This window comes from Clostridium sp. AF15-41 (assembly GCF_003604095.1).
In the GTDB taxonomy this organism is placed as follows: domain Bacteria; phylum Bacillota; class Clostridia; order Lachnospirales; family Lachnospiraceae; genus Coprococcus.
This window is the reverse complement of sequence record NZ_QTMQ01000016.1, coordinates 1-57,671: the sequence shown is the minus strand read 5'-3', so window position 1 is coordinate 57,671 and position 57,671 is coordinate 1. Positions and strand designations below refer to the sequence as shown.

Below are 57,671 nucleotides of genomic sequence, written 5' to 3'. Positions count from 1 at the left end.
ATTAATATAAGATAGTCACGATAACAATCACGACAATCCATCCTACCTTTTCCATTTTATGTGAACAAAACAATCTCCACACCATCGGTCTTCTAATGCTCATTTTATCATATACTGTTCAAGCATAGTCGGTGCGATATCCATGGCTACAAAAAACTCTTCTGGCAACGTGCAAAGCTCTTGGCTTATAAAATCTTCCGCATCAATATACTTATGATCATTTTCCGGATCATAACATTTCTCATGATTTGCAAAAATAACTATTCCCTCAAAACTCTTCTCAATCTCATAAACAGCATCTCCCGGTACATCATAATTTAGGATAGTGACATGTAATCTATCCTTTGCATCAAGACTGTCGGCAATATAAAATTCATCACAAAATGGCAACTTATTCTCGACAGCAAAATCAATTGTATGCTGGAGATATTCCCTTAAAATCTCTCTGTCCAGCTTATACTTAAAGCCCGAAAAAAAATTTTTCATTTTATTAAATAAACCCATATATCAAATCTGTCCCTTCATATAATTTGCTCATAATACTGGTTATACACTTAAATAATCTTTATATTCTTTATCTAAAAGTTTCTTAAATTCTTTATAATCATCCCATTTAAATGTAAAGCCACATCTTCTTCACTCAAATCTGTACCTTTTTTATTATATTGTATGCAATATCCCAATTCCATTCTTTGAATATTTCCGTTTCAAAACTCTTCGTCTTCATCGATTTCTTCATCTGGTTGAATCTCACAAACAAATTCAATATTTCTTTTACCGAATACATCTGTCAGATAAGTAATCTCTTCTTCATTCATTGTAAAAAATGACCATTCATTCTCGCTGACAGTTATTTTCTCCTGTTCTGTTGTCGTTACCTCCAAAGTGATAACGTTCATGCTTCCCTTCACTGTTTCAAACAGTCTTGTCAATCGTACCTTTGCCAGATCCAGTGCAGTCATCTTTCCACCATATACAGATACAAGAAAGTTCTTTGTCAAATATATCCTAAAATCATTAAACCAGAGAGCTTCCGGCTGATTACATTCTTCGTCAATCTGCTCTGCCAATGGATGTCTGTATTTTTTAATCGCACGCACCTGGGTTAATACCATCGAAATTCCAATCAATATTAAGATGCCTCCGATATCCAGATTCACAAAATATCCTTCCTTGAGTATTTTTCCATAGGTAAGCTTCGTCATACATATATAAATAAATTTGTAATTGATATACTCACTTATTATTTTTTTTACGTTCTCGTCAGTCACAACTTTCGTCATGCCTTCCACTCTTGCCGTACCATTCTCTTCAACTCTCTGCTTCAAATCTGCAAACTGTTCCGGTTGCATCCCTACAATATAGCTTTCCTCTGCCGTTGTTACAAGGTAATATCCTTCATATTTATTTTCTGCCAGTTTCTCCGGTACCTGGATAATATCAATATATGCTGTCTGATTCGCAGGATTGGCTTCTTCCTGTAATACCTGTTCAAATGGTCGAACACAATCCATCTTTCTCTTTGTCTGAATCAATCCAAATGCCACCAAAAATATTCCTATCAATAAGAGAATCATTCCGATCGTCCGCCACATTTGATTGAATTTGTATTCTTCTTTTATATGCTTATTCGTATATTTCATGTCATGTATTCTCCTACACTTGATTTTTCTCTCACACATAAATGCTCTAACGCTGTTTTATTATAAAATTGTCTGATTTGTTCCCTACAAACTGAAATTTTCGAGTGTGTCGCTAAATTAGATTTTTTCATCAATTATCATTACTAAAATACTCATTTCTAAGTATGGAATAATAAACTTCATCCACAATACCTTGATTACAGGTTCCCGACTGCCTAATTATTCCTTCTTTTTTCATTCCCATTTTCTGCATTACACTTCCTGAGTTTGGATTACCTGCAGCATGCTTTGCATATACACGTTTGACTTTTACTTCTTCAAAAAAGAATTTTACCAATGCCCTTCCTGCTTCTGCAGTTATACCTTTTCCCCACCATCTGCTTCCAATACCATACCCGAGCTCCACACTTTCTGTTGCCTCATCGAGACTTACTACTGATATATCTCCAACCAGTTCATGCGAATCTTTTAACTCAATTGTCCAAAAATAGAAATCCTGCTTATCATACGATTCTATCCAATCAATTAGTAATTGCTTTGTCTCGTCGACATTTTTATGCGGTTGCCAACTTAAAAACTTTGTTACATCTTTTTCTGTTACCCAGTTTTTAAACATGATTTCTGCATCATCTAATACATGTCGTTTAAGAACTAATCTATCTGTTTCTATTCTAATTGTGCCCTTATGTTCCATACGCATCCTCCACCATCAAGAAAATTCCGATTTTCCAGTTTCCAAAAAGGATTTTTCAAATTAGTCTTTGCAAATAACCTTTGAACCTTCACCATCAATTACAATTCCCTGATGGTTGTTAATAGGGCATAGATTCAAATCCGAAAACTCAGTCATTATTTTCTCGGTAACTTTCTTAAATGGTGCTGTAAGATAATGCGGAAGAACATAGAAATCAATCAAATCAAGCCCTGCATCATCTTCTTGTGAGTAGTCCTCCGGCTTTTCATCCATTTGCTCGATATATTGGATGCTTGGAGCGCATATAATTGCGCCTGCCGACTCGCCGATCATCAATTTTCCATTTGCCAATTCCTTTTTTAGCAACCCATCAGTTCTTGTTTTACGGAGTTGGTCCATAAGAAAGAAAGAATTTCCGCCGGTAAAATATATCACATCTGCATCTTCAAAAACAGACTGTATCGTTGAATAAGCCTCCGTTGAAATATCAATTTCAGTTACGATTGCTCCCAACTTTTTGAATAATTTTCGAGCCGAGCCGACATAACCGGTGTAGCCTTCACGCAACGAAGCTGTTGGAATAAATGCGACTTTCTTATTTTCAATTTCTTCCTTTATCAGACTTCCTACACTTGAAAAGTGCGAACATAAAAATAGTTTCATCAATATTCTCCTTTATAAATCCCGATTTGTAAAACTGTTGCATTGATTATATCAAAGAATCATGCTTGCAGCAATCTCCTTAAAACGAGAGGCAGGTGTGCCCTCCTGCCCCTCAAAAGGAAGGGAAGGTGAAAAATATATAGTCAACTGCCGTTTCCAGCAGCTATGAATCGTTACTTACCATAGAAGTCATGGTTTACTTCTGCTTTATAGTAATTACTACATGTTACCGGAGCATTATACAGTGTCGTGAGCATATAGCTTCGTATGTTGCGTACCTTTGTAGTATTGTTGCGAAGGCATGTCTTATCATGACTGCGAATTAAATCCAGAGCTTGCTTGCTATCTTCTAACAGTAATGAGAAAAGCATTTCAAAATTTTGCATGGGGACAATCTTCGTTTAATGAAAATATATAAAAAAATGTGGAAATACGTCTTCCTGTGGATTCAAATGATAACATCGACTACACATATATTACAACATTCATACAAGCACAAGAAAAATTATCAATTAAGAGTGTTATTGATTGGAAAGATAAAATAATAAATACGTCAAAGAAATGTATATAAAAAATAGGACTTCCTCACTTTTATATCGGGAAGTCCTATTTCTTTAGCGTGTTCTTTTTATTTTAATATAATTTTGCTCCTGCTGGAATATGGTTATCAACCATAAGAAGATGAAGCTCCTCATCCTCTGAATCTTTCAAATTGTTTACTGCTGAAAGTAACATACCGCAAGATTCAATTCCCATCATTGCTCTAGGTGGAAGGTTTGTAATAGCAATCAATGTTTTTCCAACTAATTCTTCTGGTTCATAATATGCATGAATACCAGAAAGGATTGTTCTATCTACACCTGTACCATCATCAAGAGTAAACTGTAAAAGTTTCTTGCTCTTAGGTACTGCTACACATTCCTTAACCTTAACTGCTCTAAAATCTGATTTTGAAAATGTATCAAAGTCAACTGTTTCCTCAAACAATGGCTCAATCTTTACATTTGAGAAATCAATCTTCTCTTCAACGGTCACAATCTGGTCGCAATTCTCTGTTGAATTACTCTTAGACACCTTATTTTCCTGCTTATCCGAGCCTAAACTCTTCATTGTCGGGAAGAGGAGCACATCACGGATTGCCTGTGAATCAGTCAACAGCATAACCAGACGGTCGATACCATAACCGATACCACCTGTAGGAGGCATACCGATCTCCAGTGCATTTAAGAAATCCTCGTCTGTATGCTCTGCTTCATCATCACCGGCTGCTGCATTTGCATCCTGTGCTGCAAAACGCTCACGCTGATCAATCGGATCGTTCAGCTCGGAGTATGCATTACACATCTCCCATGTGTTTATAAACAGCTCGAAACGCTCAACCTTGCTTGGATCAGAAGGTTTCTTCTTGGTCAGTGGTGAGATCTCGATCGGATGATCCATGATAAATGTAGGCTGGATCAGCTTTTCTTCACAAAACTCCTCAAAGAACAGGTTAATGATATCACCCTTCTTATGACGTTCTTCATATGCAATATTGTGTTCATCAGCCAGTTTCTTAGCTGCTGCATCATCTTCTACCTGATCGAAGTCGATTCCGGTATATTTCTTGATCGCATCATTCATGGTCAGACGCTCAAACGGCTTACCGAAATCAATCTCGATTCCATTATAGGAAATCTTTGTGCTTCCGCAAACCTTTTCAGCAAGATAACGGAACATGGACTCTGTCAGTTCCATCATACCTTCATAGTCTGTGTATGCCTGATATAATTCCATCAGCGTAAATTCCGGATTGTGTCTTGTATCAACACCCTCGTTACGGAATACTCGTCCAATCTCGTAAACTCTTTCCAGTCCGCCTACGATCAGACGCTTCAGATATAATTCCAGAGAGATACGAAGTTTTACATCCTCATTTAATGCATTGTAATGTGTCTCAAATGGTCTTGCTGCCGCACCACCTGCATTTGCAACAAGCATAGGAGTCTCAACCTCCATGAAATCACGATCTGCAAGGAAGTTACGGATCTCTTTTAAAATCTGTGAACGCTTGATAAATACTGCCTTGCTCTCCTGATTCATGATAAGGTCTACATATCTCTGACGATATCTGACATCTGTATCTGTTAAGCCATGGAACTTCTCCGGAAGGATCTGTAATGACTTGCTTAAAAGTGTCATTTCTTCTGCATGGATAGAAAGCTCTCCTGTCTTTGTACGGAATGCCCATCCCTTTACACCATAGATATCCCCGATATCAGATTTCTTGAAATCTGCATAAGCTTCTTCACCGATCTGATCTCTTGCAACATACACCTGAATGTTACCCTTCAGATCCTGAATATTACAGAAGGATGCCTTACCCATAACACGCTTGAACATCATACGTCCTGCAATGCTAACATGGATCGGTGATGCATCCATGATTGCTCTTCTCTCGTTATAATCGTTGTTCAGCACTTCCTTCTTCTGTGCATCATCCAGTCCCTCTACGTCCGGCTCCTGTCTGCCTGCAAGAAGCTCTGCCTCATGCGCTGTATATGCTTCTTTTACATCTGTGCTGTGATAAGTCACATCATACTTTGTAATCTCAAATGGATCTTTGCCTGCCGCCTGTAAATCTGCCAGCTTCTCACGACGAACCTGTAACAGCTTATTTACATCCTGTGGCTTAGCCTGATTATTCTGCTTATTCTCTGCCATCTTTGTTTAATCTCTTTCTACTATATTGATTATTCTGTTTATTAGATTGCTCTCTTGATATCTAATATTCTGTATTTGAATTCTCCGTCCGGTGCTTCTACTATTACTTCTTCACCAACGCGCGCACCCTTTAATGCCATACCAACCGGCGATTCATCAGAGATCTTATTCTTCATGATATCTGCTTCTGTTGAACCAACGATGTGGAATACAATTTCCTCGTCAAATTCATAATCATATACTGTTACGGTACGGCCGATACCGACAACCTCTGTATCAACCTCATCTTCGTCAACGACCTCTACATTTTTCAGGATAGCCTCTAACTGCTCGATTCTTGCTTCGATATCACGCTGCTCGTCCTTTGCCGCATCATACTCAGCATTCTCAGATAAGTCTCCCTGCTCTCTTGCTTCCTTGATCTTGGCAGCAATCTCTCTACGTTTATTTACTTTCAGATCCTGAAGTTCTTCTTCAATTTTTTTAAGTCCTGTATAGGTAACTACCTGTTTCTTTTCAGCCATCGCCGACTACCTCCTAAACAATATCTGTGTTTTCCGTTAAGTTCTCACAAGTATCCTACATTATATTCCAGTTTCCCTGTAATGTCAAACCTGTATACAGAAAAAAAAGAAGCCTTAAAGCTAAGACTTCTTTTTCTTCTATCAATGCAGTTGATGGGACTTGAACCCACACCCACGTAAGTGGACATGAACCTGAATCATGCGCGTATGCCAATTCCGCCACAACTGCATGAAAACGTGCTTTATCTCACGCACTCGTTTAATATAGCACGTCATCTGCTTCTTGTCAAAACAAATTTTGTAAAAACGTTAATTTTTTTATTCTGCCTCTGAAGCTGTCTCTGTTGTTGACTCTGTGCTCTCTGCTTCAGTGGAACCATCTTCCGATGCATCTTCTGAACTTGCTTCTGTTGAATCTACCTGAACAGCTGTACCCATCAGATAATCAAGAACTTTTTCCTCTGTTGCATAGAATTTCAGATCGCTCGCTGAATATTTGGAGTTGATCGTATCCTCGTCTACTTCATTATCATCCATCAGCTTCTGCTTATATGCATCAGTCTCTTTATCATTTGCGACCAGATCTTTTTCTAACGCGATCGAGCTGACAACGATCTTCTCCTGCATTACAGATTCAACTGTGCTCTGAAGATAGGAAACAAATGAGGCCTCGTCTGTGTATCCATAAAAATACTGTAGGAATGTCTGTACACCGATTCCATACTGAGAAGCACTGGATTCGATATTATCCATAACACTCTTTACATATGCATCAATCTCGCCTTCCGGATATTTGGTAAACGTTGTTTTCTCTTTAATTGCTTTTAACACATTAGCTCGGTCAGTACTGTCTGCCGATTTATCTGTATCCTTCTGAAGCTCATCCGTCAGATACTTGGTATAATCCTCTGTCGTTGTATATTTACCATCCGTAGCCGACTTCACAAGGTCATCTGTATATTCCGGTGTTGTCGTTATCTTGATATAATTGATCGTTACATCAAATTTTGCTTCCATACCGGCAACCGTTGTATCTGAATAATCGTCCGGATATGTGATTGTGAATGTCTTCTGTACACCGGGCTTTAATCCGATCATCTGCTCATCAAGTCCGGGTGCTAACGCATCCTTACCCATAACAATACTGGTTCCGGCTTCGTCATCGTTCTTTGCCTTTTCCTCGCCGTTGATGGTTTCAACGTAGTTGATATTAACATCGTCACCATCCTTGATCACGCTGTCATAATCCTTTGTTTCTACATTATTATCTGTACAGAATGATTTAATCTTCTCGTCAATCTGATCCTGTGTTACTTCTCTGGACGTTGGTACATACTCGATACCATCATAATCCTTTACTTCTGCACATTTTGCATACTGTCTGAATTCACTCTTTGTGCTTCCGCATCCGCTAAGCACCCCCATGCCGACAACCGCAGTCAGACACAGAGCCATTACCTTCTTCATTTTCATAATATAATCTTTCTCCTCAGAACTTCATCTTATTAATTCTTTATTTACCGAACTCTGTTTCGACATCTGCTCTAGTTTGCTTCTGTTATTGCTTCTGTTGTAGTTTCTTCTTCGGAACTCGTTGCTTCTGTCGCTGCTTCTGTCGTTGTCTCCGTCTTCTTACCATTATCAAGAAGGAAAGTCATAACCTTGTCAGCCAGTGTATAATACATCAGATCCTGAGATGAATACTGTTCCTTTACAGAATCCTCTGTTGCGTCATTCTCCTCCGCGAGTTTCTTGATATAGGCTGTTTCATCATCCGAATCAATTGTAATATTTTCTGCCTTTGCAACCGCGCATACTACCTTTTTTTCTTTTACGGATTCCTGACAGATCTGATTCACATATTCTTTGAATGAATCTTCATCCTCATAACCGTAATAATATTGGATAAATGTTGCATAATCAATGCCATAATTACTTGCCTGCGATTTCAACTGTGTAATGATCTCATCTGCCAGACTACTTACTTCTTCTGCCGGAATATTCTCAATTGTTGCCTTATTGATAACATTTGTCATAACAACATTCTGTGCCGATGTAAGTGCAGTTGCTTCATTACTTGCTTTCAGCTCACTTCTGATGGATTCCTCATACTCGGCTGTTGTCTTATAAGAAGTATTCGCAGCTACCAACGCATCATTATACTCTGCTTCCACAGGAATCTTGATATAGTTCAATGTAGTCTTGAATACAGCAGCTTTGCCATCCATATCATTGCCATATCCGTCCGGGAAGGTTACATTTACATCAAATGTATCTCCTGCCTTATGTCCCACGATCTGATCTTCAAATGTGTCGATGAGGGATTTTGATCCAAGTGTTACATCATATCCTGAACCATTCGTATTACCACCATCAAATTCTACACCATCTACAGTACCTACAAAATCAATATTTACTGTATCTCCTGATTTTGCTGCACTTGTTTTATCCTCATTATATGTCGCACAGGATTCAACAAAATCATCTACCTTCTTCTGTACATCATCCTCTGTTACTTCTGCAGGAGCATACTCATATTCAATGCCCTTATACTCTCCCAGAGTTACTCCCTCCGCATACTTGGCAATATATTCATCAATTGTCAGATCAGCTTCTGTACTGTCCTCTGTTGCATCCGTTTGTGTCGCTTTATCCAAATTACCGGTCACATCTTTACCCTTATCTCCACAACCTGCAACCATGGATACTGTCATTGCCATTGCAAGAGCAACCGCAAATCCCTTTTTTAATTTTCTCATTGTACTTACCTCTATATTATTATAAAATTAGGTATCACCTATCATAGCTTTATATCACACTTTCTATTAAAAATAAAGCTATTTTACGCAATTCATAGAAATGTCACAAACTATATAACATTATCGTTATATCTTCAATTGTTTGCAATACTTCGACAGTATCCGGTCCTCCGAATACAATTTCCGACAATTTCACATATTATCAAGCACCGCTCGAACGTTAAATCACATTTTCCCATGCAACACAATATCTAGTATTGTTTCTTTATTTTTTTCTCAATATTTTGTACCATTTGATATAGACAAACCAGAATGGTGATGCTATAATGTGTAACTGTCGGGGACATAGAGTTACAAAATATTCAAAACGATTTTTTAGTCTCACAGATTTTAAATCGTTCATTTTTTTGTCTTTTTTTCGCGCACGACGCAATATGTTGTGGGGCGAGCAAATATTGCACTCAATATCTAGATAACCATTTTAGGAGGAGAATAGAAAAATGCAGGTAATCAAAAGAGACGGAAGAGCCGTATCCTATGATCGCAGCAAGATTATCGTTGCCATTCAGAAGGCAAATGCCGAAGTTGAAGACTGCGAAAAAATTTCTGAAGAAAAAATCGAAGAGATCATAGACGGCATCGAAGCAAAAAACAGAAAACGAATGCTGGTTGAAGATATTCAGGATATCATTGAACAAAAGCTCATGGCAGAGGGGAAGTTTGTTCTTGCCAAGACTTACATTATATATAGATACAGCCGTGAACTGATTCGTAAGGCAAACACAACTGATGATTCGATCCTCAGTCTGATCAAGAACAGAAACAAAGATGTTATGGAAGAAAATTCGAATAAAAACGCAACAGTTGCATCTACCCAGCGTGATCTGATCGCAGGCGAGGTTTCAAAAGATCTTACAAAGAGGCTCCTGCTTCCGGAAAAGATCTCAAAAGCCCATGAAGAAGGTGCGATTCATTTTCATGATGCAGATTATTTCTTACAGCCTATCTTCAACTGCTGTCTGATCAACATTGGAGATATGCTCGACAACGGCACTGTCATGAACGGCAAATTGATCGAGAGCCCTAAGAGCTTTCAGGTTGCATGTACGATTGTTACACAGATCATTGCAGCCGTTGCCTCCAGCCAGTATGGTGGTCAGTCCGTTGATATCCGTCACCTTGGAAAATATCTGCGCAAGAGCTATAACAAATATAAAGCATTATATCAGGAAGAATTTGGAGACAGATTGGATGCTGATACATTAGAGGAACTGGTAAAAGAAAGGCTGAACGATGAACTTCGTTCCGGTGTTCAGACAATCCAGTACCAGATCAACACCTTAATGACTACAAATGGGCAGTCTCCATTTGTAACCTTATTCCTGAATCTTGATCCAAATGATGAATATATCGAAGAAAATGCCATGATCATAGAAGAAATCCTCCGTCAGCGTTTAGAGGGTATCAAGAACGAAGTTGGTGTCTATGTGACACCGGCATTTCCAAAGCTGATCTACGTTCTGGATGAACACAACTGCTTAAAGGGTGGCAAATATGATTATATCACTCGTCTTGCCATTAAGTGTTCTGCAAAAAGAATGTATCCTGATTACATCTCCGCCAAAAAGATGCGTGAGAACTATGAAGGAAATGTATTCTCATGTATGGGTTGTCGTTCTTTCCTTTCTCCTTGGAAGGATGAAAATGGCAACTACAAATGGGAAGGTCGTTTCAATCAGGGAGTTGTCAGCCTGAATCTTCCACAGATCGGAATTCTGGCAAAAGGTGATGAGGATAAATTCTGGTCACTCTTAGACGAAAGACTCCAGTTATGTTATGACGCTTTGATGTGCCGTCACAGAGCTCTGGAGGGTATCACATCCGATGTCAGTCCTATCCACTGGCAATATGGTGCAATTGCACGACTAAAGAAGGGTGAGGTTATCGATCCATTGCTTCACAACGGCTACTCTACTCTGTCGCTTGGATACATCGGATTGTATGAAACTTCTATCCTGATGAAGGGTGTCAGCCATACAGATCCTGTCGGTGAAGAATTTGCTTTAAAGGTTATGAATAGAATGCGTGCAGCCTGTGATAAATGGAAGGCTGATACCGGACTTGGTTTCGGATTATACGGAACACCTGCCGAAAGCTTATGTTACAGATTTGCCCGTATTGATAAAGAGCGTTTCGGTACGATCAAGGATGTTACAGATAAGGGCTACTACACGAACTCTTACCATGTTGATGTACGTGAGAAGATCGATGCATTCAGCAAGTTCAGATTTGAGAGTCAGTTCCAGACGATCTCATCCGGTGGTGCAATCTCCTATGTCGAGATACCAAATATGCGCAACAATCTGGATGCACTTGCAGAAGTGGTTCGTTACATTTATGAGAACATCCAGTATGCTGAATTCAATACAAAGTCTGACTATTGCCATGTATGTGGCTATGATGGTGAGATTATCATTAATTCAGACGGCGAATGGGAATGTCCTCAGTGTGGTAACAAAGACCATGCAAAAATGAACGTTACAAGAAGAACCTGTGGTTATCTCGGTGAGAACTTCTGGAACGTCGGCAAAACAAAAGAAATGGCTTCCAGAGTATTACACCTGTAGAATTCAGGTCTGATGCATGTGGTTCAGCCATACCACAGATAAAGACATATACCACATACGATCAGAATATACCGGAATTTTTATAAAAACACTTGCTATATTGAAAAAATTGGTTTATATTAAAGCTATGCATAAAGTATTTACTTGTATGAACAGTTTACATCCGATTTTTAACTAAGTGCATTAATAATTTCAATTTGTATGGTCTGCATGTCGTAGAGGGCAATGCGGGCCATACTTTTTGTATGGGAGAAATAATAATTATGAATTATATGGATATCAAACGGTGTGATATTGCAAACGGAACCGGAGTTCGAACCTCTCTGTTCGTATCCGGCTGCACACACCACTGTAAAGGTTGTTTTAATCAGGATACCTGGGATTTCAACGCAGGTAAGCCTTTTACGCAAAAAGAGATCGATACGATCATTGAACTCTGTAAGCCGGATCATATTGTAGGTCTTACTTTGCTTGGTGGCGAGCCATTGGAATTCGTCAACCAGCAGGGTCTGCTTCCACTTCTGGAACAGTTCAAATCTACTTACCCGGATAAAACGATCTGGTGCTATACCGGCTACGATTTTGAAAAAGACGTTCTGGACAAGATGTATTATCAGTGGGATTTCACTCACAAATTCCTGTCCTATCTGGATGTTTTAGTCGATGGTGAATTTGTTGAAGAGAAAAAAGTTCTGGATCTGCGATTCAGGGGTTCCACAAATCAGAGAATATTAGATGTTCCAAAATCACTGACTGCCAAGAAAGCAGTCTTATGGGACGAGAAAGGAAGGTACTTCTAATGGCCACATTTGATATTAACATTAAGAAACTGAATGAAAATGCGACGATTCCTTCTTATGGTTCTGAATTTGCTGCCGGAGCAGATCTGTATGCCTGCATGGATGAGCCTGTAACGATTGCTGCCGGAGAAACCCAGTTCATCCACACCGGACTGGCTATCGAGATTCCGGCCGGCTATGCCGGACTGGTCTATGCAAGAAGCGGTCTTGCTTGCAAACGTGGTCTTGCACCTGCCAATAAAGTAGGCGTTATCGACGCTGATTACCGTGGAGAGATCATGGTAGCACTCCACAATCACTCTAATGTTGATCAGACAATCGAAAGTGGCGAACGTATTGCTCAGCTTGTTATCACTCCATACATTACCGGCTGTTTCCATACTGTAGATGAATTATCCGATACCGTACGCGGTGAAGGGGGATTTGGCTCAACAGGAAGAAAATAAACAGACGAAAAAATGTCCATGGTACGAAATGTACCATGGACATTTTTATTCTATCCCATTAACTAAACGTGATCATACTATACACATCGGTATTTACGCTCTTGGAATAAGTGTAATCTTTATCAATCTTTGATACCCAGTTCGTTAAAAGATTATTAAAATAGGCATCATTTGCCTCTTTTGTCAACTCCGCTTTATTCGTAGCGGTTGCTTTCTCATCTGTCAGATATGTCATCTGAAAGATATGATAGCCATTCTCAGTCTCGATAACCGGGGAGATATCTCCATCCTGCATATCATATAAAGTATCCAGCACCTCTTGTCCATAGCTTTCCAGGATCTGATCCTTACTCATCGTATGGCTTCCGGCATATCGCAGGTTGTTTGTGTGGCCAAGGAAAGTAATATTCAGGTTCGGATTGTCCGATAACTGCTGTTTGATCGAAGTATAAGCCTCGTCCGCTTTTTGTTTCTGTTCTGCAATCTTATCCTTACTGTACACTACGATATTTCCAAAATCATCCTCATAATAACATTCAAAGAACATATCGTAAAATGTCGTCATTCTTGCCTGCTCATCGGATACCTCGGCAGAGGAATCGCTCATGACATGATCGTAAATCTTCTTCGCCAGTGCATTCTCCTGAAGAACACGGGATGGTGTATCTGCCTCCATGCCGGTTTCCTTCAACTGCTCATCGGTCAGACTGTTATAAAAATCTTCCGCTTCCTGTTCTGCCTGTGCCTGTTCTTCCTCCGTCAGGCTGATCTTGTATTCATCTGCCTGTGCGATCAATGCCTTAGTCTGGACAATGTTGGATATTACTTCACGCCTTGCCATTTCCTCGACATCCATCTCAATACCGCCATCCGTTTCGATCGTTTTGCCCCAGATGTCGCTGCCGTATTCTTTCTCGTACTCATCAATGGTTGTCTGTGCATAGATATACACCTCGTCCAAATAAATGTTGTCATTTCCGAATTTGAATACAATATATTTTCCTGTATTATCCTGACTCTCTTCTCCGCACGCTGCAAGTGTAAGTAACATCACACATGCGCAGATCAAAGAAATAGCCTTTAGAATTCTACGTTTCATCCACCAAACCTCCTGTTCTTCCAACTCACCGATTTCGGTGTCTGCATCGCCCTGCAAACATTACAGATTTCGGTATGCTGATCATCCTTTATTCTTCTGCAAGCTCCGCGATATCGGCTACAACCGCTCTCGCCTGCTTCCAGATCTCTTTCTCTGTGATCGTCTTCATCTTAAGCACAAAAGACGGACTGTTGCCGATCACAAATTTCATGCTTCCTCTATATTTATCTAATAACGAATCAATCTTTGCTGTGTCGATCTTCGCCTGTTTAAACATCGAAAACCGTAGTTCCGCCCCCGCCAGCATAATGCTGGTTATATAGGCACGATTTGCCTTTGCCTTTAATAAAGATACATCAAGCAGGTTCAGAACCTCTGTCGGCATCTCTCCGAATCTGTCATTTAATTCGTCAATAATATCGTCATAGTCATCATCCGATGCGATATGTGATATCCGCTTGTACAGATCCAGCTTGATAAATTCATTCTTGACATATTCAGCCGGTATATAAGCATCCACCGGAAGCTGTACGGTTGTCTCGAACCGTTCTTCAACCTTCTCGCCCATCTCCTGACGGATCGCATCATTTAACATCTTGCAGTACAGATCATAACCAACTGCTTCCATATGACCGGACTGATCCTCGCCTAAGATATTTCCCGCGCCACGGATCTCCAGATCCTTCATGGACACCTTGATTCCGGAACCAAGATCGGTAAATTCCCGAATTGCTTTCAGTCTCTTTTCCGCAGTTTCTTTAATAAGTTTATCCCGACGGTACATCAGAAATGCATATGCATTCCGATCTGAACGACCGACACGGCCGCGGAGCTGATACAACTGGGATAAGCCAAATGTATCTGCATCATGAATGATCATGGTATTTGCATTCGGAATATCCAAGCCTGTCTCGATGATCGTCGTAGTAACCAGCACATCAATCTCATGATTGATAAACCGGTACATGATGTCCTCCAGCTGTCGTTCATGCATCTGGCCATGCGCATACTCAACGACTGCATCCGGTACAAGGGATGCGATCTCCGATGTGACCATCTCTATATTATTTACCCGGTTATATACATAATATACCTGACCATCCCGCGCCAGCTCACGCTTGATCGCTTCTTTGACAAGTTCGGGATCAAGCTCCATGACATAGGTCTGGATCGCCCGTCTGTCAACCGGTGCTTCTTCCAGAACACTCATATCCCGGATACCGATCAGGCTCATATGAAGTGTACGAGGAATAGGAGTCGCTGTCAAGGTCAGAACGTCAACATTTGTCTTCATCTGTTTGATCTTTTCCTTATGTGTGACGCCAAACCGCTGCTCCTCGTCTATGATCAGCAGACCAAGCTGCTTAAATGCCACATCCTTGGACAACAGCCGATGTGTTCCGATCACGATATCCACCTTTCCGGCCTTCAAATCGGCGATTGTCTCCCGTACCTCCTTCGGTGTACAGAAACGGCATAACAGCCGGATCTCGACCGGGAATTCCTTCATACGTTCTTTGAATGTATTATAATGCTGCTGTGCAAGGATCGTAGTAGGCACAAGATATGCAACCTGTCTGCCATCGTATACTGCCTTAAATGCCGCACGAATCGCAACCTCTGTCTTACCAAATCCCACATCACCACAGATCAGACGATCCATGATCTTGCTGCTCTCCATGTCTGCCTTCGTCTCTGCGATTGCTTTCTTCTGATCATCCGTTTCCTCGTACGGGAACATTTCCTCAAATTCCTGCTGCCAGATCGTATCTTTCGAATAGCAGAAGCCCTGTGATGCCTGTCGTTTCGCATACAGGTTAACCAGCTCTTTCGCGATCGTTGCAACATGACCTTTCACCCGGCTTCTGGTCTTCTCCCAGTCCTTGCTGCCAAGCTTGTTGATCTTCGGTCGTCTGCCCTCTTTATCACTGTATTTCTGGATACAGTCTACCTCAGAAGCCAGTACATAGAGCTTTCCGCCCTCTGCATAATTGATCGTTACATAATCCTTCAAGACACCATCCACTTCAACCTTCTCGATACCGCCATAGATACCAACTCCATAGCGTTCATGGATCACGCAGTCTCCCACACTGATATCGGAGAAATCTTTGATCACTTCACCGGAATACCGTGGCTTCTGATTCTTCTTTTTCTTCGTACTGCTCCGTGCAGTAAAGACGTCGCCTTCATTTATCACAACCAGCTTCAGCTCCGGGAACTCAAATCCTGCCCGAAGTCTTCCTGTCGTAACCATTACCTCTTTCTCGGAAAGAACGCGGTCGGTATCCTCCGAATAGAAGCATGCCACATCATGGCCGGTCAGATTTTCAACCATCCGTTTGGCTCTGGTCGTCGATGGTGAGATAAATACGATTCGATAATTCTTCTCTCTCCATTTTCCGATATCCGCAATTAACGCTTCAAAATTATTTCTGTAGGAATTAACCACACGGCTGTCGTAAGTTACATCATGCCGGATCGTAAAATACCGATCCTCATGATACAGAATAGAAAATGCGAGCGTCTGAAATGCCTGCATTTTCTGCACGATTGCCGGATAGGTAAATAAAATATTCATCATACCCGGAAGGATATAGCCACCCTCCAGGCGGCTCTCCATACTCTCAAGGAAGGTCGCCATATAGTTATCCGCATAATCTGATATCCTCGAGGTCTCATCTAATAAAACAACTGTATTTTTTGTATGAAAGCAGTCTAACAGTGATACGGTCTTACTGTAGAAATACTCTACATAACTGTCGACTCCTGCCATTCCATGGAACTCCGTCAACTGCTCTTTGATCTCTCCGATCTGCTTCTTTAAGCGGGCAGCTTCCTCTGTCTTGAACTCTTTCCGCAGCTTCTCATAATATGGTTTGAATTCCTGCTCCAGCTTACGGATTCCCTGTGCCGTCCTGCGATCCGACAACACCATGTCGCTTGCCGGATAGATCTGGATCTCCTGTACCTGCTCGATCGACCGCTGGCTCTCTACATCAAAGCTTCGGATCGTATCAACCTCCGTATCCCACATATCGATACGATATGGACATTCCTCTGTCAAAGGGAAAATATCAATGATACCACCACGCACAGCAAACTGTCCGACGCCGTCCACGCTGTCAGCCTTTTCATACCCCAGTTCCACCAGTCGTTTCTTAAGCGCTTCAACATCCAGTTCTTCCGCCTCACGGATCGTCACAACGTTTTTCTTAATGTAGGACAGATCCGGCATCTTATCAAATAACGCATCCACTGTCAGAATGATCGTACAGGCTTCTCCCTCGATCAGTCGTCTGAAAATATCCATCCGCCGTCTGGTGATAGAATTTCCATGGATATCTGAGCTGTAAAATAAAATATCCTTCGACGGATACATATACACCGCTTTATCATAGAAACGGAAATCCTCGTATAACTGTTCCATTCTCTGTTCGCTGTAGGTTACAACCAGTCTTACATGTGCATCGGATGAAAATGCATGCATCAGATATACCCGGTCTGTTCCATCATTCCCGGATATATTGACGATGCCATCCTGCTGTTTTAACCAGTCCTTTATCTGTATATAATTTTCGGTATGTTTTACAGGCTCATTGATTGCCTTCATATCGACGCCAAATGCCAGGCTGATACAGCCTGGCTCCCTTTCTTTTTATTTTCTGATTATTATATCCATCCGATCGTATTCAAAGTCTCACCCTGTATGCGGTCGATTCCGATCAACGTATTTTGCCTTTACGTTAATTATATTTATTCATAGCTGCTGCCGCACTGTCTTTTAAAATCAATGCGATCGCATCACAGGCATTATCACAGCCTGCCTTGATCTCCGGAAGTTCGTCTTTTCCGAATCTGGATAATACATAATCTGCAAGATCCATACGATCCGGTTTCTTTCCGATTCCGACACGGACACGGACAAATTCCTGTGTTCCCAGATGTGAAATGATATTCTTCATTCCATTATGTCCACCGGCACTTCCCTTTTCACGGATCCGAAGCTTGCCGACTGCCAGATCGATATCATCATAAGCAACGATCACATCGGATGGATCGCATTTGTAATAATCGACCAGTTCCCGGACACTTTCTCCACTCAGATTCATAAATGTCTGTGGCATTGCAAGGATCACTTTCTCTCCTTCTATCATGCCCCTGCCATAGATCGCTTTATGCTTCTTTTCACTCAATTCTATATTATATTTATCTGCAAGTCCTACAATTACGGAAAATCCTACATTATGTCTGGTTCCCGCATATTTGGTTCCCGGATTTCCAAGTCCTACTATCAGTTTCATCTTATCTTGACCTCATTATCTCTTCTGCTTCTGCAAGCTGTTCCAGTGTATTAACACCCTTGATCTGATCTGCATCCTCCATGGCTGCCGCATCGACCGGAAGTCCCATTTTCTTGATGATCTCAATGGTATCCGGCAGATAATATTCACCCTGTGCATTATCATTTGTAATCTGTGAAAGTGCTGCCAGTAATGCATCACATTTGAAAATATACATACCGGAATTTACTTCTCTAACCGCCTGTTCTTCCTCGGTTGCATCCTTCTGTTCTACGATCTTTGATAAGCCTTTCTCATCACGGATAATTCTTCCGTATCCAAATGGATCTGAAAGCATCGCTGAGATAACCGTAACACCATTTCCTGCTGCAACATGCTTCTTGATCGCCTGCTCTAATGTCTTACCGGTTACAAGTGGTGTATCTCCGCAAAGGACAACAACATCGCCCTCTGTGCCGATAAAATCAGAAGCACACTTGACCGCATGACCGGTTCCAAGCTGTTCGGTCTGTAGTGCATAGCTTACTACATCCTGCATTTCTTCTGTCTTATCAAGCTTCGCATAAGTATCTTTAATACTTTTTTCTACTTCTTCTGCCTTGTATCCAACGATCACGCAGACTTTATCACATCCGGCAGCTCTTGCCGCTTCTATCGAATAGTATACCATCGGCTTACCAAGCACCTCGTGCACAACCTTTGGCTTTTCAGATTTCATTCTTGTTCCCTTGCCTGCTGCAAGGATGATTGCTTTCAGCATAATTACCTCCAAATAAAATATGAGATTACCACAGCTAATTTTACTTTATCCCTATTTCATTTTCAACCATATGGTGGAAATATTTCGTACATTCATCAAATTCTTCCTTACCACATGATAAACATTTCATAAATATAATCTCCTCTCAAATTAAATGAACAACTTATTTATTGAATTTCGTCTCACAACCACTTTATTAATCGACACTTTAATCACAATTCATTTTCTGAAAAGGAACAGATATCCCCATCATCGCACCAGCTAAAATCATTATGCTGGCATAAATCTCATTCAAATTAAAACATACCATAATCATAGCCAAAATAACAAAAATGGAGCAAATCCCCAGTTGAAGATTCTTTATTTTTCCTTTTTTATCCTTTTTTAACTTAACTGTTAAAAATCCTACATCCAATAAAATATAGAGAATAAAGTCTACAATGAATAAAGCAATGTTTAAATCTTTTTCATAACAAATCGCTAAAATAATATTATACAATCCCAAAGCCACAGAACATACTTTGGTTAATTTAGCGTTCCAAATCACATTTGGAATCTTCCATTTGAAAGTAGACCAAACAATCAAAAAACAACCCGAAAACAATATCATTACTCTATTTATTTCCATAAACCTTCTCTCCCCTTGTTATAGATCTTTACCATATATAAATACCAATACTAACACTAAAGCCAGCCACTGCATCTACAGTGGCTGGCTCCGTTTCACGTCTTAAGCTTCCAGTGATTCCTGATATTTCTCAAGTATCATCCGCTGCAGACGTTCTCTTGTCTCAGTATTGATTGGATGTGCGATATCTCTGTACTCACCATCTGCTGCTTTCCGGCTAGGCATCGCAATAAACAATCCCTTATCACCCTGGATCACTTTGATATCATGAACTACAAATTCATTATCAATTGTGATCGAAACGACGGCTTTCATCTTACCTTCTTTTTCAACACCCCTGACTCTGATATCGGTCACCTGCATCGTGTGTACCCCCTTGTCTTTCTTATCTGCTACAATGCGTATCTGAAATTCTTCTCCACGATAACCTTGATGTCACCCGGGCTACCCTGATGAACTGTATTTGCACGGATCGTATCTCTACTTTCTACAATACAGTTTTCAATTACACAATTATCCCCAATGTGTACATCGTTCAGAATAATAGAATTTCTGATCACACAGTTGTTGCCAATGTATACCTTCTTAAATAATACTGAATTTTCTACAGTACCATTTATGATACATCCACTTGCTACCAGGCTGTTATTCACAACCGCTTCCCCATTATACTTTGCCGGTGGAAGATCCTCCACCTTGGAGTAGATGTCAGGATGCTGCTTGAAGAAATAGTTTCTTACATCTCTGTTCAGGAAATCCATGTTTGTCTTATAGTAAGACTCCTTGGTTCCGATGTTTCTCCAGTAAGTATCCATCTTATATCCATAAATCTTCTTTACATTCTTATATCTTACAAGAATATCTCTTACAAAATCAGTTCTGCCTTCATTTGCACAGGTTTCCAGTAATTCGATGAGCTGTCTTCTTCTGATCACATAGATACCGGTTGAGATCGTGTTGTTGCCTGCAACCAGTGGCTTCTCCTCGAAATCTACGATACGGTTGTCCGCATCCATCTGTACTACACCGAAACGGTTCACATCATCTTCTCCCGGTTCGAGATCCTTACATACAACTGTAATATCTGCGCCCTTGCTGATGTGTTCTTCCAGAACCTTACCATAATCCAGCTTGTAGATACCATCACCGGATGCAATAACTACATATGGTTCATGACTTTCCTTCAGGAAATTAATGTTCTGATAAAGTGCATCTGCTGTACCTTTATACCAGTAGCTGTTCTCTGATGTAATGGTTGGTGTGAATATATAGAGACCACCCTGTTTTCTTCCGAAATCCCACCATTTGCTGGAATTCAGATGTTCGTTCAGAGATCTGGTATTGTACTGTGTAAATACCGCTACCTTCTGGATATGGGAATTTGTCATATTCGAAAGGGCAAAATCAATAGCTCTGTAACCGCCAGTAATAGGCATCGCTGCAACAGCTCTCTTTGCTGATAATTCGCCCATCTTGTTGCTATTACCACCTGCTAAAATTATACCTAATGCTCTCATCTCTATTCACCTGCCTTTATAATACTTCCGCCACTCTTTAAGTTGCCATCCGGATAATCTTCCGGAGTAGTCACACCAGATATAGCAGTATTCTTACCGATTGTTACACCATCAGGAACAACTGAGTTCTCTCCGATCGTAACAAGTCCAAATGAATAAATCTGTGGCTTGAATTCGTTGACAGCTTCTTCTCCGATTCCAAGCTTAGCATCCTTACCAATCTTAACATTCTCTGCGATGATAGCCTTGTCCATATATGCATTCTCACCGATCGTTGCGTTATTCATAATGATCGAATTACGGATGACTGCACCCTTTTCGATCGTAACGCCGGAACCGATAACGGAATTCTCAACATCGCCGTATACCTCTGTTCCTTCACCGATGATACATCTGCTTACTCTGCCGCTTGCATCTATGTACTGTGGTGGGATCGCATCTGTCTTGGTGTAGATCTTCCAGAACTCCTCATAGAGATTGAATTCAGGAACAATATCTACTAATTCCATATTTGCTTCCCAGTAAGAACCAAGTGTTCCTACGTCCTTCCAGTAACCCTTGAAGTCGTATGCACAGATCTTCTTGCCATTTGAATGGCAGTATGGAATGATGTGCTTACCAAAGTCACATTCCGGCTGATCCTTCATCTTTACAAGTGCCTCACGAAGCACCTTCCAACTGAATATATATATACCCATAGATGCTTTGTTACTTCTAGGATTTGCAGGTTTCTCCTCAAATTCTGAAATAACATTGTTCTCATCTGTAATTACAACGCCAAATCTGCTAGCTTCTTCCCATGGTACCTGATATGTTGCAAGTGTGATATCTGCATCACAGGATTTGTGATATTCCAGCATGTTCTCATAGTCCATCTTGTAGATATGATCACCAGATAATATCAGAACATATTCCGGATTATAATAGTCTATAAACTCCAGGTTCTGATAAATAGCATTTGCAGTACCTGTATACCATTCGCTGTTATCACTTTTCTCATATGGTGGAAGAACTGTCACGCCTCCTATGTTACGATCCAGATCCCAAGGGATACCGATTCCAATATGCTGGTTAAGCCTCAGTGGTCTGTACTGTGTAAGAACACCTACTGTATCAACACCTGAATTAATACAGTTGCTTAATGGGAAATCGATAATCTTGTATTTGCCGCCAAAAGCTACAGCCGGCTTAGCCAGATTAGAGGTCAGAACGCCTAAACGGCTTCCCTGTCCTCCTGCAAGAAGCATGGCTATCATTTCTTTTTTAATCATAATGTCACCCCTTCGTGCGTATTAATATAAATGCATTATACCACTGTTTTTGTAATAAGCAAAGTTTTTTATTGCATTTTCACAATAAAAGTTGAAAGAATATAGAAATTTTAAACATTTTTACAAAATAAACATATATTTTGCATGAATTTTCCATGTATCTTTTAACAATTTTCACTGTGCATTTTTGATTAAAAAATTTCTTTCCTATATTCTCCGGGTAGAAATGGTTTTCTACTTGTGATAAACTCTAATTAATTATTTTACCGATATACTTTCAGGCTGTTACACAGATTTTGACCTGTCATAATCCCACAAATGCCTGAGTATACGAAGATGAAAGGAAGAAGAACTTATGGCTGAAATTTTAGTAAAAGAATACCGTGGCGATGTTGTTGAAAATGTACATTATGGATCTATTGCTATTGTTTCATCAACCGGCGAAACGATTGCTTATACCGGTGATATCGAGCGCCAGACTTATATGCGTTCCGCAAGCAAACCGATCCAGGTGCTTCCTACCCTGCTCGCAGGTCTTCATAAAAAATATAACCTGAGCGAGGAAGAAGTAACGATCTGTAATTCCTCTCACTGGGGCAGTAATCATCACATCTATGTACTTCAGAGCATCATGGAAAAAACGGGCTTAAAAGAAGAAGATATGATCATGAATCCAACGATCTCCACATCTGCAACACCGCTTGCGGACAAGCTTACACTTGGTTCCAAGCTGAATCCTGTAGAAGGCAAGAGCCGTTTGCAGCACTGCTGCTCCGGCAAGCACTTAAGCCTTATGATGCTGCAGCGTGAACTGACAGGAAAAGTCACCGGCTACCAGCTTCCGGACTCTCCTGTCCAGAAGCAGATCATTTCATTCTTATCCATGCTAAGCCAGACTCCGACTTACCGGATCAGTCTGGGAATCGACGGCTGTGGTGTTCCAGTATTTGCACTTCCAATGCGTAATATCGCACTTGCTTATGCAAAACTTGCAGATCCGTTCAACCTGCCGGATGATATACGGGAAGCAATCACCTATAACTTCGACTGTATTAACAAGAATCCTGAAAAGATCAACGATTACTTTACACCATCTTACTATGTAAATAAGAACCCGGATCTTCTTATGAAGGACGGTTCCAGAGGTGTGATCTGTATGGCGATCCGAAGCCGGAAGCTCGGTATCGTGATCAAGCTCGAAGATGGCTGGAGCGACGAATATCAGGGAATCATTGTTGCCCGTATTTTGGAGCAGCTTCAGTATGATGATAAAGAACTGATCGAACAGCTTAAGGAAACGTATAACACAAAGATTTATAACGACTGCAAGGATGAGGTCGGACACGCCGAAGCAGATTTTGATATCCATATCGAGCAGTCCTATTTCGATGAATTATTCGGAAATGCGGAACCGGAAGAAGACGATTTGGATGAATCTGATGCAGGCACTGCAAACGAAAGCGCTGATTCCGAAGATTCCAATATTGATTCTTCAATCGAAGACGAAGACATGGAAGAACTTGAAGATGATGAAGATATGGAAGATGAGGAACAGCTCTCTGCAGAAGAACGTGCCAGACGCCGTGCAATCCGTGACCGCAGATCCATTCTTGGTCAGAATGTTGTCCTGCCATCATCAAGCCAGACTTTCATCCAGAATCCAATGACCGATCCGATGCGTCCTGTAAAATCTGCCAAGGTGATCTCCACCATCCAGAATAATGACGCCGAATTCGAAGTCTTTGACAAGAAAGACAATGAAGATAACAAAAAGCAGGAATAACACCATGCTTTGACAGGTTGTTCAAGTTTTATATAAGATTGCAATATAGCACACACATACAGCAACACCCATATGGTTATTCCACTATAAATGACTTACTGCGGTTTCTGTTCGCAGCACATGTCTGATTCGTAAATACTCCTGTGCCAACTCGCCTTCGGCTCAAACAGGCACTCGTATTTACTGACAATGTGCAGCTCACAACGAAATCCTCGTATATGTCATGTTATAATGGAACAACCATATGGGTGTTGCTGTATGTGTATGCTATATTTTATGCAATCTTATATAAATCCTGATAGTGTGTGTTATAAAGCATGGTGTTATTCCTGCTCGTTCTGACATTCAGGGCAAATGCCGACATATTCAAGATTGTGGGATGAAATGATAAAGTCCTCATCCGCCAGTCTGCCTCGCTCATCGATCTCAGGATCATATGGGACATGGCTGTCGAAGATTCTTCCGCATTTAGTACAGATAATATGATAATGTGGAACCGGATTGCCGTCAAAATGTTCATTCTTATCAAATGAGAATACATTCATGATAATGCCGTCATCAACCGCATCCGCCAGCACCCTGTACACGGTCGATGCACCTATATTATATCCCCTCTCCATAAGAATCTGATGAAGCTGCTGGGCAGTCGGATGACATTTTAATTCTTTTATAACCGAATATATAACCTGTTTTTGTTTTGTATTTCTTTTCTCTGCCATACCTGTTCACTCCAATAATTTATTCCGAATTTACTTTTGATAAGTCTATACTAACACATATTTTGTCAGGTTTGAACACCTTTTTAAGAATTGTTCTCATTAATTTTAGCCTTTATCCGGCAAATCACCTGTAAATGGAAGTTTTTGCCGGCAAATTAATATTTATAAATTTATTTTTTATGCTTGACATCCTAAGTGTATTGGTGTACTATCTGGCTAGTACAGTAGTTAGGAGGGAAGCATTTGGAATTTAAATCAAACCTGCCGATCTACCTTCAGGTCATCGATGATATAAAAAAGAAGATTATTACAGGTGCCCTGCCACTTGGTACCAAGCTCCCATCATCCAGAGAGCTTGCTATCCAATATGACATCAACCCGAACACCGCGGCCCGGGTTTATAACGAGATGGAATCTCTCGGACTGTCATATACGAAACGTGGAATTGGTACATTTGTAACAGAAGATCCTCAGGTAATTGATCGGCTGAAACAGGAACAGTTAAAGCAGATCCTTACAGTTCTGGATGAACAGCTCACCGGTATGGGATATACACCGACAGAGATCATCCGATTATTACAGGACTACTATTCCCTGTAAAAACAAGTATTGAAAGGAATGAATACTATGATTAAATGTGAACACTTAGTAAAAAAATATATGAGTACGACCGCAGTTTCGGACCTGTCACTGGATATTATATCCGGTAACATTTATGCGCTACTCGGTCCGAACGGAAGTGGTAAATCTACCCTTATGAAAATGATCGCCGGACTTTCAAAACCGACCTCCGGTACGATCACGATGGATAACCGGCCATTAGATTACAAAGCTAAAGCGCATATCGCATATATGCCTACAGAAGCCTATTTCTTCGGTTATATGAACTGCATCGATGTCGGAAAATATTACCGTGATTTCTTCGCTGATTTTGATTATGACAAATACATGCGATTGTTACAGGAAATGGATCTGTCGCCAAAGCAAAAAGTGCGTGAGATGTCATCCGGTATGATGGCAAAGCTGAAGATCGTTGCAACGCTTTCAAGGAATTCGGAAGTTATTATGTTAGACGAACCATTAAACGGCATCGATATCATTGCCCGTGAAAAAATCATTCATACAATCGTGTCTAATATCTCAGATGACACTGCCGTTATCATGTCAAGCCATCTGGTGGATGAACTGGAAAAGATCATTGATCATGCCATCTTCATCAAAAACGGAACCTGTGTATTACAGGGTAATGCAGAAGAACTTCGTATCGCACAGGGCAAATCCATTGTTGATATGTATAAAGAAATCTACGCATAAACTGGGAGGTATTGAATTATGTTAAAAATGTTAAAATATGAATTTCGCCGTGGAATCTTTCCACTTCTGATCGTAGGGATCGTCATAGCTGCCATTGAGCTTTACTTTCTCATTAGTACGTTAACCGAACATGCAAATCACTCTGTTATTGCTATTGCCCTGCTTATTCTCGCGGCTTTCTGCTGTTACCTGTTTGTATTGATCTACGGCATAATCAGTTACAGTCAGGATCTGAAAAACAAATCGGGATATCTGGTCTTTATGGCTCCTATATCCAGCTATAAAGTAATCGGCGCCAAACTGTTATCCATCCTGCTGACAGGTGCAATAATCGTTGCTGTTATATTCGGATTACTGACCTTAGATCTCAGCCTGGCATACTCCACATATGACTCCATTGATTCTTTTTATGATTTTCTAAGCAATATTCTTGAAATGGGGGGATATTCCCTGGGCGGCGTTATCTTAAGATTACTGGCATTTATCCTCGTATTCCTGATCCAGTTCTTTATGACGATCACACTTGCCTACCTTGCGGTATCGGTATGCTCCACCATTCTTCAGACAAAGAAAATTAAAGGTTTTATCAGTTTCGTACTGTTCATCGTCTTCTATGTGATCCTGTCTGTAATTGCTTCTAAGATTCCCCATCTGTCCAATCCCGGACCGGATGCGACATTTATGGAAGCCATGTATGCCATGATCCCACAGATCGCACTCTACTTCGTAGTAATGGTGGCAAGCTATATCGGAAGCTCCGTGCTCCTCGAAAAGAAGATCAGCTTGTAAATATACTCAGCACGAACGAACAGGCAGCAACCCTCAACCGGGGCATTCTCAAACACGCATGACTACTCATTACTGTTTCCATTGCAAAAACTTATCATGACTCGATATAACAGGAAACACATTTGTATATAAAACAAGGGCATATCTGTAAAATCATAGCATGAACGACTGAGTTTCAATGATTCGATGCTGCTGCAAAGGACACAACGAATTTATCGTGTCCGGCGCAGCATGCAGATCGAATCTGAATTGAAACGAAGGTAGTCATGCGTATTTTACAGATATGCCCTGTTTTTATTACTAAAATGTGTTTCCGTCCCTACACCCCTATGGTGTGCAGGTCGATCCAGTTATAGATATCGTAATATGCCTGAATATTATTGATCTCGTTTATGACTTCGTGACGCGCATCCTTGTACAGGATGCATTTGACATCATCTGTGATATATCTGCTGTATTTGTTGTATAAAAGCTTCACGTCCAGGCCATAGTGTCCGACCGGATCTTTGCTTCCTGATATGAATAATACCGGCATATTCTTTGGCACATTTGCCAGATTATCCTCATCCTGAATAAATTCCAGTGTTTTGAATAACGTCTTGTAGCCCTTTACCGTAAAGGTATAGTCATACATCGGGTCTGCCATATATTTGTCAACCTGAACATAGTCTCTGCTCAGCCAGTCTTTCACGGTACGCTTCCGTTTCTCACCGTTCATGATCGTCATTCTGGGAATACCGAAAAGGTAAGTACCAAATGCAAGCACCTGCAACAATTTGCTTCTATGCTTCTCACCACGGAGCATACTCTCCACTCCGGCTACCGCCTCTCCGATCTTCAGCATACACTTCGGATGTCCGCCCGTTCCCATACAGATAAAACCATCTATGCTGGCATTTTTCTGCACCTTTGCAGGGTACTTTGGATCTTTTGCATATTCGCATATATACCTTCTTGCAATAAATGAACCCATGCTGTGTCCCATAAGGAAATACGGAAGATCCGGATATGCCCTTTTTATGCATCTGGTCACACGATGAACATCTGCTGCCATCGTCTTACTGGCATCATAAGCATACATATAACCCATCTCGGATTTATTTCTGGCTGTCAGTCCATGCCCCAGATGATCATTTCCACATACCAGAATTCCTCTGGCAGCCATAAATCTTGCAAAATGATCATAACGCTCCATGTCCTCTATCATACCATGAGAGATCTGAAGCACCGCCTTGATCTCTCCTTGCGGAATCCAGACAATGACATGTAATTTATCTCTTCCGTTGGATGATGGAATATATGTCTCTTTTTTCTTTACGTTCTGTTTCATAAGCAACCTCCCATTGTTAGTATCCGCTTTCGGAAAAAAATTTATGCATTCGGCTCCTGATTTTCTTCCTTCCAGTAGATATTTCTGTGTTCTACAGAGGTCGAGAATGCGATCAAAGTCTTTGTTTTTCCAAATCTCTGCAATTCACCGATAAACAGATCCAGCGCCATCGTTGTCTCAAAGATAACCTCGATCAGCATGGAATAGTCACCGGTCACACAATTACATTCCACAACATTTTTGCAGTTCTTGATAAATGGATAAAAATCCTGTTTGTCGTTCGGCTCTACCTCTAAATTAATAAATGCTTTTGTATAATATCCCAGTGCGATCGGATTGATCTGTACCTGAAAGCCCTCGATCACCCCTGCTTCCTTTAACCGCTCTATTCTTGTAGATACTGCTGTTGATGATAGAAACACACATTCTGCAATATCCTTTAAAGACATACGGGCATCCTTCTCTAACAGTTCCAGAATCTTCTGATCTACCTCATCCAGACAGTAAGCTGTCTCTTTTACTTCACGCATAGTTTTACTCTCCATTTTCTTATACATCTCATCTGCCAAATACCTTTATTTATATAAAAACTTTGGTATAGAAAAAGGACATCCTTCATCTGAGAAGGACATCCCTTTCATATTTCTGATATCAATGTACTTCTATCTATCCTGTCTGTATTTTACTACTAATAACAGGATAAATCCAGCACTAAAAATACCATGTAGTATCGCATCTGTATATTTTACGGGAATATACCCTTGATCTCTTCCGTATGGATCAATCGTTTTAAGGCAATGATATAGGCTGCCATCCGCAAAGTACAATGACTCTTTTTGCTCTCCTCCACGATTTCTCCAAATGCTTTCGTCATGATCGTTTCAAGCATCTCATTTACCTGCGGTTTTTCCCATGTCATTTCCTGAATGTTCTGTACCCATTCAAAATAAGAAACAATAACACCGCCACTGTTTGCAAAAATGTCCGGCACAAGCTTGATACCTCTTTCTGCAAGGATCGGATCTGCATCTGCTGCCGTCGGTCCATTTGCACCCTCAACGATATAAGAACATTTTAACTTCTCCGCAACCTCTTTCGTGATCTGATTTTCAAGCGCTGCGGGAACCAGCACGTCACAATCACAGGTAAGAATATCTGTATTCGAAATATGGGTAACACCATCTTCCTGATAGTCTGCAAGCAGACCGCCGGCTTCTACATAAGCTGTTACCTTATCTGCATCCAGTCCGGTCTCCTTATAGATTCCACCCGACACATCACTGATCGCTACAACAACTGCACCTCTGTGTCCAAATATCCTGGCTGTATTGCCGCCAACATTACCGCATCCCTGAATTGCAACCTTAGTACCCTCTAACACCTTGCCATCTTCTGCAAGAAGGAGCTTGGTACTAATCACAACTCCACGTCCGGTTGCCGACGGTCTTCCCTTGGAGCCGCCAAGCTCCAGCGGTTTTCCTGTCACAACTCCGGGACAAGGTTTGCCCTTTAACTGGCTGTATGTATCTAACACCCATGTCATGATCTGTGCATTTGTATTCACATCAGGAGCAGGTATATCGGTATCTGCTCCGATGATCGGCTCGATCGCATAGGTATATCTTCTTGTCAATGCACACAATTCCCGTCTGGAAAGTGTAGCCGGATCTACTTTGATACCACCCTTCGCTCCTCCAAATGGTATATTTGCCACTGCACATTTTAATGACATCCATGTTGCAAGTGCTTTGACTTCATTCAGAGATACGTCCTTGTGATAACGTATACCTCCTTTGAACGGTCCTCTGATATTTGAATGCTGGACTCTGTATCCTTCAAATACCTTAACACTTCCGTCATCCATCTCCACAGGAAGGTAAACCTTAGTCTCACGCTGTGGATTCCTGATGATCTCAAACATCCTCTTGTCAATTCCGCCAATGTTCATGGCTTCTTCCATCACTGCTACCACATTCTCATATGGGTCGTACTGTCTGCTCATCTTCGTATCTCCTCGTTTAACAAATATTTTATTGTCACGAGTTATCCGGTGTTACCTGTAAGGGATAAACCTTTTGACAAGAGGCATTCTAGTCCTCCTGCATTTATACGTCAATATCTCAAGCCAAAGACCATTCAAAATGATATTTTCAAGCATTTTATCTTAATAATGTATATTCATAGCAAGTCAAACTTGAAATAATCAAGTTCGGTTTGTAACATCGATCACATACAACTGGTGCAGTGCTCTTGTACAGGAAATGTAAAATGCATGTCGGCTGATCCGGTTTTCCATCACATCCTGTTCATTGATAACAAATACTGCATCGAATTCCATCCCCTTTGCAAGAAACTTCGGAAGAACGACCACACCTCCATTATAGACGGTCGACTGGTTCGTAAGATATGTCACCTGCTCATATTCTTCCAGTTCTTTATATATGGCAAATGCACGTTCTTCATCATCACAGAGAATTGCCACATTATCAAAATCATCCAGTTCTCCATAATCAAGCTTCTCTGCGATAAATCCGGCAGCATCTTCTATACTCTCCGCCTGCTCTGTTACCGGCTCCATGCCATGGCGGTTAAGTGGATGGGCCTCCACCTCGTCTGACGCCCGGTCTGCTTCCAGTATCCTGTTACAGAATTCTGTGATCTCACAGGTTGAACGATATGCAGTATCCAGAGTCTTGATCTGGCAACCACCTGTTCCTCCATGCGGCACAAATACCGTCTGCAATACATCCAGCACCGTTTCCTCCGGATTATAATAAAGCACCTGCAGACTGTCACCCAGTATCGTCTTCTTACATTTAAAAATACGATCCAACACCGCATACTGAAATATATTGTAATCCTGCATCTCATCGATCACGAGATGCTTGATATTGTCATAAGACTTACATCCATAGAAATAAATCTGCAGATAAAAGACTGCCAGAATATCTTCATAGCACACCTTTCCATACTCATTCCGGTATTGTTCGATACCCGGATGCTGTTCAGCCTGACTGTTAAGAAAGTTCTGATATAATTCGATCAGGTTGCGCTCCGCATATTGATAGATCATCTCTTTTGTGATCTGATTCTCCATCTTCTGATGCTTCTCATCCGTAAATGCCTGATCCTGTTCATCCTCTACCCTGTCTGCTATAAAATATGCGATCTTCTCAAAACGTTCATAGACCGGATATCTGGCAAAACGATTATAGAACATCTTCTCGATCTGGTCCTTTGTAAATTCTGTTTTCTCAAAATGGAAATCTTTAAACTTAATATTTTCCGTATAATCTTCCAGATATTTGTTAAATGCCTGATAGAACGCAATCGATGATTTCCATGCAATATTCTTCATCTCCGGACTTTCCATATCGGGATGCGTCGTGATCCGGTCTGCCTGTTCCAGCTTTGTCTCATAATCACAGTCCACAAACAGGATTTCCTCCATCAGAGAATCAAATTCCTTCTCCGGTACATTATCCTCGCCGACCTCCGGCAGCACACCGGCAATATAATCGCCAAAGATTCCATTTGGCGACAGGATCATAACATTGTCTGCCGACATCGTCTTACGATTGTTGAATAACAGCCACGCCAGTCTGTGCATCGCAACTACTGTCTTACCACTTCCTGCCCGTCCGTCCACAATAAGATTATAAGCGGTCTTATTACGGATCAATGCATTCTGTTCTTTCTGGATCGTTGCAACTACGGATTTCATCTTCGTGCCGCTGTTCTTTCCCAGTGCATCAAGCAGGATCATATCATTGATCTTCTCATCGGTATCGACTGCATTATGTAGTCTTCCATTGCTGATATCAAATTGCTTCTTCTCTACGATCTTTCCAGAATATTCTTTATCGGGTGCCTGATAGGATGCCTCGCCCTTCTCATAATCATAATACATCGATGCGATCGGAGCACGCCAGTCATAGACCTTCTGATCCTGTTCTTCCATCGACCAGTAGCCGTTTGTTCCGATATAGACCGGAAGAACCTGTCCATCCTCCTGATACTCAAATGCAATCTTTCCAAAATACGGGCTCTCGATCTGATGCGCCAGTACATCCACCTGCTTTGCCGCATGTTCGATAAAAAACGTATCGTTATTTACATTGTTCATGTTCTGCAGGAATTCCTCGTCGTCCATATCACCGTGGCTGTCACGCATATATTTCTTCTGTGCTTTGATCGCTTGATTCCGATAGTCGATGCTTTCCTGTGTCGTCTGAAGATCACACTGCAGCTCATTTTCTACTTCTTCAAAATATTCCTGCTCTTCTTCCGGCGTTGTCTCTCTATATGTTTCCTGAACCTGTTTCTTGTCCATTTTCTTTCCTTTCAAAACAGACATCACCCGAAATCTGATCCACCTGACTTCAAATGATGTCTGTCTTCTTATTTCTTTTTTAATTTTATTTTCTTGCTATAACTGCCATAAGTCTTATTACACTTTGCTCTGACGCGGTACTCATAAGTCTTTCCGGACTTCGCAGTCTTATCCGTAAAGGATACCTTCTTACTGGAGGTCAATTCTCTGATCCGTTTCCACGAACCATTCTTCGTCCTTCTGTAGATCCGATAGCCCTTTGCACCCGCTACCTTTTTCCATGTCAGGCTTACACCTGATTTTTTGTTTGTTATCTTTGTTATCACTGTCTTTGCAAGATTTATACTGTATGGTACTTCTATCTTGCCACTGTAGTTACCCTTACCTGTGATCACGCAAATGGCAGTTCCCGGTTTATCTGCATTTTTATAAGTTACCTTATAATCAGATCTTGCAAGTCCACTTACAACAGCCTTCGGCTTGCAGTTTTTTCCTGCATATATATAACTCGTCTTCGACAGTTTTACCTTCTTCTTCGTCATATCCTTTTTAGATACAACCAGTTGGTAACCGGCACTTGCGCTTTTATAATTTGCATCCGCAGCCACCCTGGCTGTGATCGTGCAGGAGCCTGCTTTTTTGATCGTGATATAACCGAACTGATCCGGCTCTGCAACAGCTGTATTTGACGACCGGTAAACTACTTTTCCTGTAGAATTCGTAGTTACCTCATACTTATAGTCAGCATTTCCGTACTTCTTTGTAAGCTTTTTCTTTGTAAATGATATCTCCGGCATGTCCTTCTCTGTTCCATCTGCATCATAATCCGTATATCTGGTATCAAGTCCCATATCATCAAAATAATCATGAAGTTTAATAACTCCCCAGCCGTACTTCTCGTCCCAGCCAAGAGTTCCTCTGTCCTCCGCATATTGCTTCAGACGATTCTTAACCCCTTTATAATTCAATTTGGGTTCTATCATCTTAATGTAAGCAATTGCCGCCACTACATGCGGTGTCGCCATCGACGTACCGGACATAGACTTCTTACCGCCACCAAGATATGTAGATACAACCGCCGTTCCTGGAGCAGCAAAATCGATCATGTCTCCATAGTTCGAATAATCCGATGCGAACATTCCGTTATTTCTGATTGCTGACACGGTTATGACATTTTCTTTATTTGCAGGATACGTCATAGCAACATCAGATGCCTTATTCCCTGCTGCACAGCACACAACCGTTCCTGCTGTCTCGGCTTTCTTTAACACATCCTTCAAATAAGATGAATATGCCCATAACATTCCGGTCCAGCCGAAGCTCATATTTACCACATCTGCTTTCTGGTCTACTGCATATTGCAGTGCACTTCGAATTGCAAGATTCGATGATTTCCCATCTCCGTCAAATGCCTTCAACACCATAAAATTCACATTATCAGGTGTATTATCCGCTATTATTCCTGCTACATGCGTACCATGTCCGTTTTCGTCTACATATGCGGTTGTCTTTTTAACAGAATCAGAGCCTTTAAAATAAAAGCTTCTCCTCTTATCGACTCTGTTATTAAAAATCTTGTTTGTCGTATCCAGGCCGGTATCGATCAGGGCAACCGTCACATCTCTGTCTACCTGATAATAGTCATATTCAGCCTTCAGATAGCCCATACCCATATAAGATCCGCCCCATGACATTGTCTTATAATCTGTTACGCCGGTAAATGTCGCCAGCACGTCATCCGTAACAACCTGATCTATATAGCAATTATCTTTTCCATAATCAGATACCAGCTCATAATATGCATACTTTGTATCGGCTTCCGTGTCAAACTGCAGCACATATTCATTATATTTACCATAATGAAGAATCTCGGAAGCACCATAATCATCTGTCAGCTTCCTGCCATCCGTCAGAACCATAAGGCGCTTCAACTGATAGGTATCATCCGCCTTTTCCTTCTGAATGTTCTTATCTTCCGCATCTGCCAACTCTGCCGAATCCTGTTTCTCCGGTTCTTCCCACGTATCATTGATCAGAGCAACTATATCTGATGCATCATCCACTTCTTTTAACTTTGCATTCAGTGCATATTCACTCTGTATATTCTGTTCAGACTGTGTAGAAGTATCCTCTGTGTCTATCGAAGCCTCACTCCGGTTCATCAGATCATCTGATTCTTTATTATGCGCAGCATCCCCACTCAGCTCTGACACAGTATAAGAATCTCCGTGAATCCGAATCGTATTCTCCCGAGTATCCTCCGAAGGCAGATCCTCTATGTCGTATGTATGTATCGACGTTTTATTCGAATCTGTTCCTGTCTGATCCGAAAATCCTGTCTTCTTATCCGACAGTCCACCCCATGTCAAAACTGTGCATGTCAAAACGGCAGCCATTCCGATACAGATTCCTGCTTTTTTATAATTTGTCTTTCGACTGTTATTCTTTGAATCTTTTCTCATATTTTTCTCTTTCCTTAAAAACTGTCTTATGGCAGCATTATTCTTTATTGTAGCACATATCAAAAGTTTTGTGAACCGACGCGGCACTTTCAGGCAAAGGAATTTCACGAACATTTTATAGTCATTCTATCCATTTCATGTTAGAATAAGACATTCAATGAAATCGGAGGAATTTTTTATGAGTAACGAAGGCAAGAAATGTACGGTTCACTATACAGGAACATTTAACGACGGAACCAAATTTGATTCATCTTATGACCGTGGGGAACCGATCGACTTTGTATGCGGTGCAGGCATGATGATCAAGGGCTTTGACGAAGCGGTTAAGGGCATGGCGATCGGTGATATCATCGATGTACACCTTATGCCGGAAGAAGCATACGGCATGCCGGATCCCGACAATATCTTAACTGTTGAGATCAGCCAGCTTCCCGGTGCTGAAGATCTGGAAATTGACCAGAAGGTATTCCTGTCAAATCCTGCCGGACAGTCTTTCCCTGTTAAGGTAACCGCCAAGGATGACACTACGATCACCTTTGATGCAAACCATGAGATGGCAGGCAAGGAACTGAACTTCAAGATTGAACTTCTGGATGTAGAATAAACAGGAAAAAATTATGTACACCTGATGTAAAATCTCCCAGACGTTCCGGATATGATATACTACGAATTTCTACTCGTCACACGCATCTATTCGCTCATGCTCCTGTGCCAACTCGCCTTTCAGGCTCAAACAGGCACCCGCATTCGCTGATAGCGTGTTTCTCGCAACAAAATTCTCGTATCTATCATATCCGGAACGTCTGGGAGATTTTTTATACCAAGTATACCACATTATATCCTCTAACATCTTCTCAATCTACATAAGCCTGAATCCAGCTTGTAATACAAAACTGCCATATTAAGACCTCAAGCGAGGATTTCGTTATGAAATGCATATACCAGCAAATGTGGGTGCCTGTCTGAGCCCAAAGGGCGAGTTGGCACAGGAACATTTGCGAATCAGGTATATGCAGTTCATCGAAACCACAGCGTGTCTTAATATGGCAGTTTTGTATTACAAGCCAATTCAGGCTTTATTCATTTTACTCGTCGAATTCGTAGTCTTTGCCCGGAAGGATAGCGTTTAAAGCAATTCCAAGGATAGCTGCGATAGCAAGTGATGTTAATGTGATAGATGTTCCTGCAACTGTGAAGGTAATACCATCACCGAATCCGAGTCCGCTGACAAGGATTACAGCAGCAACGATCAGGTTACGTGACTTTGTGAAATCAACCTTATTTTCAACAACATTACGAACACCGATAGCTGAGATCATTCCGTACAGCATGAAGCTGACACCACCGATGATCGATGCAGGAAGTGAACCGATACACTCAGCAACCTTTGGTGAAAAGCTGAGAAGGATCGCATATACAGCAGCCAGACGTACGACTCTTGGATCGTATACACGGCTAAGCTCAAGAACACCGGTATTCTCACCGTATGTTGTATTTGCAGGGCCGCCGAATGCAGCAGCAAATGCTGTAGCAAGACCATCACCGATCAGAGTTCTGTGAAGTCCCGGATCCTTGATGAAATTATTTCCTGTTGTAGCTGAGATTGCTGAGATATCTCCGATATGCTCCATCATGGTTGCAAGAGCGATAGGTGCCATTACAAGGATGGAAGTAATATTGAATTTACAAAGCTGGAATGGAGGAAGATCCACCCATCCGGCATCCTTTACTGCCTTAAATGTGAAGATTGCAGATCCGTCCGGATTGTGAACACCACATTTGAAAAGAATAAATGCAACTACATATGAGATCACAACACCCATAAGGATTGGAATGATCTTGAACATTCCTTTGCCCCAGATATTGAAAATTACGATAACTGCAAATGCGATAATTGCAAGAAGCCAGTTTGTTTTTGCATTATTTACGGCTGATGGCGCAAGACTCAGACCGATACAGATAATGATCGGACCGGTAACAACAGGTGGAAGGAAACGCATAACTCGTTTTACGCCAACCAGTTTTACAACCAGTGCAAGAACCAGATACAACGCACCTGCCACTACGATACCACCACATGCATAAGGTAATTTCTCACCCATAGACATATCTTTGAAGATTCCGGTATCAAGATTTGCGACTGTGTGAAAGCCTCCTAAGAAAGCAAATGAGGAACCCAAAAATGCAGGCACCTTTAATTTTGTACATAAATGGAAGAATAATGTTCCGATTCCGGCACAGATCAGTGTAACCTGAATGGATAAGCCCTCTCCATTAAAATAAGTATTTACCAGAATTGGTACTAAGATAGTTGCACCAAACATGGCAAACATGTGCTGCAAACCTAACAGCAACATTTTCGGAACACCCAGTTCCCTTGCATCATAAATCGCTTCTTTTTTCTGATTCATAATAATCTCCCTTCTTCTATTGTACCTGTTTTACTGTGATACTATCGATCGAAATGCACGCCTTCTTTCGACAAAACCTCCAGCACACCATCTTTACGATGATAACATAAGAAGGGAGATTTGTGAACTGCAAATCTCCCTGTTTTTTATAAATTTGTTATATTTGTAAAAACTTTCAATATTGAAAGTTTTTAGGTCGTTTTTGTTTCAGATCATTCAATTTTGAACATTATGACCAAATGACTTATTCAACATTTTTCAACGCCTCATCCATCGGGATCCGTTTGATCCTTTTTACCTGGAAGACAGCGATGATTCCATAGGCTGCCATCGCCAGGATAAAGATCGCAGGATAAATATACGGAGCAATATAGATCGTCATCCATCCACTGATCGCTTCCTTCATCATCACATAATAGATGCCGGAGATCGCCACCTGTGAGAGAATGATTCCAAGGATGACACATACTGCCATCACCCAGGTTGTTGCAGACAGGTACAGCTTGTTGATCTCTTTGTTCTCATATCCAAGGATCTTTACCATGGATATTGATACGGTATTTCTCTCAATGATCAGCTTTGTAAGCAGATAAACCATCAGCATGAACATCGCCAGTGCGAATACCTCAAACATATAGAACATCTGGCCCATGGAACGATCAAGCTGTCTTGATACCTTTGTCAGATCTTCCTCTGTGACGACTGTCGCGATCAGCTTCTCATCAATATCAGTCAGCTTCTCATTTGAGAAATATCCTGAGAAATATCCCTCTTCGACATCGAACATTTCCCGATATGTCTTCTCATTCATAAATACTGCCAGTGCCGCAGGATATGTGCACACACCGGAAACCTTTATCTTATAAGAATCGGATGAATATTCCTTATCCAGTGTGATCGTATCCCCATTTTTCAGTTTATATTTGTCACGAAGTCCGTCAGAGATCAGCATTTCTCCATCCGCAGGCTGTACCTTGGAATACTTGCTGTCATCCGAGATACCATAGACCATGACTTCTTCATCTCTTATATCTGTTTTATAGATCAGGGAAGTTACCAAGTATTTCTCTGCATCCTTGTTCTCTGTTTCCACAGGCATTTTCAAAACGTACTGATAATCCGCAAGCATGTTGTCCAGTGTTTCATCCTGATAGTGTTTTAAAAGCGGCGACATCATCATTCCGAACATCAGCAAAACGATCGCAAATGTTACTCCAATAAACAATACGATATAGCTTGGCAGATTCTGCAGGATCACACGTATACGGAATCTGGTAAAGAAACGGAAATGTGGCAGCTTGACCGCTTTCTTTCTCCTTGACTTTGAAAGATCCCGTCTGATAAACCGAAGCGGTGACATACGGAGCTTCGAATAGATCATCCATGCTGTTATGACAAGCATCAGCACGATCGGAATAACCGTCGTTTTTACAAATGCTTCCGCATTCCATTTTGTCACATATTTTGTCAGACTGTAACTTCCATAATACATTGCCACACAGACATTTTTAAATACTGTATATCCCAGAACATTTCCGATTACAGCTGCTACAAATGTAACCAGGATCGGAAGAGAAATGTAATGTGCCAGTAATTCTCCTCTTGTGTAACCGGAGGCCCGAAGAGTACCGATCGTGCCGGCTTCCTTTACGATCGTATTGTTGATCGTAATCGCAAAGATAAATGCCATGATCACGATTATAATATAAAGCAGTGTTTCCACCATTATCGAATCACTACCCATATCCTCTCCGGTAAAATTAATTGCCTGATTCGTATATCTTGGAATAAACTTCTCCACTTCTCCATACTGACTGATCACCCTTGCAAGATCATCGGATACATCCTTCTCCGCTTTCTCATCTTCAGGTTCATCGTCATAGATCCAGGCATAAGAATAATGCATCAGCCCTTTGTCAAAGCTTTCAAACCGTTCATCCGTTACGATCGCAACACCGAACAGCACGGAATCAAACATCGTATCATTGTTATTCTGGAATAATGTGCTGTAATCAGATAATGCTACAAAGCCCGATACCTTATATGTCTGCCCATCAACCGACAGATCATCTCCTACCTTGATCCCATTATTTTCCGCATACATACGATCAATTGCAATCTCGTCCTCTGCCGTAGGGAACGCTCCCTTCATCAGACAAACCTTATCCACATCTGTACGATTCTTAAAAATACGGAGTGTACTTTCATCCCCATCTTTTTCTACGATTTTCTCATAGTAATAATTCTCATACAGCTTTACACCCTCATCTTCAATCGCTCTCTTCACCTCGGATGATGCTTCATCCTTGTACTCAAAATTACCATTCTCGATATTATACTTATCAAAGCTCTCATCATATGTAGCGATCATACTCTTACCGGCTACCAGAAAGCCGGACACAAAACCAATACTCAAGATCATAAACAGGAAAATAACCAGATACTTTCCGAGATCGGCAGCCAGTTCCTTCGGCAGCCGTTTCCACAATGGATTCTTCATATTATAAATTCTCCTTTTCTCTCTTCCACTTCTGTATTACCAGTCAAGCTCCATTGCAGGAACCTTTACATCATTTACTATATTCTTACGGATCATTCCATCACGCAGTTTGATCACACGGTCTGCCATATTCTTGATCGCATCATTATGTGTAACCATGATAACGGTATTTCCATATTTCTGATTTACATCCTCGATCAGCTTCAGGATCTCTTTCGAGGTCTTATAATCAAGTGCACCTGTCGGTTCATCACAGAGCAGGATATCCGGATTCTTAACGATAGCCCTTCCAATTGATGTTCTCTGCTGCTGTCCACCGGACAACTGATTCGGAAGCTTATGTCTGTGCTCATATAAACCAAGCGTCTTTAAGATATCATCGACATCAAGCGGTGAATCACTTAAATATGCACCAACCTCTACATTTTCCTTTACGTTCAGATTCGGGATCAGATTATACATCTGGAATACATAGCCAAGATGCTTTCTTCTGTACTGTGTCAGCGTCTTCTCATCCATATCAACTGTTTTTTCCCCATTGATCGCTATATAACCACTGTCCGCATTATCGATTCCGCCTATGATATTCAATAGCGTAGACTTACCGGAGCCGGATGGTCCAAGCAAGACACAGATTTCTCCCTTCGTCACTGTAAAATCCAGTCCTCTTAATACCTCTGTCCGGTTCTCCCCTGATCCGAAGCTCTTTTTCAGACCACTGATCTGTAAAAAATTCTGATTTTTCATTTAACTGTTCCTCCTTTTTAACTCGTCCAACAATATTCTTCTAAATGCTGTGTAATTATTTATTCTTTTCTTTGAACATTTGATTATTTGTTCATATGTTTAATAACACATACATAGGTCGTTGTCAACCCTTTATCTGTTTTTAGTTAGTTTCTTCTAACATTATACTGTCAAATTTCTGTTTTTGTATACAAAAAGCCGGTACTTATTGATAAAAAATACCAACAAGCACCGGCTTTTTACCGGATGACTCATTTAAAAGTAATATTCCCGGATCTCACAGTTCTTAATCCCGAAATGCGCAAACTCTTCATTTGTCATATCATAGAAATATGACTGTACGATTCTTGAAATTCCATTATGCGCAACCAGCAGATATGTCTTATGATCCGACTCCGCCTTTACATCATCTAACAGATTATAGACACGCTGGCACAGATGCATCATCGTCTCTCCACCATCATAATGATCGAGGAAATGGGATTTTGCCTCCATGAATTCTTCCCCATTTCTAGGTGTTGATTCAAACCGTCCAAAGTTCTGCTCCTTTAATCTCGGCTCCATCCGCATCGGAATTCCTGTCATCTCCGATATATGTCTGGCAGTCTCGGCTGCACGAACAAGCGGTGAATATAATATCTCATCGATTCCCGGCTGTTCCTCCGCCAGCTTTCTTCCAAGCTCTTCTGCCTGTTGATGTCCAAGCTCTGTAAGTTCAATATCAGTTGCACCGCATATCTTATTCTCCACGTTCCAGATCGTCTGTCCGTGTCTTGTAAAAAATACTTTTCCCATGTTGTCTCCTTATTCTCATACTATAGAATTGTACGGTGGCTCTGAGACGAGAAGGGTGTAACAGCGCACTCTCGTTCTATTCCTTACGCAACAGTACTAAGTTCGCCGCTTTCTTGCGGCTCACTAAGGACTGGCGTAAGGAAAGGTCTGTTACACCCTTCTCGTCTCAGAGCCACCGCACAATTCTATCCAGACGACACTTTTTATTGGATTATATATACTATAATTTCACACCGGCTGTCAACTTTATTCCATAGGATTTCACAGGCTCATTCATGTAAGAACCTCTACAGACGTTCAGCAATCGCAATTCCGGTAGCGGTAGCTGCAAGGCCTCCTTTTCCTGTCGCCAGAAACGATCCGTATAACCCGATCTCCACCTTTCGGATGGGTTCATCCATCAGCTTATAACAGATATATCCGATCCTTACTGCACCTGCCGTATGCGAGCTGGACGGTCCGACCATGACCGGACCTACAATATCAAAAATACTCATTCTGCCACCTTCCTGTTAAAAGGAAAGGCCACCGATATCTTCTGCATTCCATACAACTCTGTCGCCCAGAAATTCCATGAACTGGCATTCGATACTCCGGTGGCCTTTCACCTTATACTATGAAATTGTCATATGATCATCTATCATGAGAACATATTCACAGCTTTTATTTTATCTTCTTATATGTTACCTTTGAAGGCATCTTCGCTTTCTTCAAAAGTTTCACATACTTAGTATACTTACTCTTCGGAAGTTTTACAACCGGTTTTTTATGAATACCGTTAAATACGTTCTTACCAACTGTCTTAAGCTTCTTTGATGTGATTGTAATATTCTTAAGCTTTGCATCCTTATAGAATACCTTACTTCCAAGCTTTGTTACACCCTTACCGAGCTTAACGGTTGTAAGTGCCTTACATCCTTCAAATGCACTATTACCGATCGTCGTTATATTATCTCCTATCGTTACGGACTTCAGATATTTATAACCCTTAAATGCATTCTTATTAACCGCTGTAATCTTATAAGAAATACCCCCAATCTTGACTGTCTTGCCAAGCTTCAAGGTCTTAAACTTCTTATTTGTCTTCTTATAAGAGCTGCCTGTTACCATAACGGTTCCCTTGCCATTTGTAGCTGCCTTGGTCACTTTATACTTCACACTCTTTACTACATAGGTCTTTCCCTTACTGATCTTAATATTGAATGTCTTGCTTAATGTGCCGGTATAACCATTCTGTCCCTTGATGGTCATGGTTGCCTTTCCAGCATTCTTATTATTCTTGTAAGCCACTACATAATCTTTTCCTACCGTAAGAACCTTACCGCCTAGTGATACTGTAAGTTTGGACTGTACCTGTGCTTTTCCGGTATATGCTTTGTTCACGATACCGGATACAACTGCCTTGCTGATATCCGTAACCTCCGGTGTTCCGGGATTCGGATCAACCGGATTTGGATTGTCAGGTGTCGGATCAACCGGGTTCGGCTTATCAGGATCCGGAGTCTCCTCCTTCTTTGGCAGAATTTCCTGCTTCTGATAACCGCAGACTGTACATTCATAGGTCTTAATACCGGTTGCCGTTGTTGTTGGAGCCTTCGTGATCTCTCCGGCATTAAATGTATGTTCTTCTGCTTCTGTCTTATCTCCGCATGTACATTCTTTCCAGTGCTTCGTTGCATCTGACTTCCAGACAAATGTATGAGCATGTTCCTCACCAACCTGGATTCTTACTGACAGGATAATACCCTTATGAGCATTGCTCCATCCAGCAGTTTCTGTCCAATCATAATTTGTGATATCACTCGGCTTATAACATACCTTATAATCTCCCGCTTCATTTATAACAGTTGTTTTTGCTGTATACCAGTAGTAATAGCCGCCTTCAACATCCGGAAGCTCTACATCCCCTAATACGGTTCCCTGCTTCACCGTTATCGCATCAAGTTCAGGCTTGAATCCCGGTTTTGCAGGTTCAACCATTACTGTAATTGTAATATCCTCTGCATTTTCATAAATATCTCCGTTTTTCGGAGTATAGACTGCCTTAAATGATCGGCTTCCTACCTCCCCAAGGGAAATGCTGTCATCTACCCATGCAAATGTTCCATCTTCTGTCTCCGGAATTATTACATCTGCAAGTGTCTGTCCATAGATTCCCTTCAGATCTGTCGGAACTGTATAGGTTGGAATCTGTTTCTCTGATTTCACTGTAAGTTTCACTTTGATCCTTACAGATCCATTTGCCAATACCTCATAAGCATCTTCCGCAATATTTGCCTTGCTCCAGTCATAATTAACTGTATCTTCAGGAACAAAATATGCATCGTACACTTCTGTTCCTGCCTTAGTAATAATCGTCTCGGCATCTGCCCATTCATATGTACCTAACTTTGATGTCGGAAGTGTTACACTTTCCAGCGTCTTACCTGCAATACCGGAACATGTGCCAGGAGTTTCCATAACCGGTGTTCCCTTGGCAACCTTTGCAAATGTCAGCTTAAATGCTGCAACTGTCTGATTCTTACCGCATACCTTGATCGTTACAGTCTGTTCCGTCTCGGACGCTTTCTTCGGTGTTCCGTAAATCTTTCCATTCTTTAATTCCAGACCGGAAGGAAGTATCGATCCGTTATCCAGAGAATAAACAACCTTTGCAGTTTCACTGTCAATGTCATTTGTAATTTTTAAAGCGGTCAGATCATACAGCGGTTTATCAGCTGTTGTTGTAACACCTACAACTGCGGTATCTACCATATCCTCTGTCTTATCAAGTGTTATGACTGTAGCGGTATCATTCTTCATATTTATCGTAAACGAATCCGGCGCATATGGCATATTAGCAGTCCATAAGGTCTCATTCTGTTTGGTCATTGTATTGCCGCCATTTTTGTATGTGATCGTATCTACTGTCAGCCCCTCTACAGGTGTTCCAGAAACAGTTACCATTACGGCCACACCACCCTTGATGTAGACGGAATCATCGCCTTCAATACCGGAAGTCTTCATATAGGAGGCTGTTATCGGTGCGATTGAAACCGGTACCTTATCCGCATCCTCAAAGCAGAATTCCGGATATATCAACTCTGCTTTATAATAAATTGTTGAATAATATGATAATGATGAAGCTCCCATTTCCGGTATCCTGGAAGTAAGAATCACACCATTTCCGATTGAAGTTGTACTTACACCCTGCTGTAAAACACCATCATTAATGATCTTTCCTGAATTCGTCAGTTTACCAAACCAGAAGGATGCATCCGTTTCATTGATAAATGCGGCCGAACTGTTAATCGTTAATGTCGTTGCGCTCCACAGAGTAACTTCACCTGCATTTGTAAATGTTCCCGCTAATGTTGTTTTTGAATTTTTATCACCCTTACAAGTAAATGTTCCATTATTGATCAATGTTCCATATAATTCGGCATCCCCTGTATAATCGACGGATACGCCATCAGCAATCGTAACTTCTGCTCCGTCCAGAGTTTTCAGATCCCTGGCAGAGATATCTTTATTAATGGTATAGATTCCACCAATACATACATCCGGCAGCTTCTTGTCAATATAATCTTCAGCATAGAAGCTTTCATTTATCGTACATTTACCGCTCAGATATGTAACCTTGCCTCTGGCGGAACCACTTACGGTACGTTTCACACGAACATTATTCAATGTACAGTCGGCAGCTAAGACATAACCATTTGCTCCTGTCTTATCTGTAACATTTAAATTATTCACTGATCCTTGTCTAACCAGTGAACCGGTCGTATAGAATCCGTCATTTCCATATATGCCATATGAATTCGTGTTAATCAATACATTCAGATCACCCTTGATCTCCGAATCATAGGACACAATATTTGTTCCACTTCCGCCAAGCTGCCAGTTTCCGATAACATCGTAATTTACATTTCCGTTTACAGTACTCTTGGAAAATCCATATGCAGATGATTTGCCACTGATCTGGTTACCATTATAATTTGCAAATGCATACCGGCTTCCCGATGCGCCAACCGTGATCTCTGCATTTTTATTTACTGTACTCTGCGATGCAATATACATCTTATATTCTTCTTTTAAAGATGTCTGTACCATCTGTGCCTGATCTGTAAACCGGAATACCAGTTCATCGGCCGTTGCAGTGTTCAAGCCATATACATATCGGTACATTTTACCATCTGTAGCATAAAGTTCTGCTTTCTTTACATTCGCATAATATGCTACAGCTGTCTCATAGGATATCTGACCACCCTTAATAAATAATCCGACTGCACCATCGACCTGTGCAAGGTTGCTTTCACTCTTTGATGATCCCTTAGCTCCATATAATCTACCGATGCTTCCACCATACATATAGATAGTGACATCTCCTTTGTATGGAGTTGTATCTTTATAACCATAGATAGAACGGCTGCTCAGATCATACGAGCTTTCTCCACCTATCTTTAATACCTTTCCATTATCTGCAATACCATCATGATCATCATCCGGATAAATAGATACCTTCTTGCCCGTGCTGTCCGATTCATCCGGAAGGATTACAACAGAATGGCCCTTCAGATCAATATCACTATATGCTTTTGCATCCAGTTCCTCATTCAGATCTGTTTCTTTATATCCGGCTTCTTCTACCGTAAATAAAATCTTACACTCTGCTACAGATCCATTTCTTCCTGTGATACGGAAGGTAGTCTCTGTCGTTTCTGCCGTATCTGCAAGTGTACCAACTACCTGATCACCATCTAAGGTTAACCCCTCAGGAAGCTTTGAGCCTTCCTTGATCTTATATTTCTTTGTCGATCCGTACTGTGCTGTTGTATCATTTTCAATCTTGATCTGACTCAGATCATATAGCGGATCTTCTGTAGTATACTCTGTTCCCTTCACTGCTGCCGGATCTGCATACAGCTTCTTGCAGCTGATCTGCTTTGGAATATAAGAAACGTATAATGTCATTTCTTCCTGTGGTATTGCCATCAAACAGCTTCCGTTTGTTCCTTCCACAGCATCTCCATCATTTAAAGATAATACAGCTGTATATCCTGCTATATCTTTATATTTAACATGCTGTGTTATATTTCCGCACAGGAAATAATCTGATCCATTGCCGTCCTCTCTGGCAAGAAAGTCCCAATAATCTGCATAATTAAATGGATTACTTCCAAGATTAGATGATGCAGTTATCTTGAAATACAGATTTGACCAGTCACTGATATCCGTTCCATCCGCAAATGTTCCTGCCACAATCCATTTTGCCTTATTAGAACAGCTATTTGCCGAAACAACGCCTTTATGATAAATTCTTCCCGATGTATTATCTGTCTGAATCATATCTGCGATCAGGGTCGCTGTCTTTTCAATATGTACCCATGAGTAACCTGGTGCAAATGTTTCAAACTCCGCTTTGGAATAAAACCATTCTTCTGCATAAATGCTGCCTGTTTTAGCAAATTTATCTGCTTTTACACTACTGTTAAAGGTAACCTTTGTTCCACTGCCTACTGTCAGTGTTTCTGTCAGTTCAACAGCTTCATCAAATATTATGTTGGCATAATCTTTTACCTCTATGGACGCAGCCGTAATCTTATCATATGAATGATACTTTCCGCCTATGGATACCACGCCATTATTATCAAGCAATGATCCTGTCGGCTCTGTATAAGTTGAAGAATTTTTTATAGCAACATTTGCTGTTGCATTTTCCCCTTTTCTGATATATACATATCCACCAACAGTTCCTGATCCCATGCCATACACATTATCTACCGTACCGCCTTGAATTTCTAATATAAGAGCATTTTTCTCAGGATATGTAATGGTGGCATTCGACTCTCCATAAATAGTTCCTACTGTGCCACTAAGTACTGTGATCTTTACCGGATAATTCCATGAATCTACGCCGGAAATTCCATAAATTGTATACGCTGACAAATCTCCACTATACATTGCCTGTTTGCCATCTGCCTTACCATCCATATCATCGTCTGCAAAGATACCGGTAAGGATTGTTCCGTCATCCAGCGATCCGGTCTGCTGAATTACTGCCGACATGCCGTTCAGACAAATCTCTTTCTTTTGTTCATCTATTGTCAATCGTTCGGCTGTACTTTCCTGCATCTGCTGTTTTGTGGACACGATAACATTCAGTTTTAATATAGCCTCTGTTCCGTTTTTTGCTGTAACATGGATATCTACACGTTTTCCGTCCTCGTACAATGTAGAAGGTGTTCCGACGAGCTTTCCATCCTCTATCTTCAAACCTTCCGGAAGTGTATAAACAGCATCCTCTGTATATCTAACTGTACCTTCTGTTGCATCGTTAAAGATCATGAGTCTGGTCAGATCATATAATGGTTTGTCTGCCATGTATGTCGTATTCAATACAGCACATGGATCTGCAGCTGTCTTTTTTATAGTAATTTGTTTCCCTTCAACTGTGACAATAACCGTCACCGGTTCATCCGGCATATCAAAACTGTAATTACCCCTGATTTCTGCCAGTTCTGATGCCTGTGTTTCTGATGCTTTCTTTAAAACAACCGACACCAGATTATAGCCTTTCATATATGATGGATATACACTGATGGTCTGTCCGTTTTTACCATAATAAACACCCGGCTCTAATGATATCGTTTCATTGGAACTGATCGATACCTGACTTGCTTTCTCATCATATTCAAGACTGATCGGATAATAGATCTCAACTTCCTTTTTCTCTGCCTGAATCATTCCCCCATTCAGATATATCTTGGATTCCGAAGACGAAGTAAGATTCTTTATTGTTTTTGCTGTCAAAGTACCCTTATTCAATACCTTTGCAAAATATGGTATATAGATATTTTCATTTGCTGTTACCGTCACATTATCCGGAATTAAAACAGTAGCATATCCACTACTATAATTTGCATATGTACCAAAATAAACATTATCTGCTGTTACATCTTCCTTCAGTGTAACAATTCCACCATAATACACATCATTTCCGATTGTCACTACAGCAGAGCCTGTCTGATTTCTATTTGGTGTTACATAATAATTTACAGGAAGCTTACAGTTATCCTTAACTGTCATAGTCAGGATCTGCCCATCCGCAAGCCGATTACCAAAACTAAGAGAACTCAAGGCACTGAAATCTGTATTATCGATCAGAACCGTTGTTGTATTTTCAGTTGCCCGTGAAATATTATCTGCAAATGTAAGTGTATTTGGTGAGCTTCCTGTAATTTCGCTGTCTTTTATCGTATATTTTGAATCACCATACAGATAAGAAGATCCAACTATCGTTAATGAGTTAGTACGGACTCCTGTCATTTCTACTGTAAAATTGCCATTTACGGTTATACTATTGGTAATATCATAATATCCATTTGCCGCAAATGAACAGGAATCGATCAATGGATCACCATTTGCATCCAGAATTGAGCTGTCATTTTCATTGGCAGATATAAGCTCTACATTCTTCTCAACAGTAATGCCGCAAAATCCGGTATAACTATTAAAAATATTTTCTGACGTATGAAGTATACAATCTTTTTCAAAATAGCCCTGATTTATACCAAAAAGTGTTCCTGATACAATACACTTTTTTATTGTAACTGTCAGTGTTTCTTCATCTTTCTTATTCTCTGAATTGTATCCATTGTATCCATAAATAAGACTTCCCTTACAGTTACTCATACTGATATCAGTCTGTCCCATTACATTAGTTGTCCCTGACTGGAATCCATAGATATTACACCCGGTAGCATCTATATTTGTTATATTCATTTTCAGAGAATAAACCTGCTGTGCATATACCTGACCATATACAATACCCTTTGCCGTACATCCATCAATCGATATAGTCACAGCATATGTTCCGTCAGCAGGATTCTTTCTGCTTAAAAAAGCGCCCGCATAATCACCGTAAATTGCGCCCTTACAATTACAATCCTTTATCCGGATATTAGCTGTTCCCTCTACGACAGTCTGCATAGTGCCATAGATGTTGCCAAAGGTTCCGCTGCCTCCAAGGATCTGTACGTCAAGGTTTCCCTTAACATAACTGTTATTTTTAGCGCCATAGAATGTCCAGTCCGATCCTGTATAATTCTTTAATGTAACATTCAGATCTCCGCTACAGTTTGCGCCATCCAATACAGCAAAGGATGCACTGCTGCTACTTTCCGCATTTACTCCGTCTGCATCAAAATTTACATTTCCCAGCACCTTACAACCGGATGATGCAACGGAACTACCTACACCATTTTTCAAGGTAATACCCTGAAATGTAATGTCCAAATCTTTCTGAACCTCTGCTCCTTCATGTAGGATCTGGACAACTTCATATGAACCACCATTCAGATTTACTGCTGCATTACCGGATACAGAAGCTGTCCGGGCTGCTACCAGACTACCGAGTTCACATCCAGTGCCAACGGTGACTTCTACATCTCCGTTTATCTGTGATTTCTCCGCAGCCACTACGGCAGAAATTTGCACAGAATTCATAATCTGAAGCTTTAAAGCCGGCTGAGAATTGCTCTCCGAATCCAGTAAACTTTCATATATCCCCTTCACGCATCCGATATCCGCTCCATCCACCGTGATCGCCATCGGTTTATCATACTTCTGCTGATAGAGACCATAGATCGGCATTCCGCCGGAACAGATGATATCCGCACTTCCATCCAGCATAAATGCTGTCTCTCCTTCATCAACCTTTCCATTCCTGTTCTTATCATTATATATGTTAATACATTCCTTATCTGACGTAGAATTCTCAGACATACGAATGACGGCAGAATTACCATTCAGGTTAATTCCCAACGTATTCCCCGAATCATTCTTTATATAGGTAACTCCCCTCGACGGATCTGCTGTCTCATAGCTTTGATCCGTTCCGCTGTCGCTCTGTACTTCGGTTGCTGCATGTGCAGGTATTCCCTGCGTTATGCATAATCCTGCCGCAAGAGCAAATCCTGCTACATATCCTCTCATGTTTCGTTTTCTCATTCTGTCCTCCATTCATTGCTGTCCGGAACCGCATTCCGCCAATTCCTGTGTATACGTTGATATACTATAAATTGCCAGTTATCCAACCCCTTGGGATAACTGGCAATGTCATTATGTTTCCGGTTGTGATACCTTGGGCATATTTTTGTGTAATCTTCTAATTTATTGCACAATTTCGTATTAATTTTGTGAGAAACTATCCAAATTTATCACACCACGGATATTGTAGCACATAATTTTTATAAATACTATTCACAATTTTGCAACATATTTTTAGGTATTTTTACTAATTTCAGCATTTTATTTGTATAATTTGTACTATACACTGCTGACATATACCGAGTATTCCTATATAAACCCATACGCTTTCCTGTATCCATTCCTTTTTACAAAATAAAAACGCGACCGGAAAGATCATGACAGTTATCTCTTAACACCACTGTCTTTACCTTTCGATCACGTTTTTTATTATATTCCGGCATTCTTATAATGGGCTCTACCAAAACACACGATATTTACTTTTTGATTATCTTCTTCTATTTGTAAGCAACAGCAGACGTACGAGTTGAAGAATCGCTGTTACCATTGCTGCCACATAAGTAAGTGCCGCGGCAGTTAAAACTCTCTTAGCACCGCCAAGTTCTTCTTCCGTCATAAATCCGCCATTTCTTAAGATTGCAATGGCTCTGCCCGAAGCATTGAACTCAACCGGCAATGTTACGAACTGGAATACAACGACCAGCGAGAACAAAATGATTCCGAATGTAATACATACGTCCAGTCTCGGGATCAGTAAACCGATCAGGATCAATGGCCATGATAATGTAGAACCAATGCTTACAACAGGCACGATCGCCGAACGAAAGCTAAGCGGTACATATCCTTCCGCATGTTGAATTGCATGACCACACTCATGTGCTGCTACGCCTATTGCTGCAATCGACCTGGAACCATATACATTCTGTGACAGGTTCAGTGTATGATCCTTGGGATTATAGTTATCCGTTAATTCGCCTGCGATCGGTCGAATCGCCACATCTGTAATTCCCGCATTTCTGAGGATCATTGCTGCCACCTGCTCTGCAGTAAATCCTGATCTTGTCGATACTTTCTCATATTTCTTATACGCCGATTTCACCTGAGCAGATGCGATCAGAGACAGAACAACTCCGATCAGAACTAAAATATACGTTGGGTCAAAATAAAAATAAGGCATATCACTCATCTCTTTCTTATAGTTTATTTGTAATAGTCTTTCCCTTTAAATTCTCCCGTTTCCAACGGAATATACAAAATCCTATTTTCTTCTTCTCTTTGATTTTTTATCCATCGATTCGCCATACATTTCTCTGTACATTTCTTCTCGTGGATCAACCTCATCATTTTTTCTGTCTGCCAGAAGCACTCTGCCTACAAACCCAAGTCCTCCAAAGATCAGCACCAGAATTAACAGCCAATCAAATAATGTCATACTGGTAAGATGAATATTTGTTGACAAAATAACTGCTATTACGATCAAAAGTCCTGCCAATGCAGAAAAAACCTTTGATGCAAATGAATCTGTCATAAACATCCATACAATTCCAATGATCAACGGAATCACTACCATACCGGAACTGACTCTTGCTCCCCAGATTGACAATCCTCCAAATGAAGAAAAGAAACTGGATGATACAATTACTTTCTGAGACAATATAAATAACCCTGCTACCAGCATAACGATTCCGGCAACAAATGTCATTAGCTCATGTTTTGGTTTCTTCATATACTCCTCCATTTCTAACACTGTGTAGAAATCAATCTGTTAAGCTGTAAACTTCACTGCTGTTCCGGAAACAAGAATTTCTGCGCCACCGGCAACAATTGTTGTTGAAGCAAATCTGACATTTACGATCGCATCTGCTCCCATGCTCATAGCCTGATTGATCATATACGAAATCGCCTTATCTTTTGCATCAGCCATCATCTGTGTATACGCCTGCATTTCTCCTCCTACCATATTACGAAAGGATGCACCGATATCTTTTCCGATATTCTTACACATAACACAACAACCTGTTACCAATGAGATCACCTGATACTCTCTTCCCGGTATATTTTCTGTATTTACTACTACCATTTTCTTTTCCTCCTGTGTTTTCCATAACCTTTTTATTTTCCTGCTCCCTGCAGGCTTCTTTATCATACCACGAATGAACGCAACCTGTAAATCATTTTATACCGCACGTTAATCCCGTTAAAACATGCATTTTTTATGTGTTCTTTTCACAATTCATTGACACCCTGAACATAGAATAAACACATTTATCCTTTAATATGAATACCATCAAAGGAAAACAAAACCAAGAGGGCATCACCGAAAATGTGGTCAGAGCAAGCGTTTTCGACTGTATGTCCTCATATCTAAAAAAGTGCATACCTGAATATCAGATACACACTTTATAATTATTGCTTACTTTCATTTTTCATAGATTCCCTTCCTTCGCCCCGTGGCATTACCTGCCGCGGGGCTTTTGTTATCCTGACAGAATATATATATTCGTTCTGTTATTAAAGGAATGGATCTTTATTTCTTAATCTTTACGCTCTTTGCCGCTCCGGCACTTCTGATGATCTTCTTATATGCTGAAAGCTTCTTCTTGGGAACTCTGATCGTAGCCTTTTTATTGATCTTTGCAAATGCTGATTTTCCAATCTTCTTTGACTTGATCTTACTGCTCTTGATCGTAATCGTCTTCAATTTACTGTCACCGTAAAAAGCTTTGCTTCCGATCTTTGTAACCTTTGCAGGAATAGTGATCTTCTTCAATGCGATACACTTTGTAAATGCTCCATTACCAATCGTAGTCAGCTTGGCATTCAGGGTAACACCTGTCAGCTTCTTGCATCCGTAAAATGCATTCTTACCGATTGATTTGACATTACTTCCAAGCTTCACTGTTTTTAACTTTTTACAGTTCTTAAATGCATTATTTCCAATCGATGTAACCTTGAATTTATAACCCTTATACATGATCGTTGCCGGAACCTTGGCTGTCTTTAATGACTTACCCTTCGTTCCATATAACGCTGCTGTTCCTTTCGTCTTGTGAGACTTTGTTATCTTATATTTCAGATTTCCGACTGTGAATTTCTCACCGACATCCGGAAGCTTTGCTTTTACAAATTTCTGGATGTACTGGTTCTTTGATGTATCTATGTCATTCTGATTTGCTCCGGCAAAGCTGTTCTTAGATACATGAGATACATTTGGAGGAATCACCATCTCGTGAATATTTCTGCAATCCTTAAATGCATTATCACCAATCGTTTTTAAGCTGTCCGGAAGTTTTATAGTATTCAGGTTCTGACATCCATCAAAGGTTCCGTCTGCAATCGCCGTAACACCTTCCGGAATATCAACTATATGAAGATTATTGCAGGTCTTAAATGCTCCTGTTCCGATCTCCTCTAAAGTCTTTCCAAGGAATTTCACTTCATTCAGATTGTTGCAGCCATAAAATGCATAAGCTCCAACCTTTCGTAATGTTACAGGTGTCTGCAACTCATGAAGGTTGTCGCTCTCATAAAATGCATAATCAGGAATAACTTCAAGTTTTGTCTTTGATATATCAATCACAATATTCTGGCAATAAGCAAAGCAATACTCCCCGATAGATGTCACACCGGTCGGAAGTGTAAAGCACGAAGCCCCGTCTGTTATATCTGATTTCTGTAAATTATTATTATATGCAAATGCATACGCTCCGATCGTGGATGTCTGGGAACCCTCAGCAAATTTTACTGTATTCAGATTCCCGCACTTATAGAATGCATAATCTCCTATAACCTGCACGGATGCAGGAATTACAAACCCTCCGTTTAATGACACCTGCTCGCAGGCATATGGCAGAAGAGTCACAACTGTCTCCGGTATATTATAAAGACCATTTCCCGTATAATGGAAGGCAGGTGCCAGACGATACATCATCGTTCCATCTTTACTTAACAAAACTTCACCTGTATTTTTAGGATTCGTCACTACCTCATCACCGGAATTATCATTTGGCTGCTGTGTCCATGCACGATCCCATGCATGTGTTGTAAAATATGCATTTGCATCTGCAACAGCAAACTTGCCAACAGAAGTACAGCCCGCGAATGCGCCTGTACCGATCTGACTCAGATTTGTCGGAAGTGTTATAACTTTTCCGACATTCTGTTCAGAATTCAAGATAACAAACTTCCCGGTATCCACCCCTGTCACAGAATCAAGCACCGGCTGATACGGATAGATCGTATTCAGTTTACTACATCCGCTAAATGCAAAATCACCAAATGATATTACAGTATCAGGCACTGCTGTAAACTCCAGCTCTGTCATATCTTTAAATACTTCTGCCCCGATTCCTGTAACTGTCACACCACCGATCGTCTGCGGAACCACAATCTCTTTTACGTTTCTGTCTCCTGCATAAGCAGTAACCACACCATCAGCACCACAAACAAACAACGTAGCATCCGTATATGTATATTCCTGTCCTTCACCCTCTGCTTTTGCAGTGGCTGCTGAACCAAATAACATCGATACACATATACAGGCCACTGCCGCAAGTGTTATCCATAAGCTTCTTTTCTTTTTCATTTTGTAATATAACCTCCCTTTATAAGTTCTTCTTTTACAGCTTTTTCTCTAAAAACTGCCATGTAAGATTCATTCTACCATGCCCCATCCGAAAAAGATAGTTTATTTCTATTTACCCCTGACAGTCCTCAAATGAATATTCTGCCCACGCCTTTGGAGCTTTCTGCTTTGCAGGATCTGCCCAGAAATCAGAATAATGAAAATCAATCAGTACCTTAAGCCCTGCTTCGGATGCCCATTTACCCATTGTGATCGCAGATGCCAGATCATTATTTCCTCCGCCATAACCATTCCCGTCAGAATCATATGGATCATTCCAGACACGAAGTCTTATATAATTGACACCACAGGATTTAAGGAATGTAAAATATTCCACATTTCCAAGTTCATTTCCGTCGTAATCATAATATTTTACGCCACTGTTCTTTAATGAAAGATAAGATGATACATCAACGCCCTCCAAAAAATCCTGTAAAGAGAACTTATCTTTCAAAATTTTTCATTGGATGTTATTCTCTTCACAGGATTTCATTTTTACTTATATTTTATATCACAGAAGTTATAATCCTTCTGATTTCACTTCACTATTCGTTTCATCCATATGTTCATCTGCATTTTCACCAATTATTGAATCTGTCGTCCTCGTTTCATCTTTGACTGTTCTCTGGCAAGCACTCATGCTGCAAGCTATACATATAACTCCCGCTAACAGCAATCCCTTATATCGCCTCATAATGTACCTTTTCCTCTCCCAATCTAATCTGTCTAACCATAGCAGATAAACACCATATCTACGATTTCCTGTATCGACAATTAATATCCTACCATATTAAATTCATAATAAAATGGATATGTACAAAACGACCGGTAGATGTACAAATTAACATCTGCCGGTCATTTTACAACAGGTCTGTCAGCTGCTATCTGTTGCTTCTCTACCCTGCAATTACAGGATCAGAACTCTTTAACTTTTTATTTATCTTTACCACACCCAATACAAACCCTTGATGTCGCATTATTCTTTGAACCACAATATCTGCAGTACCATCCTGTCTGCGTTTCTCTGGAATTACCCATCTGTGCCGCTGCCGAAGCCAGACTGGGTTTCCCACTATTTGGTCGCAGAGTGCCACAACCTGCACATCTTGTTGCATCTGAACTATTAGGTGTTCCACAGTGATTGCAATACCATGTTGTCTCATTCCAACCGGACTGTTTTGAAGTATTCATGTTGTAACCCATGCTGCCATATGATCCAACATTTGAGTTTCCCATAGAGCCTGTAGATGATATTGATTGCAATATTTTCTTAATATCCAAAATATTGTTAATCAGTTCAACAAATACGCCAAGTCCCCAGATCAGGACAAGTCCCCCCAGCCATATAAGCAGACCTATTCCGACTTCCTCAGCCATCCCCACAAATCCACCTATAACAATCGCTGCTACCAATACCCAAAGTACTCCTTTTGACATTCTTGTAAACATTTTTCTTCTCTCCTCGCATTAAACATTTTCTTATGTGTCTTCGAAAAAATATATTCGTTATTTTGAAGCAATATATTTTTTCTTATCAGCAAATTCACTTTACCATAAACATATTGTACGAAAAATACCTTTGTACAAAACGACCGGCAAATGTACAAATTAGCACATTTACCGATCGTTCATTCATATATAACCCCACCAATTTTGCCCCTATTTATTTTTTTACACAACAAAAAAGCCTGAAACCTTTAATTTTACTTAAGTTTCAGGCTTTAATTTAATGCCGGCGACCGGAATCGAACCGGTACGGGAGGTTAGTCCCGCAGGATTTTAAGTCCTGTGCGTCTGCCAGTTCCGCCACGCCGGCATGTCCTTTGGACAATGGGACCTACAGGGCTCGAACCTGTGACCCTCTGCTTGTAAGGCAGATGCTCTCCCAGCTGAGCTAAGATCCCATATGAAATTTTTGCGTTTCCGCAAGCGACCCGGATGGGGTTCGAACCCACGACCTCCGCCGTGACAGGGCGGCGCTCTAACCAGCTGAGCCACCAGGCCATATTAATTTAAAAACGTAGTGGACGTTCGGGGACTCGAACCCAGGACCGATCGGTTATGAGCCGATTGCTCTAACCAACTGAGCTAAACGTCCTCATGTTATAAATGGGACCTACAGGGCTCGAACCTGTGACCCTCTGCTTGTAAGGCAGATGCTCTCCCAGCTGAGCTAAGATCCCATATATAATTTTGCTTAAAGCAAGCGACCCGGATGGGGTTCGAACCCACGACCTCCGCCGTGACAGGGCGGCGCTCTAACCAGCTGAGCCACCGGGCCATATGGTAATCGCTTCGATGATAACAAGCAAAACTTCGTTCACATCTTACGTTTGATGGATACATGTTCTATTATTCATGTACCTTCAGAATTTCATACAGAAAGTCTTGCGACT

43 protein-coding genes, 7 tRNA genes and 1 pseudogene are annotated in these 57,671 nt (G+C 40.9%); 8 read left to right on the top strand and 43 right to left on the bottom strand.

What is annotated here, in order from left to right:
* Positions 1 to 99 precede the first annotated feature (99 nt).
* From DWW43_RS10715 to tig, 10 genes and pseudogenes are all read right to left on the bottom strand, one after another.
* Positions 100 to 504, bottom strand: a complete 405-nt coding sequence (locus DWW43_RS10715) for a hypothetical protein (protein ID WP_015534085.1) — start codon at positions 502 to 504, stop codon at positions 100 to 102.
* Between the two features lie 203 nt (positions 505 to 707).
* Entirely contained in the window at positions 708 to 1,643 is a 936-nt protein-coding gene (locus tag DWW43_RS10710) for a hypothetical protein (protein ID WP_119963549.1), read from the bottom strand.
* 130 nt (positions 1,644 to 1,773) lie between these two features.
* Positions 1,774 to 2,337 (bottom strand): GNAT family N-acetyltransferase, encoded by a 564-nt coding sequence (locus DWW43_RS10705; RefSeq protein ID WP_015534086.1) that lies wholly within the window; start codon positions 2,335 to 2,337, stop codon positions 1,774 to 1,776.
* 60 nt (positions 2,338 to 2,397) lie between these two features.
* On the bottom strand, positions 2,398 to 3,000 hold the full coding sequence (locus DWW43_RS10700; protein ID WP_015534087.1) for a Type 1 glutamine amidotransferase-like domain-containing protein: 603 nt from the start codon (positions 2,998 to 3,000) through the stop codon (positions 2,398 to 2,400).
* A 173-nt stretch (positions 3,001 to 3,173) separates the two neighbouring features.
* A pseudogene (locus DWW43_RS12360) lies at positions 3,174 to 3,302 on the bottom strand (DUF6017 domain-containing protein); the annotation flags it as partial.
* Positions 3,303 to 3,633: 331 nt separating this feature from the next.
* Positions 3,634 to 5,703, bottom strand: a complete 2,070-nt coding sequence (gene lysS, locus DWW43_RS10690; protein ID WP_119963547.1) for a lysine--tRNA ligase — start codon at positions 5,701 to 5,703, stop codon at positions 3,634 to 3,636.
* A gap of 41 nt (positions 5,704 to 5,744) precedes the next feature.
* Entirely contained in the window at positions 5,745 to 6,227 is a 483-nt protein-coding gene (gene greA, locus DWW43_RS10685) for a transcription elongation factor GreA (RefSeq protein ID WP_117785230.1), read from the bottom strand.
* A gap of 145 nt (positions 6,228 to 6,372) precedes the next feature.
* Positions 6,373 to 6,456 (bottom strand) — tRNA-Leu (locus DWW43_RS10680).
* 89 nt (positions 6,457 to 6,545) lie between these two features.
* Positions 6,546 to 7,700, bottom strand: a complete 1,155-nt coding sequence (locus tag DWW43_RS10675; protein WP_119963546.1) for an FKBP-type peptidyl-prolyl cis-trans isomerase — start codon at positions 7,698 to 7,700, stop codon at positions 6,546 to 6,548.
* A 71-nt stretch (positions 7,701 to 7,771) separates the two neighbouring features.
* Complete coding sequence (gene tig / locus DWW43_RS10670; RefSeq protein ID WP_119963545.1) at positions 7,772 to 8,986, bottom strand: trigger factor; 1,215 nt, start codon at positions 8,984 to 8,986, stop codon at positions 7,772 to 7,774.
* 500 nt (positions 8,987 to 9,486) lie between these two features.
* Between tig and nrdD the strand changes: the two genes are divergently transcribed.
* From nrdD to dut, 3 genes are all read left to right on the top strand, one after another.
* Positions 9,487 to 11,613: an anaerobic ribonucleoside-triphosphate reductase gene (gene nrdD / locus DWW43_RS10665; protein ID WP_008400188.1), complete on the top strand. Its 2,127-nt coding sequence runs from the start codon at positions 9,487 to 9,489 to the stop codon at positions 11,611 to 11,613.
* Positions 11,614 to 11,876: 263 nt separating this feature from the next.
* Positions 11,877 to 12,413, top strand: coding sequence for an anaerobic ribonucleoside-triphosphate reductase activating protein (gene nrdG, locus DWW43_RS10660; protein ID WP_044944584.1), 537 nt, complete (start codon positions 11,877 to 11,879; stop codon positions 12,411 to 12,413).
* Entirely contained in the window at positions 12,413 to 12,859 is a 447-nt protein-coding gene (dut, locus tag DWW43_RS10655) for a dUTP diphosphatase (protein ID WP_008400192.1), read from the top strand. Before nrdG ends, dut begins: the two co-directional genes overlap by 1 nt.
* A 58-nt stretch (positions 12,860 to 12,917) precedes the next feature.
* On the opposite strand, the gene DWW43_RS10650 is transcribed toward dut, so the two are convergent.
* From DWW43_RS10650 to DWW43_RS10615, 8 genes are all read right to left on the bottom strand, one after another.
* A complete protein-coding gene (locus DWW43_RS10650) occupies positions 12,918 to 13,958 on the bottom strand; it encodes a peptidylprolyl isomerase (RefSeq protein WP_243104474.1) in 1,041 nt (346 codons plus the stop codon).
* Between the two features lie 88 nt (positions 13,959 to 14,046).
* Positions 14,047 to 17,571, bottom strand: coding sequence for a transcription-repair coupling factor (mfd, locus tag DWW43_RS10645; RefSeq protein WP_119963544.1), 3,525 nt, complete (start codon positions 17,569 to 17,571; stop codon positions 14,047 to 14,049).
* 133 nt (positions 17,572 to 17,704) lie between these two features.
* Entirely contained in the window at positions 17,705 to 18,262 is a 558-nt protein-coding gene (gene pth / locus DWW43_RS10640) for an aminoacyl-tRNA hydrolase (protein WP_021943169.1), read from the bottom strand.
* Between the two features lies 1 nt (position 18,263).
* Complete coding sequence (locus tag DWW43_RS10635; RefSeq protein ID WP_117823197.1) at positions 18,264 to 19,022, bottom strand: sugar phosphate nucleotidyltransferase; 759 nt, start codon at positions 19,020 to 19,022, stop codon at positions 18,264 to 18,266.
* A 208-nt stretch (positions 19,023 to 19,230) separates the two neighbouring features.
* Positions 19,231 to 19,650 (bottom strand): hypothetical protein, encoded by a 420-nt coding sequence (locus tag DWW43_RS10630; RefSeq protein WP_008400198.1) that lies wholly within the window; start codon positions 19,648 to 19,650, stop codon positions 19,231 to 19,233.
* A 102-nt stretch (positions 19,651 to 19,752) separates the two neighbouring features.
* Complete coding sequence (gene spoVG / locus DWW43_RS10625) at positions 19,753 to 20,013, bottom strand: septation regulator SpoVG (protein WP_008400199.1); 261 nt, start codon at positions 20,011 to 20,013, stop codon at positions 19,753 to 19,755.
* Positions 20,014 to 20,042: 29 nt separating this feature from the next.
* The gene (gene glgD / locus DWW43_RS10620; RefSeq protein WP_117823199.1) at positions 20,043 to 21,167 is read right to left on the bottom strand and encodes a glucose-1-phosphate adenylyltransferase subunit GlgD; all 1,125 of its coding nucleotides are present in this window, start codon (positions 21,165 to 21,167) and stop codon (positions 20,043 to 20,045) included.
* Between the two features lie 2 nt (positions 21,168 to 21,169).
* Positions 21,170 to 22,438, bottom strand: a complete 1,269-nt coding sequence (locus tag DWW43_RS10615; RefSeq protein ID WP_117823201.1) for a glucose-1-phosphate adenylyltransferase — start codon at positions 22,436 to 22,438, stop codon at positions 21,170 to 21,172.
* 355 nt (positions 22,439 to 22,793) lie between these two features.
* Here DWW43_RS10615 and DWW43_RS10610 point away from each other — a divergent pair, with 355 nt between their 5' ends.
* Positions 22,794 to 24,221, top strand: coding sequence for an asparaginase (locus DWW43_RS10610; RefSeq protein ID WP_119963543.1), 1,428 nt, complete (start codon positions 22,794 to 22,796; stop codon positions 24,219 to 24,221).
* 323 nt (positions 24,222 to 24,544) lie between these two features.
* On the opposite strand, the gene DWW43_RS10605 is transcribed toward DWW43_RS10610, so the two are convergent.
* The gene (locus DWW43_RS10605; protein WP_008400206.1) at positions 24,545 to 24,940 is read right to left on the bottom strand and encodes a transcriptional repressor; all 396 of its coding nucleotides are present in this window, start codon (positions 24,938 to 24,940) and stop codon (positions 24,545 to 24,547) included.
* Positions 24,941 to 25,183: 243 nt separating this feature from the next.
* Here DWW43_RS10605 and DWW43_RS10600 point away from each other — a divergent pair, with 243 nt between their 5' ends.
* The 3 genes from DWW43_RS10600 to DWW43_RS10590 are packed head-to-tail and all read left to right on the top strand — an operon-like array spanning position 25,184 to position 27,043.
* Positions 25,184 to 25,540 carry a GntR family transcriptional regulator gene (locus DWW43_RS10600; protein ID WP_119963542.1) on the top strand — a complete coding sequence of 119 codons (357 nt, stop codon included), beginning with the start codon at positions 25,184 to 25,186 and terminating at the stop codon, positions 25,538 to 25,540.
* A 27-nt stretch (positions 25,541 to 25,567) separates the two neighbouring features.
* Positions 25,568 to 26,254 carry an ABC transporter ATP-binding protein gene (locus DWW43_RS10595; RefSeq protein ID WP_021943154.1) on the top strand — a complete coding sequence of 229 codons (687 nt, stop codon included), beginning with the start codon at positions 25,568 to 25,570 and terminating at the stop codon, positions 26,252 to 26,254.
* Positions 26,255 to 26,272: 18 nt separating this feature from the next.
* The gene (locus DWW43_RS10590; protein ID WP_119963541.1) at positions 26,273 to 27,043 is read left to right on the top strand and encodes an ABC transporter permease; all 771 of its coding nucleotides are present in this window, start codon (positions 26,273 to 26,275) and stop codon (positions 27,041 to 27,043) included.
* 319 nt (positions 27,044 to 27,362) lie between these two features.
* Here DWW43_RS10590 and DWW43_RS10585 read toward each other — a convergent pair whose 3' ends face one another.
* From DWW43_RS10585 to DWW43_RS10565, 5 genes are all read right to left on the bottom strand, one after another.
* Complete coding sequence (locus DWW43_RS10585; protein ID WP_008400215.1) at positions 27,363 to 28,373, bottom strand: alpha/beta fold hydrolase; 1,011 nt, start codon at positions 28,371 to 28,373, stop codon at positions 27,363 to 27,365.
* 41 nt (positions 28,374 to 28,414) lie between these two features.
* A complete protein-coding gene (locus tag DWW43_RS10580; protein WP_044944768.1) occupies positions 28,415 to 28,873 on the bottom strand; it encodes an Lrp/AsnC family transcriptional regulator in 459 nt (152 codons plus the stop codon).
* 245 nt (positions 28,874 to 29,118) lie between these two features.
* Positions 29,119 to 30,375 carry a Glu/Leu/Phe/Val dehydrogenase gene (locus tag DWW43_RS10575; protein ID WP_119963540.1) on the bottom strand — a complete coding sequence of 419 codons (1,257 nt, stop codon included), beginning with the start codon at positions 30,373 to 30,375 and terminating at the stop codon, positions 29,119 to 29,121.
* Positions 30,376 to 30,576: 201 nt separating this feature from the next.
* A complete protein-coding gene (locus DWW43_RS10570; protein WP_119963539.1) occupies positions 30,577 to 32,730 on the bottom strand; it encodes an AAA family ATPase in 2,154 nt (717 codons plus the stop codon).
* Between the two features lie 44 nt (positions 32,731 to 32,774).
* Positions 32,775 to 35,168, bottom strand: a complete 2,394-nt coding sequence (locus DWW43_RS10565) for a S8 family serine peptidase (RefSeq protein ID WP_165853066.1) — start codon at positions 35,166 to 35,168, stop codon at positions 32,775 to 32,777.
* A 178-nt stretch (positions 35,169 to 35,346) separates the two neighbouring features.
* Between DWW43_RS10565 and DWW43_RS10560 the strand changes: the two genes are divergently transcribed.
* Complete coding sequence (locus DWW43_RS10560; protein WP_119963537.1) at positions 35,347 to 35,772, top strand: peptidylprolyl isomerase; 426 nt, start codon at positions 35,347 to 35,349, stop codon at positions 35,770 to 35,772.
* Positions 35,773 to 36,253: 481 nt separating this feature from the next.
* On the opposite strand, the gene DWW43_RS10555 is transcribed toward DWW43_RS10560, so the two are convergent.
* The 19 genes from DWW43_RS10555 to DWW43_RS10470 form a co-directional block, all read right to left on the bottom strand.
* Positions 36,254 to 37,579 (bottom strand): uracil-xanthine permease family protein, encoded by a 1,326-nt coding sequence (locus DWW43_RS10555; protein ID WP_117808652.1) that lies wholly within the window; start codon positions 37,577 to 37,579, stop codon positions 36,254 to 36,256.
* A 244-nt stretch (positions 37,580 to 37,823) separates the two neighbouring features.
* Positions 37,824 to 40,079 carry an ABC transporter permease gene (locus DWW43_RS10550; RefSeq protein WP_119963536.1) on the bottom strand — a complete coding sequence of 752 codons (2,256 nt, stop codon included), beginning with the start codon at positions 40,077 to 40,079 and terminating at the stop codon, positions 37,824 to 37,826.
* Between the two features lie 36 nt (positions 40,080 to 40,115).
* Complete coding sequence (locus DWW43_RS10545; RefSeq protein WP_119963535.1) at positions 40,116 to 40,826, bottom strand: ABC transporter ATP-binding protein; 711 nt, start codon at positions 40,824 to 40,826, stop codon at positions 40,116 to 40,118.
* A gap of 255 nt (positions 40,827 to 41,081) precedes the next feature.
* The gene (locus tag DWW43_RS10540; protein ID WP_119963534.1) at positions 41,082 to 41,621 is read right to left on the bottom strand and encodes a histidine phosphatase family protein; all 540 of its coding nucleotides are present in this window, start codon (positions 41,619 to 41,621) and stop codon (positions 41,082 to 41,084) included.
* A 287-nt stretch (positions 41,622 to 41,908) separates the two neighbouring features.
* The gene (locus tag DWW43_RS10535) at positions 41,909 to 42,118 is read right to left on the bottom strand and encodes a serine dehydratase beta chain (RefSeq protein WP_279221105.1); all 210 of its coding nucleotides are present in this window, start codon (positions 42,116 to 42,118) and stop codon (positions 41,909 to 41,911) included.
* A gap of 166 nt (positions 42,119 to 42,284) precedes the next feature.
* Complete coding sequence (locus tag DWW43_RS10530) at positions 42,285 to 50,612, bottom strand: leucine-rich repeat domain-containing protein (RefSeq protein WP_119963533.1); 8,328 nt, start codon at positions 50,610 to 50,612, stop codon at positions 42,285 to 42,287.
* 526 nt (positions 50,613 to 51,138) lie between these two features.
* Positions 51,139 to 51,828, bottom strand: coding sequence for a zinc metallopeptidase (locus DWW43_RS10525; RefSeq protein WP_044944601.1), 690 nt, complete (start codon positions 51,826 to 51,828; stop codon positions 51,139 to 51,141).
* A gap of 81 nt (positions 51,829 to 51,909) precedes the next feature.
* Entirely contained in the window at positions 51,910 to 52,377 is a 468-nt protein-coding gene (locus DWW43_RS10520; protein WP_049941074.1) for a hypothetical protein, read from the bottom strand.
* A gap of 39 nt (positions 52,378 to 52,416) precedes the next feature.
* A complete protein-coding gene (locus DWW43_RS10515; protein ID WP_044944604.1) occupies positions 52,417 to 52,731 on the bottom strand; it encodes a YbjQ family protein in 315 nt (104 codons plus the stop codon).
* Positions 52,732 to 53,178: 447 nt separating this feature from the next.
* The gene (locus DWW43_RS10510) at positions 53,179 to 55,236 is read right to left on the bottom strand and encodes a leucine-rich repeat domain-containing protein (RefSeq protein WP_119963532.1); all 2,058 of its coding nucleotides are present in this window, start codon (positions 55,234 to 55,236) and stop codon (positions 53,179 to 53,181) included.
* A 112-nt stretch (positions 55,237 to 55,348) separates the two neighbouring features.
* Entirely contained in the window at positions 55,349 to 55,729 is a 381-nt protein-coding gene (locus tag DWW43_RS10505) for a glycosyl hydrolase 53 family protein (protein ID WP_347475265.1), read from the bottom strand.
* Positions 55,730 to 55,795: 66 nt separating this feature from the next.
* Entirely contained in the window at positions 55,796 to 55,969 is a 174-nt protein-coding gene (locus DWW43_RS12120) for a hypothetical protein (protein WP_008400238.1), read from the bottom strand.
* A gap of 239 nt (positions 55,970 to 56,208) precedes the next feature.
* Positions 56,209 to 56,724 carry a zinc finger protein gene (locus tag DWW43_RS10500; protein WP_008400240.1) on the bottom strand — a complete coding sequence of 172 codons (516 nt, stop codon included), beginning with the start codon at positions 56,722 to 56,724 and terminating at the stop codon, positions 56,209 to 56,211.
* Between the two features lie 281 nt (positions 56,725 to 57,005).
* Positions 57,006 to 57,091: transfer RNA gene (locus tag DWW43_RS10495), tRNA-Leu, on the bottom strand.
* A gap of 15 nt (positions 57,092 to 57,106) precedes the next feature.
* Positions 57,107 to 57,179 (bottom strand) — tRNA-Val (locus DWW43_RS10490).
* Positions 57,180 to 57,205: 26 nt separating this feature from the next.
* Positions 57,206 to 57,279: transfer RNA gene (locus DWW43_RS10485), tRNA-Asp, on the bottom strand.
* A gap of 20 nt (positions 57,280 to 57,299) precedes the next feature.
* Positions 57,300 to 57,373: transfer RNA gene (locus DWW43_RS10480), tRNA-Ile, on the bottom strand.
* Between the two features lie 12 nt (positions 57,374 to 57,385).
* Positions 57,386 to 57,458: transfer RNA gene (locus tag DWW43_RS10475), tRNA-Val, on the bottom strand.
* Positions 57,459 to 57,482: 24 nt separating this feature from the next.
* Positions 57,483 to 57,556, bottom strand: a tRNA-Asp gene (locus tag DWW43_RS10470).
* Positions 57,557 to 57,671 lie beyond the last annotated feature (115 nt).

What these genes read in the sequence shown, in the direction of transcription:
- DWW43_RS10710 (WP_119963549.1), bottom strand. Translation starts at nt 1,643, where the DNA reads ATGAAATATACGAATAAGCATATAAAAGAAGAATACAAATTCAATCAA.
- nrdD (WP_008400188.1), top strand. Translation starts at nt 9,487, where the DNA reads ATGCAGGTAATCAAAAGAGACGGAAGAGCCGTATCCTATGATCGCAGC.
- pth (WP_021943169.1), bottom strand. Translation starts at nt 18,262, where the DNA reads ATGAAACTGATAGTAGGACTTGGAAATCCGGGAACCAAATATGCGGGA.
- spoVG (WP_008400199.1), bottom strand. Translation starts at nt 20,013, where the DNA reads ATGCAGGTGACCGATATCAGAGTCAGGGGTGTTGAAAAAGAAGGTAAG.
- nrdG (WP_044944584.1), top strand. Translation starts at nt 11,877, where the DNA reads ATGAATTATATGGATATCAAACGGTGTGATATTGCAAACGGAACCGGA.
- DWW43_RS10565 (WP_165853066.1), bottom strand. Translation starts at nt 35,168, where the DNA reads ATGAGAAAAGATTCAAAGAATAACAGTCGAAAGACAAATTATAAAAAA.
- DWW43_RS10595 (WP_021943154.1), top strand. Translation starts at nt 25,568, where the DNA reads ATGATTAAATGTGAACACTTAGTAAAAAAATATATGAGTACGACCGCA.
- DWW43_RS10715 (WP_015534085.1), bottom strand. Translation starts at nt 504, where the DNA reads ATGGGTTTATTTAATAAAATGAAAAATTTTTTTTCGGGCTTTAAGTAT.
- greA (WP_117785230.1), bottom strand. Translation starts at nt 6,227, where the DNA reads ATGGCTGAAAAGAAACAGGTAGTTACCTATACAGGACTTAAAAAAATT.
- DWW43_RS10630 (WP_008400198.1), bottom strand. Translation starts at nt 19,650, where the DNA reads ATGGAAATAAATAGAGTAATGATATTGTTTTCGGGTTGTTTTTTGATT.
- DWW43_RS10635 (WP_117823197.1), bottom strand. Translation starts at nt 19,022, where the DNA reads ATGCTGAAAGCAATCATCCTTGCAGCAGGCAAGGGAACAAGAATGAAA.
- DWW43_RS10675 (WP_119963546.1), bottom strand. Translation starts at nt 7,700, where the DNA reads ATGAAAATGAAGAAGGTAATGGCTCTGTGTCTGACTGCGGTTGTCGGC.
- DWW43_RS10570 (WP_119963539.1), bottom strand. Translation starts at nt 32,730, where the DNA reads ATGTCTGTTTTGAAAGGAAAGAAAATGGACAAGAAACAGGTTCAGGAA.
- DWW43_RS10510 (WP_119963532.1), bottom strand. Translation starts at nt 55,236, where the DNA reads ATGAAAAAGAAAAGAAGCTTATGGATAACACTTGCGGCAGTGGCCTGT.
- DWW43_RS10575 (WP_119963540.1), bottom strand. Translation starts at nt 30,375, where the DNA reads ATGAGCAGACAGTACGACCCATATGAGAATGTGGTAGCAGTGATGGAA.
- DWW43_RS10500 (WP_008400240.1), bottom strand. Translation starts at nt 56,724, where the DNA reads ATGTTTACAAGAATGTCAAAAGGAGTACTTTGGGTATTGGTAGCAGCG.
- DWW43_RS10650 (WP_243104474.1), bottom strand. Translation starts at nt 13,958, where the DNA reads ATGAAACGTAGAATTCTAAAGGCTATTTCTTTGATCTGCGCATGTGTG.
- DWW43_RS10520 (WP_049941074.1), bottom strand. Translation starts at nt 52,377, where the DNA reads ATGAAGAAACCAAAACATGAGCTAATGACATTTGTTGCCGGAATCGTT.
- DWW43_RS10530 (WP_119963533.1), bottom strand. Translation starts at nt 50,612, where the DNA reads ATGAGAAAACGAAACATGAGAGGATATGTAGCAGGATTTGCTCTTGCG.
- DWW43_RS10555 (WP_117808652.1), bottom strand. Translation starts at nt 37,579, where the DNA reads ATGAATCAGAAAAAAGAAGCGATTTATGATGCAAGGGAACTGGGTGTT.
- lysS (WP_119963547.1), bottom strand. Translation starts at nt 5,703, where the DNA reads ATGGCAGAGAATAAGCAGAATAATCAGGCTAAGCCACAGGATGTAAAT.
- mfd (WP_119963544.1), bottom strand. Translation starts at nt 17,571, where the DNA reads ATGAAGGCAATCAATGAGCCTGTAAAACATACCGAAAATTATATACAG.
- DWW43_RS10615 (WP_117823201.1), bottom strand. Translation starts at nt 22,438, where the DNA reads ATGATTAAAAAAGAAATGATAGCCATGCTTCTTGCAGGAGGACAGGGA.
- DWW43_RS10535 (WP_279221105.1), bottom strand. Translation starts at nt 42,118, where the DNA reads ATGAGTATTTTTGATATTGTAGGTCCGGTCATGGTCGGACCGTCCAGC.
- dut (WP_008400192.1), top strand. Translation starts at nt 12,413, where the DNA reads ATGGCCACATTTGATATTAACATTAAGAAACTGAATGAAAATGCGACG.
- DWW43_RS10515 (WP_044944604.1), bottom strand. Translation starts at nt 52,731, where the DNA reads ATGGTAGTAGTAAATACAGAAAATATACCGGGAAGAGAGTATCAGGTG.
- DWW43_RS10540 (WP_119963534.1), bottom strand. Translation starts at nt 41,621, where the DNA reads ATGGGAAAAGTATTTTTTACAAGACACGGACAGACGATCTGGAACGTG.
- DWW43_RS10545 (WP_119963535.1), bottom strand. Translation starts at nt 40,826, where the DNA reads ATGAAAAATCAGAATTTTTTACAGATCAGTGGTCTGAAAAAGAGCTTC.
- tig (WP_119963545.1), bottom strand. Translation starts at nt 8,986, where the DNA reads ATGAGAAAATTAAAAAAGGGATTTGCGGTTGCTCTTGCAATGGCAATG.
- DWW43_RS10590 (WP_119963541.1), top strand. Translation starts at nt 26,273, where the DNA reads ATGTTAAAAATGTTAAAATATGAATTTCGCCGTGGAATCTTTCCACTT.
- DWW43_RS10700 (WP_015534087.1), bottom strand. Translation starts at nt 3,000, where the DNA reads ATGAAACTATTTTTATGTTCGCACTTTTCAAGTGTAGGAAGTCTGATA.
- DWW43_RS10550 (WP_119963536.1), bottom strand. Translation starts at nt 40,079, where the DNA reads ATGAAGAATCCATTGTGGAAACGGCTGCCGAAGGAACTGGCTGCCGAT.
- DWW43_RS10560 (WP_119963537.1), top strand. Translation starts at nt 35,347, where the DNA reads ATGAGTAACGAAGGCAAGAAATGTACGGTTCACTATACAGGAACATTT.
- DWW43_RS10605 (WP_008400206.1), bottom strand. Translation starts at nt 24,940, where the DNA reads ATGGCAGAGAAAAGAAATACAAAACAAAAACAGGTTATATATTCGGTT.
- glgD (WP_117823199.1), bottom strand. Translation starts at nt 21,167, where the DNA reads ATGAGAGCATTAGGTATAATTTTAGCAGGTGGTAATAGCAACAAGATG.
- DWW43_RS12120 (WP_008400238.1), bottom strand. Translation starts at nt 55,969, where the DNA reads ATGAGGCGATATAAGGGATTGCTGTTAGCGGGAGTTATATGTATAGCT.
- DWW43_RS10610 (WP_119963543.1), top strand. Translation starts at nt 22,794, where the DNA reads ATGGCTGAAATTTTAGTAAAAGAATACCGTGGCGATGTTGTTGAAAAT.
- DWW43_RS10585 (WP_008400215.1), bottom strand. Translation starts at nt 28,373, where the DNA reads ATGAAACAGAACGTAAAGAAAAAAGAGACATATATTCCATCATCCAAC.
- DWW43_RS10525 (WP_044944601.1), bottom strand. Translation starts at nt 51,828, where the DNA reads ATGCCTTATTTTTATTTTGACCCAACGTATATTTTAGTTCTGATCGGA.
- DWW43_RS10705 (WP_015534086.1), bottom strand. Translation starts at nt 2,337, where the DNA reads ATGGAACATAAGGGCACAATTAGAATAGAAACAGATAGATTAGTTCTT.